The sequence below is a fragment of the Plantactinospora sp. KLBMP9567 genome (assembly GCF_033446045.1).
GTDB lineage: Bacteria > Actinomycetota > Actinomycetes > Mycobacteriales > Micromonosporaceae > Plantactinospora.
Genome location: NZ_JAWQRR010000060.1, coordinates 57,672 through 101,689, shown reverse-complemented (window position 1 = coordinate 101,689; position 44,018 = coordinate 57,672). Strand labels below are relative to the sequence as shown.

Genomic DNA, 44,018 nt, shown 5'->3' with positions numbered 1-44,018 from the left:
CCCGTCCCGTCCGCCCGTGCCCGTGCCCTGGTGCGGGGGGCGTACGACACCCACGTGCACATCGCACCCGACGTGATGGAGCGGCGCATCGACGACCTCGACCTGGCCGGCCGGTTCGCCGAGGTCGGACTCGCCGGCTTCGTCCTCAAGTCCCACTACGTGCCGACCGCCGAACGCGCGGCCGTGGTACGCAAGGCGATACCAGGAGTGGACGTCCTCGGCGCACTCACCCTGAACGGCACGATCGGCGGGATGAACCCGGCCGCCGTCGAGATCGCCGGCCGGCAGGGCGCCCGAATCATCTGGATGCCCACCGTCGACTCCGGCAACCAACGCCGCAGCACCGCCACCGACCTACCCGGCGCCAAACCGGCAATGTGGGGAGCACTCCAGGCCGACCTGCACGCCCAGGGCATCGTCCCCGACATCGTCGAGGTACTCGACCCGCACGGACACGTACTCGAACGAGTCCGCCAGGTACTCCGGGTCATCGCCCGACACGACCTCGTCCTCGCCACCGGACACCTCAACGGCCCGGAAATCCTCGCCGTGGTCCACGCCGCCAGGCAGGAAGGGGTACGCCGGATCGTCGTCACCCACCCCGAGTTCACCTCACAACGCCTCTCCGCCGACCAGCAACGCGAACTCGCCGAAGCCGGCGCCCTGCTCGAACGCTGCTACACCACCGCGTACACCGGAAAGGTCTCCTGGGACAACCTGTTCGACAACATCCGAACCGTCGGCATCGCACACTCGATACTCTCCAGCGACCTCGGACAACCATTCAACCCACCGGTCGAGGACGGCCTCGCACTCTTCGCCGACCGCCTACTCGAAGCCGGCTTCACCGAGCAGGACATCCAGACGATGGCGGTGGAGAACTCCCGCCGGCTGGCGGTAACCGACGCGGACCGGGTGCCGGCATGACCCCCGGCGCCGGTCGGGCCGCCGCACCCGCAGGGCCGGTGCCGGTACTCAGCCGGCGGTCGCGACCTCGACCACCGGTTCGTGGCGGACCGGGAAGTCGACCGAGCTGGCGATGAAGCAGAGCTTGTGCGCCTGCTCGTGCAGCTCGGTCGCCCGCTCCACCATCTCCGGCGCGGCCACGGTCACCCGGGGCCGGAGTACGACCTCGGTGAACGCGCCGCCGCCGTCCCCGCTCTCGACCATCGTGCCGACCGCCTCGTCGACGTACCCGACGACCACCACCCGGCCCCGGGCGCAGAGGCTGAGGTACGAGAGCATGTGGCACTGGGCCAGCGCGGCGACCAGCAACTGTTCCGGATTCCACCGGGCCGGGTCGCCCCGGAACGTCGGGTCGGCGGACCCGAGCAGCGGTGCCGGCCCGTCGGCGGTGACCCGGTGGTCCCGGCCGTAGTCGCGGTAGTTGACCGTGCCGGCCTCACCGGCTCCGGTCCAGGTGACGGTCAACTGGTAGTCGTGGCTCCTCGGCACCGGTCTCCTCCTCGGCTCGCTGCCGCGAGTATCGACCAGACGAGTGTGGTCTGTTACCACCCCACCAGGCGTAGTAACGGACCACACAGTCGGACCCGGGGTATTGACCTCAAGTGCGGCTGAGGTCGCAGCCTTGACGGTGCCGGGGGCGCGGGTACGCGTCCCGGTGGCGTCGACGCTGGAGGTGGTCGGGATGCGCGCGATCGAGGTGCCCCGGTTCGGTGGACCCGAGGTGCTGGTGCCGGTCGAGGTGCCCGAGCCGGTCCCGGGAGCCGGCGAGGTCGTGGTCGAGGTCGCCGCCGCCGACACGCTGTGGGTGGAGACGATGGTGCGGAGCGGCCGGGGCGGTGCCGTCTTTCCGGTGCGCCCGCCGTACCGGCCCGGAGTCGGTGTCGCCGGCACCGTCACGGCGGTCGGTCGGGGGGTCGGCACGCACTGGCTCGGCCGGCGGGTGGTCACCCGTACCGGCCCGGCCGGCGGATACGTCGAACGCGCCCTCGTCCCGGTCACCGGCCTGGCGGTCGTACCCGACGAGGTCGACCTGCGGGACGCCGCCGCCGTGCTGCACGACGGGGTCACCGCCCTGGCGCTGGCCGACATCGTCAAGCTCGCCCGGGCCGAACGGGTACTGGTGACCGCCGCCGGTGGCGGGCTCGGCGCGATCCTGGTCCAACTCGCGCACGCGGCCGGCGCGACGGTGGTCGCCGCCGCCCGGGGCACCGCCAAGCTCGACCGGGTCCGCGAACTCGGCGCCGAGGTACCGGTCGACTACTCGGCGCCGGACTGGACCGACCGGGTACGGAAGGCGACCGGCGGGCTCGACGTGCTCCTCGACGGCGCCGGCGGCGACTACGGACGAGCCGCGTTCGAGCTGGTCGAGCGCGGTGGCCGGTATTCGGCACACGGCACCCCGGCCGGCACGTTCGGCACCGTGGATGCGGCGGTGGCCCGGGCCCGGGGCGTCGCCGTGACCGGCATCGAGGCCGTGCAGCTCGGCCCGGACCAGTTCCACGCGTACCTGGAACAGGCGCTGGCCGAGGTGGCGGCGGACCGGATCAGGCCGCTGATCGGTCAGACGTTCCCGCTGGAGCGGGCCGCCGACGCGCACGCCGCGATCGAGCACCGTACCGCGATCGGCAAGACCCTGCTGCTGGTCTGACCCCCGCCGTCTGCGGTCTACCTCGACCCGCCGACGGCGTGGCTCGTCGGCGGCGTCGACCCGGTGCCGTTCCTAGAAGTCGTCCGGGGTGCGGATCCGGTCCCGGATCCAGACCCCGGCCTCCTTCAGCCGGGCGGTGCCGCCGAACGCGCCGGCCGCGCAGGTGCCGGTGGTGAAGACCGCACCGGAGCGGAAGTCGTCGGAGAAGTTCCAGTTAACCCAACTGATCTTCCGACTGGCGAAGAGGTCCAGGTAGCGCTGGGCCATCGTGAAGTCGTTCGGGCCGTCCCCGGAGTAGTCCTGGGTGCCGAACTCGGTGACGAAGAGCGGCAGCAGGTCCGCCGCCCGGGTCACCGTGTCGAGGTAGTAGTCGTCGTGCGAGGCGGCGTAGAAGTGGAAGACGTACATCACGTTGCCGGCGCTCACCGGGTTGGCGGCGATCACGTCCGCGCCGCCACCCTCGCCGGAGGCGCCCAGGGACGACCAGTCGGGGGTGCCGACCAGCACCACCGCGTCGGCGTCCCGGGTACGGATCACCGGGATGATCTGGTCGGCGTAGCTCTTGATGGCGCTCCAGGCCACCCCGTTCGGCTCGTTCGCGATCTCGTAGATCACGTTGTTCTTCGCCCGGTGCCGGTCGGCGATCTCCGCGAAGAAGGTACCCGCCCGCTCCAGGTTGTGGTTGGGGTCGCCGGGGGTGAGCATGTGCCAGTCCACGATGGCGTACATGCCCCGGGCGGTGGCCAGCTCGATGTAGTCGTGCACCAGGTCGGTGAAGCGACGCGGGTCGGTCTCGTAGCCGCCCTCCTGGATGTACATCGAGATCCGCAGTACGTCGGCCTGCCACTCCCTGGCGAGCACGTCCAGCGAGGCCGGGGTGGCGCAGTTGGCGTACCACTGGAGACCGTGCGTGCTCATCCCGCGCAACTGGATCGCCTTGCCGGCGGCGTTGCAGAGCTGCCGGCCACAGACCCGGAGCTGCCCGTTCGCCGCCACCGGGGTGCGCCCGCCCGGCGGGACCGTCGGCGGGACCCCGGTCGGGCTCACCGTCGGGGTCGGGCTGGGCCCGGTGCCGCCGCCGCAGGGCTGGCCGTTGAGCCGGCAGCCGTTCGGGGCGCCTGTACCGCTTCCGATGAAGCCGAAGGTGACCGAGGCACCGGGGGCGATCCGGCCGTTCCAGGAGAGGTTGCCGAAGGTGTGCCGCTGGCCGCTGCTGACCAGCGTCGCGTTCCAGTGGGAGCCGACGGTCGTCCCGGCCGGAAGGTCGAACTCCACCCGCCACGAGGTGATCTCGGTGCTGCCGCCGTTGGTGATGGTGTAGCGGCCCTCCCAGCCCGATCCCCACTCGGAGACCTTGGCGAACGAGGCGGTCGGCGTCGAGGCCGCCTGGGCGACCACCGCCACCGGCGCCGCCGCGACCGCCGCGACGAGCCCGACCAACAGCAGCAACCTGCGGGTACGCCTCACGATTCCTCCGGACGCTCGACGGGAGGGGCTCTACCGGCACGCGGCAAGCCATCCATTGTTGTCGAACTATAAAGACAACTAAATGAGCTCGCAACACCAGCGTCACGCGGCTCGGTGCCGCACCGTCACCTCCGCAACGGCGGGTACGGCGGACCGCTGTGGCCGCCCCGGCCACCAGAATCTGCCGGAGTAGTTCACGCTCCTGCGTCCACCGTTGCGCCAGCGCCGCACCGCAGCCCGGCGCCGAAGACCCGGGGCGGTGCGCCCCAGGCCGGCATCGTCGGTGCGATGATGGCGCGATGTCCGCTCGGACCAACTCCTCGGCGCAGCCATTCGCACACCTGCAAGCACAGAACGCAGCGCTCTACCGCGCCGTCCTGGCGACGTTCGTCCGGGCGAAGCAACGCTTCACGGTGCACCTGCGGCCGGAGGACGTACTCGCGGAGCTCGGCACCGGCGCCGCGGCCGAGGCGGTCACCGCCGCCCTGACCCAGCTCGCGGAGTGGGGCAACCTGCGGGCCGACCCCGACACCGGGCGGGTCACCACCGTCGAGGACTTCCACCGGGCCCGCTACCTCTACCAGCTCAGCCCGCATGGTCACGCCGCCGAACAGGCGATCGCCGTCTACGAGGAGGCGGTGGCCCGGCGCGGCGCGTTGCAGTCGGTCGCGCTGTCGGACATCGCGGCCCAGTTGCGCGCGCTGCTGGTCATCGCCACCGAGGCGAGCGCGACCGGGGCGGGGCCGGGCGATCCGCCGGACCCGGCGAAGACGCACCTGCTGCTGATGAGTCTGGTCGACCGGTTCACCGGGCTGGCCGACAACGCGCAGGCGTTCATGGCGTCGCTGCGCCGTACCGTCGACTTCGCCGACGCGGAGGTCGACGTCTTCCTGGCGTACAAGGAGCAGCTGATCTCGTACCTCGAACGGTTCATCGCGGACCTGGCCAACCGAGGCGCCGAGATCGCCGCACTGGCCGGACAGATCGAGGAGGCGGGGGTGCTCCCGCTGCTGGAGGTGGCGGCACGGCGCGAGGCGACCGATGCCGCACCGGTCGACGACGCCGACGAGCAGGCGCGGCAGGCCGCCGCGCGGGAGGCGCTGGCGGCCTGGCAGCAGCGCTGGCAGGGGCTGCGCGACTGGTTCGTCAGTGCCGACGGCGGCCGGCAGTCGCAGGCCAGGCTGCTGCGATCGGCGGCGATCGGTGCGATCCGCCAGCTACTCGGCACGGTGACGGCGATCAACGAGCGGCGGGCCGGCCGGTCCGACCGCTCGGCCGACTTCCGGACGCTGGCGCTCTGGTTCGCCCAGGCCCCCGACGACGAGTCCGCGCACCGGCTCTGGCACACCGCCTTCGGCCTCTCCCCCGCACGCCACCTCAGCACCACCCCGGAGAGCCTGGCCCGGGACGACGGGGAGCCGGTGCCCGCCGCCACACCCTGGGCACAGGCACCGCGACTGGAAATCAGCCCCCGGCTGCGCCGGACCGGGTCGTACGAGCGGCGGGGCTCCCCCAACCGGATCATCGACCGCTCCGAACAGCGCAGACACCTGGCCGAGCGGATGGAACGCGAGGCTACGGAGGTGGCCCGGGCCCGGGCCGCGCTCGCCACCGGCGGCCCGACCACGCTGGCGCGACTCGGCGAGTTGGACAGCGCCGAGTTCCGGCTCTTCCTGCAACTGCTCGGCGACGCGCTCGCCGCCCGGCGACCGGACGCCGACGAGGTGGTCACGACCACGTCCGACGGTACGCTGCTGGTCCGGCTCGCCCGGATCACGCACGCTCCGCCGGTACGCATCGTCACCCGGGACGGCGTGCTCACCGGCCCCGACCACATGATCGAGATCACCGATCTCGCTCCGACCGCCGCGCTGACCGCCCGATGAGCAGGACCCGGCTCTCCGTCGCCGACGAGCCTGCGGCGCGGCTGCGGCAGGCGGCACGGATTCTGCTCGCCCGTCCTCTGCTGGTCGCCGGTCTCGCCGACGACGAGGAGTTCCGGCTGGTCCGGGCGTACGCGACGGAGCTGCGGGAGTGGTTCGAACGGGAGACCGGCTGGCGGCTCGTCGCCGACGCGCAGACGATCCGGCTGATGAAGCTCACCGCCGACCCGTACGACGAGACCCATCCCGCGCGCGATCCGCGCGCGAAGACCCCGTTCTCCCGGCAACGGTACGTGCTGACCTGCCTGGCCCTGGCCGTGCTGGAACGTGCCGACGGCCAGGTGACGCTGGGCCGGCTGGCCGAGGAGATCGTGCTGGCCGCTGCCGAGCCGGCGCTCGCCGGCACCGGCTTCACGTTCACGCTCCAGCGGCGGGAGCGCCGCGCCGACATGGTGGCGGTGGTCCGGCTGCTGCTGCGCTGGGGCGTGCTGCGCCGGGTGGCCGGTGACGAGGAAGCCTATCTGGGCGGCAGCGGGGACGTCCTCTACGACGTGGACCGCCGGGTCATCTCCGGGCTGCTCGCCGCCACCTGCGGCCCGTCGATGATCTCCGAGTCGACCCCGGCCGGGCGGCTGGACGCGCTGACCCAGGATGTCGTACTCGACCTCGACGACGCGCGGAACCGGGCGCTGCGCCACCGGCTGACCCGGCTGCTGCTGGAACAGCCGGTGATCTACTACGACGAACTCTCCGATCCCGAGCGGGCGTACCTGACCGGTCAGCGGTTCGCACTGGTCAACCGGATCACCCAGTTGACCGGACTGGTCGCCGAGGTGCGGGCCGAGGGGATCGCGCTGGTGGACCCGGCCGACGAACTCACCGACGTCCGGATGCCCGCAGAGGGCATGCAGAGCCACCTGACCCTGCTGCTCGCCGAGCGGATCGCCACGGCCGACCGGGGCGTACGGGTCAGCGAACTACACCGGCACACCCGGAAACTGGCCCAGGAGCACAGGTCGTACTGGCGCAAGCACGCGACCGATCCGGGCGCCGAGATCGACCTGGTGGCGACCGCGCTGGAGGCGCTGCGCGCCCTCAAACTGATCACCGTCGAGCCGACCGACGACCCGCTCGTGCTCGCCCGTCCGGCGATCGCCCGGTACGCCCTGGCCGAGCCGACCATCCGCGAACGGAAGGAACCCGTGCTGTGACGCCGCCCCCACCCCAGGCGCTGCCCTCGCCGGAGGGGCTGCCCTCGCCGGAGCGGGTGCGGTGGCAGCCGCTGCGTGCCGGGCTGGTGGACATCTTCTACTACGACCAGGAGGAGTTCCACTTCCACGGCGGCAGCCTGCTGCTGCGCGGCAACAACGGCACCGGCAAGTCCAAGGTGCTGGCCCTGACCCTGCCCTTCCTGCTCGACGGTGACCTCGCACCGTACCGGGTGGAGCCGGACGGTGACCCGAACAAGCGGATGGAATGGAACCTGCTGCTCGGCGGCCGGCACCCGCACCCCGAACGGCTCGGCTACACCTGGCTGGAGTTCGGCCGCCGGGACGCCGACGGCCGGACGCACTTCCTGACGATCGGTGCCGGGCTGAAGGCCGTTTCCGGCCGCGGTATCGCCCGGCACTGGTTCTTCGTCACCAGCCAACGGGTCGGCGGGGACCTCCAGTTGCTCTCCCCGACCGGCACGGCACCGGCCCGGGAGCGGCTCCGCGACGCGCTCGGCGGTGCCGGCACGGTCTACGACCGCGCCGTCGACTACCGGCGGGCCGTCGACGAGGCACTGTTCGGCCTCGGCAACCGGTACGAGGCACTGATCTCGCTGCTCATCAAGCTGCGTCAGCCACAGCTGTCGAAGCGGCCGGACGAGAAGACTCTCTCCCGGGCGCTCAGCGACGCCCTGCCACCGCTCGACGAGAACCTGATCGCGCAGGTCGCCGAGGCGTTCCGCAGCCTCGACGACGAGCGGGAGACGCTGCGGGAACTCGCGGAGACCAAGCGTGCCGCCGACGACTTCCTGGCCCGCTACCGGCGGTACGCACAGGTGGCGACCAAGCGCAAGGCCGGTGTCCTGCGCCAGCGGCACAGCCGTTACGAGCAGCTCGGCCGCGACCTTGCCGAGGCGCAGCGGGCGTACACGGAGGCGGACGAACGGGTCAGGCAGGCACAGGCCCGGCTCGGCGAACTGGACTACGAGCAGCAGGGGTTGACGGCGCGGCGGCAGGCACTCGCGGAGAGCCCGGAGGCGCGGACAGCGGAGCACCTGCACCGGCTGCGGGACATCGCCGAACAGCGGGCCCTGTTCGCCCGCCGCCAGCAGGAACGCCTGCAGGACATCGAGGCGGACGTCGCGCGCAACCGCCGGAGCCTGGACGAGGCCGCCGGCGAGCTGCGACACGCGGAGAAGGCCGAGACGGACGCCCGGGAGGTGGTGGCACACAGCGCCGAGCGGGCGATGATCGCCGACCGGCACCGGGATCGGGTCGTCGCCGCGCTCGCGACCGACCCGACGGGCGCCCCGACCAGCGAGCAGACCGGCGAGCCGACCAGCGCACAGGCTGGCGGGCCGACCGGCGCACAGGCTGGCGGGCCGACCGGCGCACAGGCTGGCGGGCCGGCCAGAGCGGGCCACGCCGGGAGTGGAGGGGTGGCCACGGCGACCCGCGCCGCCACGGAGCTGGTCGAGGCGTGGACCAGCGCACTGCGTACCCTCGAACGGCTGCGTGAGACGGCCGGTGCCGCCCAGGGCCGGGCGGACCGGGCGCGCGGAGACCTGGACCGGCTCGACGGTGAGCTGGCCGCCGCCGACCTGCGGGTCGCCGATGCGGAGACGGCCGCGACCCAGCAGGCCGACCTGCTGGTACGACTGGTCCGGGAGCACCTCGCCAATCTGGTCGAACTGCCCGTGACCGACCCCGACGCCGTACTCGCCCGGCTGGAGCAGTGGGTCTCCGGGCTGGCCGGCGACAACCCGGCGGCCCGGGAGATCACCCGCGCCGCCACCTCGGCCACCGAGGCGATCGCCCGGCAGGACGCCGCGCTGGAGGCCGAGCAGCGCCGCGCCCGCGCCCGGCTGGACGAGATCGACGCCGAGTTGCGACGGCTCGCCGACGGCGTACACCAGCCGCCGCCGGCACCGCACACCCGGGTTCCGGAGGTCCGCGCGGACCGGCCTGGCGCACCGCTGTGGCGGGTGGTGGACTTCGCGGAAAGCGTGCCGGACGCCGACCGGGCCGGCATCGAAGCCGCCCTGGAGGCCGCCGGTGTACTCGACGCCTGGCTCGACCCGGACGGCTCGCTGCGCGACCCGGTCTCCGGCGACACGGTGCTGCGCCCGGCCGGCCCGGTCTCCGGCGAGACGGAGCTACGCCCGGCCGGCCCGGTGCCGGCGAACCTCGACGGTCTGCTCCGGCCGGCCATCGACGCCGCCGATCCCGCCGCCGCCACGCTCACCGACCGGCTGGTGGCCGACGTACTGGCCGCGATCGGCTACGGCGCCGGATCGACGGCGGTGACCTGGGTCGACGCGGACGGCCGGTACGGCACCGGGATCGTCGCCGGGCGGTGGACGAAACCGGCGGCCGAACACATCGGCGACGGGGCCCGGGCGGCAGCCCGGCGGGCCCGCGTCGCCACGCTGCGGCACGAGGCTGACGAACTGTCGGCGCTCGTCGACGACCTCGCCGGTCAGCGCGCCGCGCTCGACGAGCGGCGCCGAGGGGTTACCGAGGAGGCCGAGGGGCTTCCGTCCGACCAACCGGTGCACGAGGCGCACACCCTGGTCCGGACCGCCTACGACCACCGCCGGGAAACACTCGCCCGGCGGGACGAGGCGCGGACGGAGCTGGAAACCGCCGCCGGGACAGCCGCCGCCGCGCTCACCGCGGCGACCGAATTCGCCGCCGACGTCGGTCTGCCGTACGCCGCCGAGGAGCTTGCCGCGGTACGCGACGGGTTGCAGGCGTACCAGGTGGCGCTCGCCGCGTGGTGGCCGGCGGTGACCGGCGCGGAGGCGGCGGCGCGGAGGCACGGCGCGGCGCGGCGGGCGTACCAGGAGCGGCTGGTCCGGCTCGAACCGGCCGCCGAGGAGGCCGCCTCGGCCCAGGAGCAGGCCACGACCGCCCGGATCGAGTTCGACACGCTCGACGCGACGGCGGGCGCCTCCGTCGCCGAACTGCAGCGGCAGATCAGCGAGGTGACCGGGGCGCTGGCCGGCTGCGAGGAGGCCCGGCGGCACATCCGCGAGCAGGAGGGGGCGGCCCGCGACGCCCGCGGTGTCGCCAGCGGCCGGCGGGACGGGCTCGAACGGGAACTCGACGAGGTCAGCCGCAGCCGGGACGAGGCCGTCGAGGCGCTGCGCGCCTTCGCCGGCACCGGCCTGATCGGCCTGGTCTGCCCCGACCTGGAGCTGCCCGATCCGGGACAGCCCTGGGCGGCCACCCCGGCGGTGGCGCTGGCCCGTGGCGTGGACCGGCTGCTCGCCGAGGTCGACACCGAGCATGCCCGGTGGGAACGCCTGCAACAGCAGGTCAGCGTCGACGTCAAACTGCTCGCCGACAACCTCTCCCGGCACGGGCACCAGGTGCTGCCCGCGGTACGGGAGGAGACGATGATCGTGGAGGTCGTGTTCCAGGGGCATCCGCGTACCGTCGCCGACCTGGCCACGGCACTCGTCGGCGAGATCGAGGAACGGCAGCGGGTGCTCTCGGCACACGAACGGGAGGTGCTGGAAACCCACCTGGTCAACGAGGTCGCCGGGGCGTTGCAGGAACTCATCTCCGGCGCCGAGCGGCAGGTGGAGAGCATGAACGGCGAGCTGGACTCGCGTCCCACCTCCACCGGGATGCGGCTGCGGCTGCTCTGGCGGCCGACCAGGGACGCGCCCGCCGGCCTGGCCGAGCTGCGCGCCCGGCAACTGCGGCAGAGTACCGACGTGTGGAACGAGGAGGATCGGCGTAGCGTCGGCACGTTCCTGCAACAGCAGATCGACCGGGAACGCCTGCGCGACGAGGCGGCCACCTGGACCGAACAGCTCACCCGGGCCCTGGACTACCGCGCCTGGCACGAGTTCGCGGTGCAGCGCCGCCAGGACGGGCAGTGGCGTCCGGCGACCGGCCCGGCCTCCGGCGGCGAACGGGTGCTCGCCGCCAGCATCCCGCTCTTCGCGGCCGCCTCGTCGTACTACGGCTCCGCCGGCAACCCGTACGCCCCGAGGCTGATCGCGCTCGACGAGGCGTTCGCCGGGGTCGACGACGACTCCCGGGCCAAGTGCCTCGGCCTGCTCGCCACCTTCGACCTGGACGTGGTGATGACCAGCGAGCGCGAGTGGGGCTGCTACCCGCAGGTTCCCGGGCTCGGCATCGCCCAGTTGGCCCGGCACGAGGGCATCGACGCCGTACTGGTCACGCCGTGGCGGTGGGACGGCCGCGAGCGGCACCGGCTGCCCCGTACCGTGGCGCAGCCGCCCCGGCAGCGCGATCCCGAGTCCGGCGCCCCGCCGACCTCCGCCGGCCCGGACGGCGGGGCGAACGGACTCTGGGAGGCCGGGTGACGGACCCGGATCGGTTGCGCCGCCAGCTTGGCGGGGCGGAGACGGCCCGGCTCGTGCAGCGGCTACGCCGCCGGCTGGCGCACGGCCGGGCGCTCACCGGGGTCCTGTCACTCGACCAGCCGACCGAGGAGGAGCGACGGGCGGTGGAGCGGCTGTTGGGGCGGCGCCCCGGGCGTGGCGGCTCGCTCACGGTCAACCTCGACGAACTCGACCGGGTCGTCCGACGCAGCGGGATGCACAGCGAGGGCCTGGCCGCCGCGGTCGAGTTGCTCGGTGGTGCGGTCACCGTACTCGCGGACGCCCGAGCCGCCGAGGCCGCCGCCTGGCACACCGCACTCGCCCCGCTGGAGGCGCTGTGCGGGCGCCGGGCGGAGCTGGCCGACTGGTACGCCGAGGCGGGCACACTCCCGCTGCTCCGCCGGCTCGGCCGGACCCCTGAAGCGGCGGCCCGGCTCGTCGCCGAGCTGGTCGCCGTGCTGGCGGAGCTGCCTGCCGGCGGCGTACCGCTGGCCCGGCTCGCGGTGCACGCCACCGGTGACGCGCACGCGCTCGACCCCGACCGTGCACTGTCGACACTCGCGCTCTCCGCCGTGCGGGCCGCCTGGTGGCACGCCGGGTCACCGCCCGCCTCTGCGGCCGAGCGGCGGCGCGCGCTGTGGGACGCGGCCGGGGTACTCGTCGACGAGTTGTCCTCGACGGTGCTCGCGCTCAACCTGCCCGCCGAGCCCGGCAGCCGGTTGCACGCCCTCACCTCGTCCGCCGCCGAGCTCGGCGAACCGGTCGTGCTCACCCTGCGGCAGATCGCCCGCGAGCGGTCTGATTTCCGCCGGGCCACCATCCACCTCTGCGAGAACCCGACGGTTCTCGCCGCCGCGGCGGACCGGCTCGGCTCGGCCTGCCCGCCGCTGGTCTGCGTCAACGGACAGCCGACGACGGCGGCGCTGCGCCTGCTCTCCGCGCTGGTGGCCAGCGGCTGTCAGCTGGGCTATCACGGCGACTTCGACTGGGGCGGGGTACGGATCGCCAACCTGCTCGCGGCCCGGGTGCCGTGGCGGCCGTGGCGGTACGACATGGTGGCGTACCTGGGCGCGGTCAAGGCCGGCGTGCCGGGGTCGCTGCGCGGAACACCGACCGAGGCGACCTGGGATCCCGGGCTGGCCGACACGATGCGGCAGCACGGGGTACGGGTCGAGGAGGAACTGGTCCTCGACGAGTTGCTGCTCGACCTGTCGGCAGGTCGCTGATCCGGCCAGGATCGCATCTGCTTCCTTGCCGTGTCGATCGAGTCCTCGAGCGGTGCCAGCGCGCCCCACGGCGCCCGACCCCGTTGCGCTGGCGAGGCCGGTCCCGATGAACTTCCGAAGGCCCGCCGCGGATGCGCGGCGGGCCGTTGCGCACTTGGCGGTCGGGTCAGGCTCCCGCCCGAATCGCCTGCAGAGTCGGAAGCGCCTGCTGAGCGGCCCAGCGGCTGGTGTTTCGAGTGGCGTCCATGTTGACCTGAGCACGGTCGAGCGGTGGCCCCTGCAACCTGCCGCGGTAGTACAGCTCAAAGTCCCACGCCCGGTCCCCGTTGTACGCCACACAGGTGTGTTGTATCTCGAGGGTGACCAAACGCCCCATGGAGTCGTACTCCCGGATCGTCTGGTCACTGCAGGTCGGCGCCAGTTTCGTGACGACCGACTGGTAGCCGCTGATCAGGCCATCGAGCAGGGCGGTGGTGGATAGGCCGTACTTGGCGAAGGCGACCATGGCGATCGCGTAGATGACCCCCATGAGCTTGCCGATGGTGTCAGCCGCAGGGAGGCTCTGCACGGCGTTGAAGTACGACTTGGACAGCGTCGCGCAGTCGACGGCGCCGTTGACGAACGGGCCGAGCAGGCTTCCCGGCATGCTGTCGATCTGAGCGATCTTGGTGACCGCCGCCTCGGTGCAAGCCTGGACATCGGCGGCGGCGATCGTGTCGATGTGGTTGAGGATGTCCTGCTTGGCGTTCTCGACGGCGGCGATGATCTCTCGCTTGGCCCGTTCGAGATCGCCGCCGCCCCCACTACCGAGGCTCTGGATCACCGACACGGCGACGGCGGCCCAGCTGGCCCAGGACGCCTGGACTGGCCGTGCGGTGCCGCTGACGGTGAGCACCACGGCGGCGGTGGTGGCGACGACGCCGTTGATGAATTTACGTCTCATGTACGCACTTTCCTCTCGGATGGGCATCTCGGTGTTACGGAAGTGGGACGCCATTGCGCAGCAACACGTCCAGGGCCTGCTGCGCGAGCACTCTGGCGGTGTCGGCCATCAGGAAGTCCTGAACGACGGTCTCCCTGATCTGTCCTGAAATCGGCGGACCGTCGTCGATGGAGTACGTGTTGGTGCCCGCCCAGTACACGGCGCGCACGCTCCGTCCGTCGTACGAGCAGCCGTACGAGATCATCCCGGCGTTGGGGACGCCGCCGTAGCTGCAGTCCGGGGTCATCTCCCGGATGAGGTATTCCAGCCCTTGCCGGAAGTAGGGCCGTTGGGCCTGCGCGAGGTTCGTACCCTCGTCGGCGTCGACCATGAGGTAAGCGGCGTTGAGCTCCGTGAACAACACGATCATCGCCTTGCCCACGTCGTTGAGCGCGGCGTCCGAATCCCTGACCGTGGCCAGGTGCGCCTTCGCCGAGTACGCCGCGTCGTGCATGCTGTTGATCGCTGGGCCGGCCAGCCACGGCACCCGCAGCAGCTCGGCCTTTGTCAGGGCCGCCTCGGCCTTGGCCCGCAGCTCGTTGGTGGTCTCGCTGTCGAGCCGCGCGAGCACGTCGGTCTTCGCCCCGTTGACAGCGCCGATGACCTGTTGGATCAACTCGTTGATCTCGGCCGGGGTGTACCTGCCGTCACTGCCCTTCTCGTAGGCGCTGATGAGGATGTCGACGAACACCCAGTAGCTGCCGTTGCTGTCACTGGCCTTCGCCGGTGTCGGGGTCGCCGACAGGGTCACGGCCAGAGCCAGCGCGACGGCGGCGATGCCGCGCAGCAGCAGTCTCGCCGCCCGCACTCTGATTCTTCGCATCGTTGCCTCCTCCTACCGCGCCGCACGCAGCGTCGGGAGGGCCCGAAGCGCCGTCGCGGAGCTGGTGTCGTCCATGCAAGCAACGGCGCGGCAGCGGGCGGGTGGCCGTGACCTTCCCGTTACCACCGTTGCCCAATCACGCAACCGGTCCGCTTGCCCGCTGCGAAGCGGGCCCTGGACGCCCCATTCCAGGAGCGGTCCAGGACCGGCCACCTCGGTCTCGAAAGCCTCCTAGACGCAGGTGCCGCAGAAGTGGTCCGTCAGCGGCTCGCTGACCTGGCCCTGCGTCGTGTCGATGACAGCCGGCGGGGGCGGCGGGACGAACGGCCTGCCGGTGGCCTCCACGCTCATCGTGCCGCTGGCGCCGGCTGTGGCCGATGGCGCGGCGAGCGCCACGGCCGCCACGGCTGCCACGGCCGCCCCGATCAGACGCATCCACAATGAACCTTTCTTACCCTTCCCGTGCGGTCCGGCGGACCACAAGGTCGGACGCGTCGCGTAGGCGCCGCGCGGCTCAGGTGGAAAAAGGTTCAATGGTCGGTTCATCAGACCCCCTCCATCGCCGCGGGCCCGGTGCCCGGCGGCTCGATCAGGCTCAGCGCGCCGACGGCGAGCCCGAGCTGGAAGCGGTTTTCGACGCCCAGCAGGTCCATCAGGGCGCGGAGCGTGTTTGACACCGTCCGCCGGCTGATCCGCATCGCCCGCGCGGCGCTCGCGTCGGTGTGCCCCTGCGCGAGCAGCCTCAGCAGGTCCCGTTCCCGTTCGCTGAGCGTTATCCGTGCCATGCAGCGCTCCTGCCGGGCCGCGGCCGTCTCCCACTGCCGCTGAAAGAGCGCGACCAGCGCGGCGACGACCGCGTCCTGGGTGATCTCCAGGTAGCCGTGGTCAAGGTCTTCCGGGCTGACCGGAAGGAGCGCCGTGTGGCGGTCCATGACGATCAGCTTCACCGGCGTCTCGGTCGCCTGCCGGTACTCCGGCCGCAGGTCGTCCTCCTGCCGGCCGTGCGCGACCAGCGGGTCCTCCGCGTCCGCAGGCAATGCGCCCAGCACGCGCATGCGTACCCCACGAGTGAGCAGCGTGCGATCCATCGGCACCGCCGAGCGGGCGGACTCGGCCTCGTACGAGCGCTCCGGCTGCATCGCCAGGTGCTCGTGCCGTACGGCCCCGACGAGCTCGGCGAGCCGTGCCCGGGTCAGCTCCCGGCTCGGCAGGTGCCGCATGCCGTCGTCGAGCGGCACCGTACCGGGCAGCACCTCGTGCAGCGACATGGACCGGCGGGCGGCCCGGGCGCTGGCGTGCCGCCGCTCGCGTAGCGCCGGCACCACGCTGCTGGGCTCCATCGGCGTCCACTGGAGTGCCCGGCGACCGTTGCCCGGCCGGTGGTCGACCGCACCCGCCGAGAGCAGCTCGTCGAGGCCGCGGGCGACCCGGTGCCGGGACATGCCGAGGCCGCGCTCGAGCTGCCCGGCCGTCTGCGAGCCGAACATCAGCATGCAGCGGAAGATGAGATCCGCGTCCGGGGACAGGCCCCAGACCGACAACGAAGGCGCCTGGGGACCGAGCACGACGCGGTCAGTCCGACGCGTCTGCCCGGGTCTCGACCTCGTTGCGCCGCCATGACCAGCCACTGCGTGATCGCGCATCCCGCGTCTCCTGCCCGTGTGACCGCGCCTGACCCCGCCCCTCCGGCCAGGCGCCTGCGTCAGGATCGCGTCTCCCCGAGGACGCGGGTATCCGGGAAACTACGGAATCTGCCGAGCCCCGCCTATCCTTGGCCCAGCAGCGAGTCTGGGGAGGCGCCGTGGCCGCGGATGCGCCGCTCGTCGGCCGTGACGCCCAGCTTGCGGCGCTGGACGGGGCCGTGGCGACCGTGGCCGGCGGCGGGTTCGCGGTGGTCAAGCTGTGTGGTGAGCCGGGCATCGGCAAGACCCGCATGCTGCGTGCGCTGGAGCAGCGGGCGGCAGCGGCCGGCCTGCTGGTCTGCACGGGCCAGGCCACCGAGTTCGAGCAGGATGTGCCCTTCGCGACGTACGCGGAGGCGCTCCAGCCACTCCTGTCCGGGCGGGGCGCCGGCGAGGAAGGCGACGCCGTGTCGCGTGCGGTCAACGGCCACGGGCCCGCCGGCGCGGCCTCGTCGGTAGACCGGGCGCGCATCTATTCAGGGGTACGACGGCTGCTCGACGATGCCCGCCCGCCCGGCGTCGCGTTGCTCCTCGACGACCTGCACTGGGCCGACTCCCCGTCGCTGGAGCTGACCGAGTACCTGATCCGCAAACCACCGCGGCGGCCGGCGCTGGTGGCGGTCGCCTTCCGCACCGAGCAGCCACCGTCCGGCGTGGTCGACGCGATCGCGCACATCGGTCCGGCCGCTACCCAGATCAGCCTGCCGCACCTCGGGCCGGCCGACGTCGACGCACTCCTGCCGGAGGTGCCGCGCCGCCGCAGAGCACTGATCGTGCGTGCCAGCGGCGGCAATCCGCTCTACGTCCAGGCCCTTTCCCGGCTCCGCGACGACACCCTCGCCGCGCTCGTGGACGACCACGACCTCGACGCCTCGGAGAGCCACATCCTCACCGGGCTCGTCACCGACATCGCCGATCTCGACGAACGGCTACGGCGCGTCGCGTACGCGGCGGCGGTCGCCGGTGCCCACGCGCCGATCGACCTCGTCGCGCACGTCGCCGAACTGCCGACCAGGGCGGTCATCGCCGGCGCCGACCAGCTGCACCGGCGCGGGCTGATCGACGTCGACTGCGGCCAGCTGCGGTTCCGCCATCCGCTGATCCGCGCTGCCGCTCACGAGCTGGCCGGCCCGGCGTGGCGGGTCGCCGCTCACGCCCGCGCGGCGGCACACCTACGCGCGCACCGCGGATCGCTTCAGGTGGTGGCGCACCACATCGCGCGCTCGGCCCAGCCCGGTGACGAAGCCGCCGCCGAGGTGCTGATCGAGGCGGGGCTGGCCTTCACGTACAGCGCGCCCGCTCAGGCCGCCCGCTGGCTCGGTATGGCGCTGCGCCTGCTGCCGGATCCCGACCGCCTCGGTGACCGGCGGCAGACGGTGTTGTTGCAGTACGCCCGCGCACTGGGTCTCGGCGGCGATCTGGAAGGCAGCCGGGAGGTACTGCGCGAGCTGGCGCACGCCGGCGAGCCCGTGCGCACCGAGGCGGCGGCCTTCCGCGCGGTCGTCGCCCGCCTGCGTGGCGACATAGACGAGGCGGCGGCGCTGCTCACTGCGGAGCTGGACGGCGAGCGGCTGCCCGTGACGGCCGGGGGGGAAGCTGCACGTGGAACTCGCCGCGATCGGGGCGCTCCGCGAAGACGGTGCGGCGACGCTGCGCCACGCGGAGCGGGCACTCGCCCTGTTCGGCGACGACCGGCCGGCGCTCGCCGCCGCAGCCCGGGCGCTGCGAGCCTTCGGCTGCCTCCAGGAGGGCGACGTCGCCGGCGCTCGACGCCACGCCGCCGTAGCGGCCAAGCTGGCGGACGCGGCGACCAGCCCGACGCTGCGCCCGCACGTCGAGCTGTTCGGCCCGCTGGCGTGGGTCCACATGCAACTGGGCGACGTCGACGCGGCCGCCCGGGAGCTCGACCGGGCGGCGGAGGTCGTGGAGAGCACTAGCGACAGCAGTGCGCTGCCGTACCTGCTGGTCGTGCGGGCCGCGTTGCAGACCCGGCTCGGGCACCTGGAGCCGGCCATCCAACTGACCGAGGAGGCCGCGGCCGCGGCCGGCCGGATCGGCAGCGTCGAGATGCGGGCCATGGCGGAGGCGGTGTCGCTGCGCCCGCTGCTGTGGACCGCCGGACCGTCCGCCACCATCGCCGCCGCCGACCGCCTTGCCGCGACCGGCCGGCCACGTTCTCGGATGTGGTGGCGCGTCGCGCAGGTAAGCCTCGCCATCGCACACCTGGCCGCCGGTAAGACCGGACCGTGCCTGGAAATCGTCTCCGGCCCGGCGGAGTCGTGGCCGACCGGGCCGCCGACCGCCGTGCCGCGCGACGCCTTGCGCGCCATCGCGCTGGCCCGGTTGGGCGACATCGGCGGCGCTGGACGGTTTGCCAGCCGGGCGGCATCGCTGGCCGACGCCGCAGGACTCGCCTACGAGATCGGCTGGGCGACCTGTGCTCGCGCGTACGTGGCCGCCCAGGCCCGCCGCTTCGACGTGGCGGCCATGCTGGCCGACCAGGCCGCCGACCGGCTCGCCACCGCCGAGGCGCCCATCGAGGCGGCACTCTCGCGGCACCTGGCCGGCATCGCGCACACCCGCGACGGCCAGCCCGGACGGGCCCGGGACGCCCTGCGGCGCGCGCGGGACGGCTACCAGGCGTACGGCGCGACCTGGCTCCTCTCCGTGCTCGACCGGCATCAGGCCGAAGCCCCGCCCCGCGTGGCGCTCTCCGCACGCGAGCGCGAAGTAGCCGAACTGGTACGCGCCGGGCTGAGCAATCAGGAGATCGCGTCCCGCCTCTTCCTCAGCCGCCGCACGGTCGAGTCGCACCTGTCGCGCGTCTTCGCCAAGCTGGGCGTACACTCGCGGACTGCCATGGCCGGCCGGATCGCCGCCGAGTTCGAAGCCGAACCGCACTGAGGCGCCGCCCCGGTTCCGGCATCGTCAACGACTACGCCCGAATTCGGGAACATGTGTCCTGATGAGCAGCCTTCCACGCCGCCGCTGTCACTCGATAGAGCACGCAGTCCCGGCCGCTGCCGTCCAAGCGACGACCGTCGGGGACCGCACCGATCTTTTCGACAGCACGCCGAGAGCGGGCGTTCTCCGAAGCGACCAAAAAGATCACCGAGCCGACCCGGCGAAACGCGTGGCACAGCATAAGCTGTTTTATTTCGCCGTTGACGGCTCCGCCCCAGTATTTCCGGGCGAGGAACGTCCACCCGATCTCGATCTCGCTGGCCTCGGGGTCGTACCCGTGGAACCGGGACGTGCCCATGATTGCGCCGTCGGACGGGTTCTCGGCGATTAGCGCGCCGCCGGAACCGAGCGCGTCGTCGAAGAAGCGCCGGAACGCCCGCCGGGTGTGACGCTGCCGGTCCGGGTGCTGCGTCCAGATGAGCGGATCGGAAGCCACCAGTTGCAGACCGGAAAGGTCGTCGGCGGTGAGCGGCCGGAGGCGGACGAGGTTTCCGGTGAGTACGGGCTGTCGGTCAAAGGACACGACCGCCAGGCTACGGGTCGGCGGAGCGCGACGGGGATCGCTGTTGTGCGCCAGTTCGGGATCGTGGAATTTGAGGAACCAGGTCCGGTCTTGGGCGCCATCTCATGGGCGTACAAGGGCAGGCGGTACACGATGTGCCGCTTCCCGGCTGACATCGAAAAGAACATCAAGCCGCTCAACAGGAGCGACAACTGGCCGCCCTGCTCGCCCGGAGCACGGACATCGCCTTGATTGCCGGAGCCGTCGCCGCCTCCCACCTGGTCTCGTGATGGCTGTATCCGGTAGCTGGAGCGTGCGGCGAGGCACCTTCATGAAGATGTCGCATCTCTGACACCCGCCGTGGCTGGTCGAAGGATCAACAGTCCATGTCGGGCAGCGGTACGTTGCCGCAGTGACCCGACCCTTCGACCTTTGGGGCCAGCGCGGCTGGTGCGGACAGGACGTGGTTGGCGAGTCCAACTACACGAAGCAGATCCGGGCCATATTCGGCCGGAGCTTCGACCCGAACGGCAGCGAGATCATCGCGCTGGCGCATCTGATCCCGGAGCCGACGAACCGCTACGACCGGAATGCCGTGAAGGTGCTCTGCTCCGGCCGCCACGTCGGTTACCTGCCCCGCGAGCAGGCCGCACAGTACGCACCAGTTCTGACCGCACTTCTCAACCAGGGCTGGACGCCCCAGGTCCGGGCACGCGTATGGGGGCGGGACCGCGAGGACTGGGAGACTGGACGGGTCGCCTTCGTAGGTTCGGTCACGCTCGATCTCGCAGAGCCGCACATGATCGTGCCGACGAACATGCCGCCGCCGCAGCTGCACACCGTGCTCCCGATCGGACGTTCCGTCCAGGTGTCCGGCGAGGAGAAGCACATGGTCCACCTCTCGGGGCTGGTCGCTCCGCAGGGCGAGTCCTGGGTGTACGTCACGCTGCACGAAGTCGAGATCCAGCGGGCTCGGTCCGGCCGCACCCTCGTGGAGGTACGGATTAACGGCGTAGCCGCCGGCACCTTGAGCCCGGCCACCTCCACTGAGACGTTGCCGGTCATCATCCACCTCCAGGGCATGGGGCTGACGACCGGCGCCCGAGCCATCCTGAAGGGGAATCGCGTCAAGGCGGATCTGGTCGTACATATGTCGAAGGCAAGCGAGTTGTCGGACGCCTGGCTCGATGCACCCCCGACCGCCGAGGGCGTCAACCCGGCGCAACGCGCCGATGCCTCGCCAGTACAAACGGTGGCCACAACTCCGCGTTGGCGTTTCGTCGTACCACCGAGTTGGCCGCCACCGCCGGCCGGCTGGGTGCCCCCGCAGGGCTGGCGGCCGGACCCGTCGTGGCGACCGGCGCCCACCGGCTGGCAGTTCTGGGTTCAGGAGTAGCTCGCCGCGTCACTCCACGTGTGGGTCGGAGTCCTTGACGAAGACACCCCTGCCCGGCGCCCCGACCATCACCCCACGATCCCGCAGCAGGGCAACCGCTCGGGCTGCCGTCGAGAACGACACCGAAGTACAGGTCGGCAAGCTGCGTATACGGCGATAGCTTGGCGCCCGGCTCGTACTCGCCGGCTCTGATCCGAGCGGTTATATCTGCGGCGATGTCGGCGTGCAGGCCACCGGGCAGTGACCCGAACCTCTCCCAGTGGTCCGGGCCACCTCGGCACACCAACAACACACCCACACACCCCATGGAAGGAGACCGGCGTGACGGTGCCGGAAGCGGCGACAACGGACGACGCGGACGACGAGACACCAGCGGAGACACCGGAGACGGCGAGCGTGGCGTACGCGGCAAAGGAGGTCGCGGACGACCTGCGGAAGGTTTACCTGGCGGTCGTCGCGGCGTCCGCGCTACTCGTCCTGATCAGCCACGGTTCGAGGCATCCGGCGCTACGCCGGGCCCGCCGCTGCGGCAAGGACGCGATCGAACTGGCTGTCCACGCCGAGGAGTTGATCGGTGAGGGCGTCGGCGAGCTAGGTACCCAGCTCGGCGAACTCAACGTGACCAGCATCGGCCGAGTGGCCGGCGCACTCGACCTGTCGCGTACCCAGTTCGCCGAGGCCGCCGAGCGGGTCGCCGGGTTCCCGGAGCGGCTGCGCGACGCCGACCAGCGGTTCCGCGACGCCGACGACCCCGAACTCCGACCGCGACACCGTGATCGGTCACTGGTCACATGCCTCCGATCAGCTCGCCCTGCTGGCAGAGAGCCTGACCGGTGCGGTCTCCGCGCTGACCTCGTACACCGATCGGCTGACCGGCGCGACCAGCTAGAGCCTCTTCCGGCCGCCTGCCTCCCGGGCGGCCGGAAGAGGAAAAGGGCCCGGGGCGGGTGCCGGGCTCCGGCCGCCGACCATCCGGAAGGTCGACGGCCGACCCCGCCCGGGTCTGCGCGCTCACCCACCCCCTCGAAGGACCGCCATGAAACCCCTCCCCCACCCCGGCTCCGCCCGACGGCGCGCGGTAAACCGCCGCCGAGACCTCAACCCGGGCCAGGACTTTCGGCACCCGCTGGCGCGACCTCGATTCCGTCCAGGTGTACGCCTACCTGCGCCGACTCGCCGCCGAGATCGCCCGGCTCCGCCGGGCCGAGCCAGCCGCCCGGACCGAGGCGGACCGCCTCCGCACCGAACTGCACCGATGGCAGGCCCGACACGCCCGCTGCCGGTTCGTCGACCCGCACCGCCACACCCTCTCCGGTACGCCCAACCGAGGCCACTGGTAGTGCAACCGACACGATCCCAAAGCAGGATGATTCGGGGCGCCTGAGGGTCGTGGCATGCGTCGGCGTACTACTGGAGACTCATCGTCCTCCCGGTGACCGGGCGTCACTCCGAAACCGCCATTCGATCGTGTATCGGTCCTGAAGCAAGACGCGATCGGTCTGCCACGAGAAGACGGACCGTCCGTCAACCAGCTCTTCCTGGATCGGCGTCTGCAAGATGTCGTCGTTCCAGAGTGAGCTGCGTGTACCCCACGCGGTCGGGCGAAGGTCCGCCGGAAAATCGATCCCAACGGTCAGGCGAAGGGTGGGCCTGCGAATAGCGCGTTGGAACCATCGACCCCACTTGTCGTCGCCGACGGTCCACCCGTACGTGAGGACGGTCCGTTGCCCCGGATATAACGGAAAGTGTCCCTGTTCGTTCTCAAAGAGCAACCATACTTCTTTGAGCGCGTCCCTGTCAGTGAAAGCCGCCCAGCGCATGGGCTCGCCGCCGCACGATGCGACAAGTTCTAATTCATCCCAAGTTAGCGGGTGATCGCGGTGGTATCGATTCGAGAACTCGGCGTTCTTGGGGTGTCTATCAACTCGTATTTCTATCGGGAATCGAGTAACCGGCTCGTCTGTTCCGTTGTAGAGCAGTCGGCGAATCGCACATCGATAAAGGCCGCTGTCGAATGAGAGGCGCGCGTCTTCGTGCTCGACGATCAAGTCATGCTCGTCCCCGGTGGCGACGGCCGGCCCCATGAGTGGCTCGTCGATGGACTTGAGACTGCTGATTGTCACCTCGCCCACGGGTAAGCCACCTGCCGCATGCCACAGTTCCTGGAACCGCCTGGCCTCCGTGTCGGCGATTGGCCGATCAACTGACCACGCTGCCAGCACTCGCACCAGGCTCTCCAACTTGCTCCAGCGGGGTAGCACCTCGCCCTGAAGGATCTTGCTGATGGTCTCATGGCTGACTGCGTCCGGCAGATCGTCCCGATCGCGGATCTCGTTACTGATCTTCTTAAGGCCAGGATAGCCTGCTCGACGGTACAGATGATGTAGATCCACAACCAACGCGCGATGCGGGCCGTCCGGAAGATCTGCATCAGATGGCAACGGAAGTGGCATGACCGACCTCCCTCCAAGATCCAGTCAACCTAAGGAGACAGCATCCACCAAGTTCACCATGCGAGGTCAAACAAGGTCAATGTCAGCCAATAACGGTCAACCATTGGAGCTCATTTTCGTTGACGTGGGAGACTTAAACCCACGAGCATTTGTACCCATCAAGGATGGTGTAATGGTGAACCATAGGAACCGTAAACACGCGAGATCACGCCAAATTGACTGGCTGGCGCTCGCAGCGCTTCTTTCGGCGCTGGCCTCCCTGGTCACAGCCGTCCAAGGCTTCTAGCCCATAGTCGGCGGTCGTCGAGATACGAATGATCTGGACGACCGCCGGTTGCCCGTGGAAGTTGTTCGCGGTTCCGATGCCGGCATGCGGGTCGCTCGCAACGCTTCGAGGCGCCCGGTCACGCAACCGTCTGTAGGTCGTTGCCACTTCAGTGGATACGCGATAGGATCAGGGCTCTGTCGTTCCCGAGGGGAAGGCAACACTGTGCCTTCAGGTCGCGCCGCCGAAGAACGCTCTCCGGCCATACTTGCGATCGGGATGGTGTCCATTGACCACTATGTCCGTGTCACATCCCTACCTCGGACCGATGAGAAGGTAAACGGCGTTCGGATCGGCTGGTTTGTTGGCGGCATGGCAGCAAACTTCGCTGTGGCCGCACGCCAATTCTGCCCCCGGTCGCAGCTGATCAGCACTTTCGGCGACGACCCGGAGTCGACCGCTGCTCACAGCGATTTGCAGACGCGCGGCATCGATACCTCAGGGTGCATTAAGGTGCCGGACGCCAACAGCTTGTCGTCACTTACCCTCATCGACGGAAATGCCGATAGAGTCATGGCGATCCTTGATTCCAACCTACCTTTGCCGGATGCCGAGTTTTGTACTTCCGAGGTCGCATCTTCAGCGTGGGATATTGTTTACGCAGTGGCACTCGACGCCGAATGGTGTCGGGTCATAGGAAGCACAGCACAAAAGACTGGGGCAATGGTTGCCTTTGACCTGGAGCCGTTCTTCATCGCGGCAACGTGGGGGACGTCAGATTTTGCGGCGATGATGGAAAGTGCCCACCTCGTCTTCCTTAAGATGGAATCAGCGCGGTTGGCCGGCTTTGCAGAGGCAGCGCATGCAGCCAAGGCTCTGCAAGAAATGGGTCCGCAGGTGGTGATCGTGACCGACGGCCCCGGAAGCATTTATTGTCTAGCCGAGGAAACGCGCTTCTCGGTGACGCCACCAAAGGTTCATGTGGTTGATCCCACCGGGGCCGGAGATGCCTTCGCCGGCGCCTTCTGCGGCCTGTACGCGCAACGTCGACCGGTGGCTGAGTGCTTGGTGAAGGCCACGGCCATAGGCGGCCTCGCCGTATCCGAACTTGGTTGCCAGACGTACGCTCCGGTACGTTCCGACCTGTTCGACAGCATCTGCCAGAAAGTGCAGGTAGCGCGCCTCCCTTGATCCGTCCCTGTCCTCAACCGCCGTTGTCGGGTTCTCCTCGCCGTTATCCGTGGCATCCAGCCGAACGAAGACCAGCCCCGGCTCATCCGGCTGAGCATCGATGTCGACCGTACCGGCTACGGTGGCGTGCATGGGTGGAGAGGGCATGCTCGCCGTGCCGGATGCGCGGGGCCCTGGTCCGGGACCCCGGGCCCGGCTACGACGGCAGCCTGCGGGCCCAGGAGGTCAACCGGCACGGCAAGCTCGCCGACCGCGTCGTACGGTTCCTCAAACGGCGCAGCGCGGCCGTGTCGGCCGACGTCGTCAGCCGGCACCGCGTCGAGGAGGAACTCGAGCCCCGTCTCGACCTGTGGGCCCGGGAACGCATCGTGCCAGCCCGCCGGCTGGCGTACGACAAGCCACGCACAGCGACGACGTTGCCGGCTTGCTGCACCGCCCGGAGGAGGCGCGCTGGCGGCAAACAACCCTGCCCCACCCCGCTGCAGGACGTCGAGCCCGGCATCCAAGTCCAGCTACATGTCAGCACAGTGTCGACCTCCAGCGCCAGAGTCTCCGGCTCGGCCAGGCACCGCCATGCCGGTGCCCGTAGGACCGGCACCGGAGACGGCACGACATCAAGGCGGGCCAGGAGCAGGCAGCATCCGGCCGTCGCTGTCCCCATTGGCTCGTCTACCAGCACGGCGTGGCTGCGTTAGAACCGCCGGCGAAGTGGCTTCTCGCCAACACCGCCCACTCATTCCTCGACACCATCCGTTGCGGCTCGGGGTCGCGCAGTGAGCGACTTCGTTCGATAGGGTCAGGCATGCCGTCTGACGAAGCGGGCTCCTTCGCCGAACGGGTCGAGACGATGCGCCGCATCGAGCACGGCGAGCAGCGGTACGCCGACGGAAGCCCCGCGCTCCAGGCCACCGCGTACTATCTCGACCACCTGCTCGCCGACGCGGTCGCCCGGGCCCGGGCCGCCAGCAACCTGCCCCGGCGCAAGGTCGACGTGCTGATCAGCCTCTGCGGCTTCGCGGCCACCCCGACGGTGCTCACCTACGAGTTGCTCCGCCCGAGCCGGCTCGTCGTGATCACCTCCCGGGACGCACCGGACAGTGTGGACCTGATCGGCCAGCGGCTGGTCGGCCCGGACAAGCTGCGGCACCAGGACTTCCGGCACGTGCCGGTGGACGCCAGCGACCCGCTGGACATGTACCAGCAGATCGCCCGGGAGCTGGCCGGACGGGACGGGCGGCACGCGGTCATCGACATCACCGGTGGTCGGAAGGTGATGAGTGCCGCCGCCGCGCTGGCCGCCTGGCAGCTCAACCTCGGGCTGACGTACGTCGAGAACCAGTTCGACCCGGTGACCCGGCAGCTCCGGCACGGCGAGGTCCGGCTCATCTCGCTGGAGAATCCGACCACGCTCTTCGGCGAGCAGGAACTCGCCCGGGCCCTGGAGATGTTCCGGTCCGGCGCGTTCGAGGCCGCCCGCCGCCGCTACGACGAGATCGCCGAACGGATCGCGGTGCCCGGCCGGGCCCGGCTGATGCGTGCCCTCGCCGAGCTCTACCGGACCTGGTGCGACCTGGACCTGGCCGCGCTGCCGGCGGCGGTCGCCGGAGTGGAGCAGAGCCTGCGGCAGGGCCGCCGGGACCTCCGGCCGGACACCTCGGCGACGATCGACCGGCAGCTCTGTTTCGCCCGCCGGTTGGCAGCCGGCGACGCCACCGCCTTCGTGGTCTGCTTCTACGTGCTCGGGCTGCACTACCAGCAGCTCGGCCGGCATGACTTCGCGGCGCTGCTGTTCTACCGGACCGTCGAGGCCTGCCTCACCACCCGGCTGCGGCACCGCTACCCGGGATTCGACCCGGACGACTGCGACTGGTCGCGCCTCGGTGACCCCGCCGCCGTCCGGGCCGGATTCGCCGGGGTGTCCCGCTCACTCACCCCGCCCGCCTCCGCCGGACTGCCCAACAAGCTGACCCTGTTCGCCGCCGCCATCCTGCTCGCCTCGCTCGACGACGAGCTGGCCCGGCGTACCGGGCTGGTCGATCCGGGGCGGCTGCGTGAGCTGCGCGACCGGACCTGGGCCCGGAACAAGTCGGTGCTGGCGCACGGCACCGAGCCGATCGCCGCCGAGCACACCGAGTCGCTCCGGGCGGAGGCGTCCGGGCTGCTCACCGCGTACTGGGCGCTGCACGGGGACGGGGACGACGTCGACGAGCTCTGCGTCGAACTCCGCTTCCTCCGCGACGACCGGTGACGGTGGGCGGGATGGCGCGGCTACGTGTCCCGGGGTCGTGGGCCGACGAGTACTGCCGGGCGACCGAACCCGAGCTGTTCGCGCCGAGCGCGGCGGAACGGACCGACGTGTGCCTGTCGTACCCGGAACGGGCCGGTTGGCTGACGGACCACGACCTCGAAGAGATCCGGGCGGACCTCGCCGGAGGTCTGCTGGTCGAGGAGCGGACCGGCAGGGACGGTCGGTACTACCGGCTCGCCGGTACCCGGTTCGAGGTCTTCGTCAAGCCGCGCAACGCCAAGGACAGCGGGGTGCCGCAGGCGCACGTCACGTCGGTGAAGCCGGCCCGCGGACTCGGCCGCACCGAGACGGTCCGGCCCCGACAGGTCCGGCTGGTGCCGCTGCGTGCCGAGGAGTACTGCTACCTCCCGGAGCTGCTGGAGACGTTCGCCGAGGGGCTGCGGATCGTCCAACGGCGACGGTCGCTGCGCGACTCGGCCGGCCGCGAGCTTCACCGGAGCGCCTCGGCACCCCGGCCACGCGGCGACCTGCACGCCCGGGTCCGCCGCCGCTACCAGCCGCTGCTGGCGATGCTGGAGCTGCTGGAGCAGCGCAGCACCCACGAGGGCACGGTGCACGGCAGTGGGATCGTGGTCGGCGAGGGGTGGTCGGCCGAGCAGCCGGTGCTCTGGCTCCGGCTCGACCAGCCGGCCGCCTTCGCCGAGGGACGTACGGTGACGGTGCGCGCCCAGGAGACGACGGCGGAGCTGCGACTCCTCTCGGTGGAGCTGGACGGCGACGCCCCGGCGGACCTGTCGCACGAGCAGGAGGCGGCGCCGGTGCTCGCCCTGGCCACACCCCGTACGCCGATCGCGCCGCAGACCCCGGTACGGCTGGAGCAGCAGGGCCGGTTCGCGCTCGGCAGGCACAGCGCCGCACTGGGCCGGTTCCTCGACGAGCAGGTCGAGGGCGACTGGGAACACCTGGCGCTGCTGCTCTCCGCCCCTGGGCGGCTGCCGGTGGTGGAGTCGCCGCCCCTGCCGGCGTACTTCGACGACCGGCTCAACCCGGAGCAGCGGGCCGCGGTGAGCGGCGCCGTCCGTACCCCGCACGCCTACCACGTGCAGGGGCCGCCCGGCACCGGCAAGACCACGGTGATCACCGAGGTGGTGCGCCAGCTCGTCGCCCGGGGCGAGCGGGTGCTGCTGCTCGCCCCGATGCACGTCGCCGTCGACGAGGTGCTGCGGCGGCTCGCCGACCAGCCGGGAATCCTGGCGCTGCGGATCTCCTGGGACGAGTCCCGGGTCGCCGGGGAACTCCGCCGGTACCTGCCGAAGGAGGTCAGCCGGACGTACCTGCGACAGGCCCGCCGGCCGGCGACCTCGCAGGCCCGGCGCTGGCAGGCCGAGGCCGACAAGCTGCGGCAACAGCGCGACGCGGTGCAGGCGTTCCTCACCGCCGACGCCCGGCGGCGGGTGACCGCCGAGAAACTACGGTCGGCGGAGCGGAAGCGCGGCGCCTGGCGGGAGCGGCTGGCGGCTGACCTGGCCGGCAGCCGGGCCGGCGAGGTCGAGGCGGCCGGGGCGCTGGACCGGCTGGCGGCGGCGCTGCCTCCGGTGATCGCCCGGACCGAGGCGCTGCGCGCGCAGCTCGCGGCGGTGCCGCTGAGCCGGCGGTTCTGGTCCCGGGTCCGGGTCTTCTTCGAGTCTCCGGACGACGTGGCCCGGCTGGGCGAGGCCTACCGGGCGAGCGAGGCGGAACGCCGCCGGCTCGACCACGAGCGGCGCTCCTGGACCGGACGCCGGGAGGCGGCCCGGACCCGGATCGCCACCCTGGAGGCGGAGCGGATCACCGGGGAGCGGAAACGCGGCGCGGAGGTGGACCGCAGGCAGGCCGAGACCGCGGCGGCACACGCCGACACCGAGCGCGCCGGAGACCGGGTACGCACGCTGACCGACCAGGATCCCGTCGGCCGGCCCGAGCCGGAGGTACGGGGCTGGCGGGACCGGTTCGACGCCGAGCTGACCCGGCGTGAGCGGCGGATCCATCTGGAGCGGCGCTGGTTCGAGCTCTCCGGGCTGGCCGGCGGCTCCCCCGAGGCACTGGCCGACCAGGTCGACGCCGACCTGCGCCGGTCGGCGAACCTGATCTGCTGCACGACCACCGGGGTGAGCCGGGACCTCGGCGACGCCGACTTCGACACGCTGATCGTCGACGAGGCGAGCCGGGTGGTGGACAGCGAGTTCCTGATCGGGGCGGTCCGGGCCCGCCGCTGGGTACTGGTCGGCGACGAGCACCAGCTTCCGCCGTACGTGGAGCCGACCGACGAGCACCACCTGCACGCGCTCGCCGCCCTGCACATGGTCGACCGGGGTGCCGCCGTCGATCTGCCTGCGGCGGTCGGCCACCTGGCCGCGATCTGGACCGAGGACGAGGAACTGCACCAGTTCCGCACCGACACCGTGCTGGCGACCGCGGAGCGGCTGCGGGAGTCGGGACGTTGGCGGAAGCTGTACCGGCGCAGTTTCGAGGCCGCGTGGCGCCGGCTGGGCCAGGACGGTGCGGACGCCGAACGTACCCTGCTCCGGGCGATGCGCGACCACCTGGTGCGCAGCCTCTTCGAAGTCTCCGTCGCCGGTGTGCCGCCGGCACTGCGGCAGCGGCTCCGGGTACAGCGCCGGATGATCGAACCGATCGCCTCGCTGGTCTCCGCTCCGGTGTACGGGGGCGACTACCTGACACCTGACCTGCCGGACGTGACACCGCTGCGGTACGGCGGCACCAACACCCCGGTGGTGCTGGTGGACACCTCGGTCTACGGCGACCGGGCGAAGGAGCGCACCGTCGGCAGTGGTTTTGTCAACGAACTCGAGGCGGACCTGGTCGTCCTGATGTGCCGCTCCTGGGAGGCCCGGCTGCGGCGGTCGGGCGGCGAACGGGTGACGGTCAGCCTGTTGACGTTCTACCGACGGCAGGCCGCCGAACTCAGGGGTCGGCTCGGCGCTCCGGCGTTCGACGACTTCCGGGCCCTCGACTTCCAGGTGGTCGACGCGATCGACAAGATCCAGGGTCAGGAGAGCGATCTCGTCTTCCTGTCGTTCTGCCGGGCGTTCGTCGGCCGGGGCACCCCGTCGGCCCGGTACGGCCGCTGGTTGCAGGACATCCGCCGGCTCAACGTCGCCTGCACCCGGGCCCGCCGGGGACTGGTGCTGGTCGGGCACGCCCCGACGCTGCGCAAGCTGAACGGCGTACCGGAGGCGGAGGAGTTCTATCGCAACCTCTTCGAGCTGCTCGACAAGCGGTCCGACATGGAGATCGCGAAGGGCGTCGGGTGACGTCGGTGGGTGGCGCGTGATCGAGTTCGTTCCGGCCGATCCGCCGGCCGATCCGGCGCCCGGCACCGTCGCCGTACTGCCCGAGGTGCTGGTGCCGATCCGCTGGTGGCGCGGGGTGCCGTTCGAGCGCGCCACACCGGTGCAGATGACCCCGCTGGAGCGGTTCGTGCTGGAGTTGGCGATGACCACCGGCCGGGCCGATCCGGACGAGTTCTTCGAGATCACCAACCTGCCCGGGGCGACACTGCTGCCGGTGGCGGCACGTCGGCTGGTCGCCGCCGGAGCACTGGCCCGGGACGGCGACGGGTACCGACCGCTGTCGCCCGACGCCGAGCGGGCCGCCCGGACCCGGACGGTCTACCGGACGCGACAGGTCAGCCTCGACGTCGTACTGCTGCCGCGCACCGACGACCTGCTCGCGCTCGATCCGCGCTCCTCCGGGCTGCGCGAGGTCGACCGGCTCCGCCCCCGGTCGGCCGGGAACGCCCCGGTGCCGCCCCGGCTGGCCGGCAGCACGCTCGCCGACGAACTGCGCGCCAGGCTGGCCGCCGGCACGGTCGCCGGGGTGGACGAGGAGACCACCGACGTGTCCGAGTCCGCCACCGGGTCGCCGGTGGTCAGCGGTACCGGCTGGTGCCCGGTGTACCGGTGCCGGGGCGAGCTGCGGGTGGACGGCGACCGCTACCGGCCGGTCCTCACCCTGCCCGGAGACGGCAAGCGCGACCCGGTGAGCCTCGAGTTGCCCGGTGCCACCCGGCTCGCCGAGTACTGGCTCGGGCTGATCGACGCGCTCTACGACCCGGCCGTCCGGGCCCGGGCCTGGGACGCGCTGCTCGGTGGGACGCAGCGGATGGCGCCGCGCACGGAACGGACCGGCCCGGTCCGCTGGCGCTGCTGGATCTCCGGGGCCCTCGCCCGGCGCCTCGCCGACCGGGGCCGGAACCTCGCGCTGCCGCTCGGGTTGGCCGCCCGGGGCGAGGACGCCGTGGTCGAGGTGGCGATCGACCTGGTCGGCGCCGACCGGACCGCCGAGACGCTGATCGAGGTGGATCGGCGGATCACCGCCGCCGCCGAGCCGGGCGCCGACACCACCGCGCTGCCCAGCAGCCCCGAGCTGCGCGACCGCGCCTGGCGGTTGGGATTCCCCGGCCTGGTGTACGCGCTGCGCGAGGCGGAGGACTTCCGTTATGCCTGACCCCGGTACGCACCCCTCCGGCATGCCGGACACCGCCACGCCGGGCGGCGCCACGCGGGGCGGCGCCACGGCCGACACCACCACGGCCGACGGCGCCACGGCCGACACCACCACGGCCGACACCACCACGGCCGACGGCGCCACGGCCGACGGTGATGTCCCGCCGGAGGAGCTGGATCTGGGCGCGCTCACCGCACCGGAGGGATACTTCCTGCTCCGGGACGCGTCCGGGCAGCCGTTCCTGGACGCGCCCGACCCCGACCAGGAGTACCGGCACCGGTTCACCTACCGGGGTTCCGTCACGTCCATCCGCCGGGCCGCGATCGAGCTGATCCAGGGGGCCCGGCACAAGATATTCCTGGCCAGTTTCCGGATCGGCGACCGGGAACTGCTGGACGCGCTCTTCGCCGCCGTGGACCGGCTGCACGGCGGGGTGTACGTGGTCACCTCCTGGACCGAGCAGTCCCTGAAGCGCGACCTGTCCAGTCTGGAGGACGTCGACGAGGTCGACGTACAGGCCCAGAAGAAGCGGTTCGACGAGCTGACCCGGCGAGGGATCGCACTGCGTGGGCACGAGGGCTGCCACGCCAAGTTCCTGGTCGTCGACGACCGCGTGGCGCTGGTCTCCAGCGCCAACCTGGAGACCAGCGCCCTGGTGGACACCGAGCGGAAGCGGGCGACCGGGGAGAACGGGGTGCTGGTCGGCGACCCGGCCGAGGTCGACCGGCTGGCCCGGTTCTTCACCCGGCTCTGGTTCGCCGGGTGCACCTGGGCGGCGCTGCCCGGTGCCGAGTACGCGCTGCACCGGCGTACCCCGGTGCCGAGTCCGGTCACCGTGCCACCGCCGGCCGGCGGGCCGGGCGTGATCTGGACGTACGACGGCGAGGACGGTGACGGGCCGCACCGGGAGCGGGGCATCCTCGCTGCCCTGCACGACGTGATCGGTCGGGCCCGGCGGGAACTGCTGCTCGCCACCTTCAGCCTGGTCGGCATCCGGGACCGCCCCGAGCTGCTGCTCGATCCGCTGCGCCGGGCGATGGCCGCGCACGACCTCGACGTACGGCTGCTGGTCCGGGCCCGCAACAACGTACCGGAGCACCGGGCCGACACGGCGGCACTGGCCGAGCTGGGCGTGACGATCCACGGCGACTCGGACACCCACGCCAAGGGTGTGATCGCCGACGGCCGGTACGGGGCGCTCTTCTCGGCGAACTTCGACGCCGTACACGGGATGTTCTCCGGTGTCGAGGTCGGCACCCGGCTCGACGGCCGGCCCGCGCTGGCCGAGGCCCGGCGATACTTCCGGCACGCCATGGAGCACGCCGACCTGGCCTTCGTGCCGGCGCCGACGCAGCGCGAACTCGACCGGGCGCTCGGCGCCCGGTGGCGGCGCCGCTGGCCGCACGGCGAACGGCTCACGGTGTCGGCGGCGGACGCCGACTGGCGTCGGCTGGTCGACGCGGCGGCCACCGGTCCGGTGCTCTGGGAGGAGGACAGGGAGCTCCGGCTGTACGTCGGGGACGTCGTCGCCACCCTCCGGCCCGCCCGATCGGCGCGGTTCCAGCTCACCCTGGCGGAGAGCCGACCCGACGCCGCCACCCGGATGCGGGACTGGTACGCCGAACGCCCCGGCACCGCTCGACCGAAGCGGGGCTGCTGCCCGGCTCTGCTGACCCGACTCAGCTGATCCCGCTCCGGTCGGCGTACCGTGTGCGTACGGTCCGATCGCCCGCTCCGCGTCAGTGGTCCGGGGCCGTCTCGGTGGTCGGGCGCGCCGGTCCGCCACGCAGGGTGTACGCGAGCAGACCGCTCACCGCCAGGACGGTGGCGCAGACGGTCGCGGCGGTGCTGCCGGCCGGTTGCACCAGCCAGCCGGCGATCTGCATGTTCAGTTTCGGGCTGGGTCCCATGAACGGCAGGACCGTGACGAGGGTCCAGGTCAGCGGGGCGATCCAGGAGCGGGCGGCGCCGAGCAGCGCAGCGCCGAGTGCGGTGAGCCCGAGCATGCCCGCGGTGTCGCGCAGCACGACGGCGAGTGGCTCGAAGCGAGCGTCGCTGCTGGTGGTGGTGGCGAGCAGCAACGCGATGATCGCGGTGGCGGTGACCACCAGGTGACCGGCACGGCGTACCGGCCAGTTGACCGACGCGGTGCGGTCGAGGGCGTCGTCGGCGCCGGTGAGGGTGTGCGCGAACGCGACCGCCGCGAGCATCACGGTGAGGCTCAGCAGCCGTGGGCTGATCGTCGGCGTCTCGCCGAAGACCAGCCACAGGGCCCAGGTCGCCGCGACCACCGCCGCGGCGGTGGCCAGCGCGAGCGGGACCCGGCGGGAGCGCAGGTACAACCCGAGCCACCTCACAGGGTGTCCCTGGGCAGGATCGGCAGCAGGGCGTCGCTCCGGCACTCCAGCACGGCCGCCCGGGCTGCCGCCATCCGGCGTCGCTGCTCGTCCTGCGGCAGGCCGACCAGCGCCTGGTACGCCCGCTCCACCCGGCTTCGCTCCTCGGATGCCCACCAGTCCTCCGGGGCCGGTGGTTGACCGGTCAGCCAGGCGGCGGCCACGGCGCGCGCCAGGTACGCCTCGATGCTATCGCCCGACCCGTCGGCGCAGTCCTGCTGCCAGGCGGCCTTGAGCAGGGACGGCAGGAGCGGCTCGAACGAGACGTCGGCCCGACCGGTATGCCCGATCGGCGGCCCGCGGAAGACGAGCGTGTCGGCCCCGGGTCGGGGCGGGGCCGGGACCGGCCGCGCGGGGAGGGTGGCCTGTTGGCTCTCCACCGCGCGGACGGGAGCGTCGGGCAGCTTCGCCGCCATCATGGCCAGGGCCTGCCGGGCCGGGCGGACCACGTCGGGCAGCAGACCGGCGTGTACCCGGATCACGCAGACCTGCGGACCGTCGTTGTCGCAGACCAGCTCGACGGCGCCCGGGTCGACGGCCGCCGCCGCGTCGTAGCCCCCGGTGGGCATCAGCGGTACGGCCACTGCGGCGCCGACCACCGCCGGGAGCACGGCCAGCGCGACCGACCGACGGCCGACCGCGCCGAACAGCAGGAGCCCGGTGGCCGCGAGGGCCGCCAGCCACAATGCCTGAGTGAGGTTGACCCGCGCCACGATCGTCTGGAAGTCCTGCAGCTCCCCCAGGTAGACCGGCGTGAGCAGCAGCGCCGCCGGCTCGACCTTGGCAGGATCGCCCGCGAAGGCAGCGGCACTCAGCCAGTCCGGGAGCAACCCCGCCACGGCGACCCCGGCCACGGCGAGGGCGGGTGGGGTGACCAGCCGGGGCACCGCCCGACCAACGGCCATGCCCAGCCAGCCCGCGGCGATCACCGACAGTGCGCCGACCGCGCTGACCGCGATCGCGGTGACCGGGAAGTATCCCGCCGTCGGGATCACCCACGCGGCGGCGACGAGGAACGTCAGGGCGTACCCGGCCACCAGCGTGACCGCGAGCGCGGCGGCGGTCGGCAGGACCCGCTGCCACCGCGGCCTGGCGGTGCTGCCGAACAACTCGTCGACCCGGCTGCGCGCGTCGCGGCGACCCAGCCACGCTCCACCGGCGAGCGCCAGCGGCCACGACAGCATCAGCATCATCCGGACGGCCACCGCGAGCTGCATCCACCGGCCCGCGAAGCCCTGCGGGAACGACAGCAGCGCCGCGGTGCTGACCACCAGCGACAACAGGGCGGCGCCCACGGCCGCCGAGCGGCGCAGTTCGATGCCGAGGATGCGGCCCATCACGCCGACACCTGCGCACGGTGCGCGCGCAGCAGGGCGGAGTAGCCCCGCTCGGCGGCGCTGTCACCCGCGTCGCCGGCGCCGCCCTCCTGCGCCAACTGCGTCGCGGTGCCCTGCCACACCAACCGGCCCTCGTTGACCAGCACCACGTCGGTGCAGGCCGCCGCGACGTCCTCGACCAGGTGGGTGGAGACCAGGACGCAGCCGTCCACGCCGATCTCGCGCAGCAGCTCGCGGAAGTCGAGGCGCTGCTCCGGGTCCAGGCCGACGGTCGGCTCGTCGAGGAGCAGCACCTGCGGGTCGTTGACGATCGCCTGGGCGATGCCGGCCCGGCGCAACATGCCGCCGGAGAGCGTCTTCATCCGGGAGTCGGCCCGCTCCGCCAGCCCCACCCGTTCGACGGCCCGCTGCACGGCACCGGGAATCGTCGCCTTCGGCATCTCCTTGAGCCAGGCCATGTACTCGACGAACTCCCGGACGGTGAATCGCGGGTAGAAGCCGAAGTGCTGCGGCAGGTAACCCAGGACCCGCCGGACCCGACGCAGGTCCGCACGACCGGTGACGTCGTCACCCAGCAGGCTCAGCCGCCCGCCGGCCGGCGCCGCGACCGTCGCCAGGGCCCGCATCAGGGTGGTCTTGCCGGCGCCGTTGGGGCCGAGCAGCCCGTGCACGCCGGTGCCCAGCGCCAGGTCGAGCCCGTTCACCGCCAGGTGCCGTCCGGCCCGGACCAGCAGCTTCTCGGCGTGCACCGCCCACGCGTAGGTGGTCGGTGTTATCTCCGCCGCGCTGACCGCGCGCATCATGATCTCTCCATTCGTCGTTCACCCGTCAGATGAATTGACATTTCTCTATGTGTCGCGGTCGTGCGCTGCCCAGGCCGTACGGGAAACGGACGGACCGCCGGGTTTCGGGGCGCCGGGTCAGCTGCGATTCACGCCGAGCCGGCGGTAGTCGGCGGCCCGGACGAGCACCACGGCCAGCAGCGCCACGGTGGCGGCCGCCCAGCCGGGCCAGCTACCGCCCTCCAGCACCACCGGTAGCCGGTGGACGGAGAGGCTCGGCACCACCACCGTCGCGGCCCAGGTGCCGGCCAGTGCGAGTGCCGCCCGGTCCACCCCGATCAACCCGCCCAGCGCCAGACTTCCGGCGATGAAGGCCAGACATGGCAGCAACCACAGGGCCGGCGCGTGCCCCGTGCACCAGCCCGCCACCGCCAGGACCGGTACGACCGCCGCGAGCAACGCCAACGTGCGGCGTAGTAGCAGCCACAACCCGGTACGGGGCACCGTGGCCATCAGCTCCCAGGCGGGATCGGTACGCCGGCTCCACACGGCGGCCACCGGCAGCAGCGGCGCCACCGGCGCGATCAGCAGCACCAGCGAGGGCAGGTTGTCGAAGGTCTGCTCGAAGACGACCGCGGCGAGCATCAGCCCGACCGCCATGGCCAGCCAGGGCAGGACCCGTACGGCGACGCCGGTGCGCGGCAGCCACCTCCGACGCGCCGGTGCCGGGCCGGCGGCGATACCGGCGGCGATACCGGCGGCCACCCGGTCCAGCAGGTCCCGGGTGCCCGGGTCGGCGGCGGTCGCCAGCAGCGCCCGGCAGCCGGGGCAGGACTCCAGGTGCGCCTCGACGGCCCAGACGGTCACGTCGTCGACGCCCACGGCCCCGGCGGCGTACCGGGAGATCAGGGCGGGCGTGGGATGAGTGGTCATGACAGCGCCTCCCGCAACGCGATCCGGGCCCGCCGCGCGCGGGTCTTCACGGTCCCTTCCGGCACTCCGAGCAGCAGCGAGGTCTCCCGGGCGGTCAGCCCGTCGAGGACCATCGCGTGCAGCACCTGGCGCAGCTCCGGCGGCAACGCCAGCAGGGCCTGCTCCAGATCGCCGTCGATGCCGCCGGCCAGCGCCTCCTCCTCGGCCGCCGGCGCCACGGTCTCGAAGGTCCGTACCGCCGGGACGCGCTCCCGGCGGGCCCGGTGCCGGAACGCGTCGATCAGCCGGTGGGCGGCGATCGTCCAGAGCCAGCCCACGGCGCTGCCACCGGGCGAGGCGTGCGCCTGGCTGCTGGCCGAGCGCCACACTGCCAGGTAGGTCTCCTGGAGCACCTCGGCCACCACGTCGTCGTCGGCGCAGCGCCGGCGTAGCCGTACGGTCAACCAGGGCGCGGTACGCCGGTACAGCTCGTCGAAGGCACGCCGGTCGCCCCGCGCGACGCGGCGCAGCAGCTCACCTTCGTCGAGCCCGTCCAAGCTCCCTCTCACATCAGGCAAGACGACGGGCACCCCTGCCACAGTTCCCACATGCCTGTGTCCTGGGTCACATCAGGTCAACCGGGCGATCGGCCTCGGCCAATGACCAGCAGCAGACGGAGGAGGTAACACGGAACAAGACTGTGCCGCGATCTCTCAGCCGGTGCCCAGCGGTGCCCGGGCGAGGCGACGGGTGACCACGCCCAGCAGATTCGCAGTGTAGAAGTAGCCGAGCTGCCGCGAGTCGGCGCCCGCCGGGTTGTCACCGAGCGCCACCATCCGGTCCGCGGGTACGGTCTGTTCCGGCACCGACGCCAACGCCGGCACCTCGTGCCGGGGCACCGGGTCTCCCGGGGCCGCCCGCAACCGTTTGATCACCCACAGCGGGTAGTCGGGCGGCAGCGGATCAACCGGTCGGCCGGCGGCGACCACCACCACCTGCCCGGGACGGATGGCGGTGATCGGTGCCCGGCGGACCAGGACTCGGTCACCGTGCTGGAACGTCGGCAGCATGCTGGACCCCCGCACCGTCACCACCACCAGGCGACGGCGGGCCCACCACCCCGCCACGGCCAGGGCGGCGGTCAGCACGCCGCCCACGGCGCTCACCACCGTCACGACGGTCACGGCACCACGTCCATCGGCCGTCCGGGCTCGGACGCGTCGTCCTCACCGGTGTATCCGGCCGCCTGCAACCGGAACAGGGTCGCGTACGTGCCCTCCGCCGCCAGCAGCTCCGGGTGGCTGCCCTGCTCCGTCACCACCCCGGCGTCGAGTACGACGATCGAATCGGCGTCTCGCACCGCGCCCAGGCGGTGCGAGATGAGGACACTGGTCCGGCCCGCCCGGTGCCGGCGCAGGCCGGCGTGCACCTCGTACTCCGCCGCGGCGTCGAGCCCGGCGCTCGGCTCGTCCAGGATCATCAGGTCACGCGCGTCCCGGACGAAGGCCCGGGCCAGCGCCAGGCGCTGCCACTGCCCGCCGGAGAGCACCACTCCGGTGCGGGGATCACTGCGGTCGGTCTCGCTCAGGAACAGCCGCGACAGCAGCGTGTCGTACCCGTAGGGCAGGGCGACGAGGTCGGCGTGGACGCCGGCGCGGCGGGCGGCGAGCTGGATCCGGTCCGGGTCACCGATCCGTCCGACGTCACCGATCCCGATGTTCTCGCCCGCTGACATGTCGTACTCCACGAAATCCTGGAACACGGCGGTGATCCGTTCCCGGAGCTGTCGGGGATCCAGCTCACGCAGGTCCACACCGTCCCACAGCACCGCACCCCGGGTCGGGTCGTAGAACCGGCTGAGCAGCTTGACCAGGGTGCTCTTGCCGGCGCCGTTCCGACCGACCAGGGCCGTCGCCGTACCCGCCGGGATCGTCAGGTTGACACCGCGCAGCACCCAGGGGTGGTCGTCGGAGTACCGGAACCACACGTCGCGCAGCTCGATGCCGTGCCGCAACGGCGGCACCGGGCGCGGCGCGGACGGCGTCGGCAGGTCCGGCTCCGCGCTGAGCATCGCCCGGTAGTGGTCGATGAACAGCAACCGCTGGTGCGCCCCGGCGAAAGCGCTGATCATGGTGCCAAGCGCGCCCTGCACTCCGGCGACGGCGAGGATGAACAGCGAGACGTCGCCGACCGACAGCGCCCGGGCGTGGGCGGAGCGGACGGCCCAGACCAGGCCGCCGCCGGCCACCACGGCGGCGAGCAACGCGAGCCCGCCCTGGGCGAACAGCTCCCGCCGGTCGGTCGCGCGCCGGGCCTGGTCCGCGGTACGGCGTTCGGCCATCATCCGGGCCCGCAGGAAGGCCCCTGCGCCGAAGAGACGGACCTCCTTCGCCGCCGCCACGCTGGTGAGCAGGTTGTTGTAGAACAATTCCCTGCGCTCGGCCGGCGTGATGTCAAACGTCATCCCCGCCCGCCGCCTGGAGAGGGCCAGTTCGGCGAGGAGCGTGGGCCCTGCGGCGACGACCACGACCAACGCCATCACCGGACTCAGCAGCAGCAACGAACCCAGGAAACCGGCCAGCACCAGCAGACCGCGGGCGGCGGCGAGCGCGGCCTCGACGATCTCGGCGGGCGAGCGGACCGAGTCCCCGGCGAGCCGGAGCCGGTCCAGGAAGTACGGATCCTCGAACCGCCCGAGCCCGACGAACCGGTCGACGGCGGCGTGCAGGCGTTCCACCCCCAGCCGGCTCGCCGCGCGGCCCACCTCGGCCCGCAGGAACTGCTCGAGCTGCGGAAGTACCGCCACCAGGACGCCGGTGAGCGCCAGCGCGGCACCGAGGAGGACCAGTTCGGAGACCAGGGCGCCGCTACCGACCCCATCCAGGACGGCCCGGGTGAGCCAGGCGGCCAGGACCGGGGCGACGCCACCGACGACGGCGGCCACCCCCAGCATCAGCACGCCGCCACGGGCGGCGCCCCAGGCGAGTCCGGTCGCCGTCGCGGCCGCGGCGAGCAGCGGGCGCCGGGCCGACCCGGCGTTGGCGTCGTGCTGGTCCCCACCCGACGGCATCAGGCGTGCGCCGGGACCGGAAGCTCGTCGAGCCGATGCCCGCTGGCGGTAACCCGCCCCTGCCCGTCGAGCAGATAGACGGCGGGGAGCGCCCCGACCCCGAGGGCGGCGATCAGTCCCGGCGTACCGGGCGTCTGCCGCACCACGCGGGCGACCGGCGACAACATCGCGACGTACGGCTCGGCAGCCGCCTGGTCACTCTCCACCACCGCCAGCACACCGCCCCGGCCCCGGGACGCCGTCGCCGCCCGCTCGATGAACCCGGGCAGCAGCATCTCGCACGCGTCGCAGCCGGGGCTGAAGAAGCCGACGAGCGTCTCGTCGGCGAGGGTGTCCCGCGAAACCGGTTGACCGTCGGTTGTGGTCGCGCTGAAGTCGGCCACGGTCGCGCCGATCGGCAGGACCCTCGCGTCGTCGCGGGGTGACTGCCGGGACAGCAGTTCGGAGTGTTCCCGCAGCCGTCGCACCACGCCGAGGGTCAGCAGGAGGTTAACCAGAGTGAGCAGTCCGAGGAGAACGGTCGCGGTGACCAGCACGGACATCCGGGGATCCCTTCGTCACGGTCACGCTCCGGGCCGGCACCGGCCTGGGCGCGAAGAGGTCTACGATGTCGTCGAGGGTGAACGTGAGCAGGGCGAGTACGGTGGCGGCACCGACGGCGAGCGCGACGGCCTCCGGCCGGGCGCCGGTGATCAGGTCCTGGCCGGACGCCGGGCCGGCCGCGACGGCCCCGACGAGAGCGACGGCGGCGAGGGCGGCAGCCCTCGCCGCGTGCCGACGGCGCAGGGGCGTGTCGGAGCTGCCGAAGCAGCGGCATGGGGCACGGACCCCCCGCCGCAGCGCCCCCAGGATCCCGGCGCAGAACGCGGCGAGCAGGACCGCGGCCAGCGCCAGCCCGGCGACGGGCAACACAGGTAACAGCACCGCTACCACCAGTTCGGCGCCGAGGACCAGCGCCGCGATCGGACCGGCGGGCAGCCAGCCGACGGGCGCCAGCCGGCCGGTGGCGGCGACGAAGGCGTCGTACGCGGACCGACCGCGTAGCTTGCTGAACGCCGAGACCGTGAACACGGCGGCCAGCGTGACCAGACAACTCATCGCGACGTAGCGCACCTGCATGCCCTTCTCGTCGGATCCGATGGCATCGACCGGGCGGGGCGGACGGGCCGGCGAGTCCCGGTCATCCGCCCCGACGTCAGCGGTCCGGTCAGCAGGTCCCGCAGCCGGCGCAGCGCCACGGCTCGCAGACGCCTTGGACACAGTCGCGCACGCAGCGCTTCGAGTAGGTGCTGCTGCAGTACATGCACGTCGTCTGCTGCGCGGCGGATGCGCTCATCCTCGGCACCATCAGGGACAGGACCTTGTCAGCGAGTCGTCCTATGCTCATCGGCTCTCCTCCATCGAAGAGTGGGGGATCGGATGGCGACGCCACGCCGAGGCACGCCGTCCACCCGGGACAGTGTCGGACCGGACGCCACGGGCTCTGGACCGTCCGACGAGACAGCACGCTACGGCGGTTGGATCATCGTCACAAGCAATGAATTCGCAGGTCAGCGGCGGTTTCTACGCTGGGTCTACGGAATCTCTACGGTCGATTTCCCGGCCGCTTCGGCAACCGCACCCGCCACCGACTCCGCCTCGGCGTGGTTACCCAACCGCCGCAGCAGGCGAACCGCATGGTCGCGTGCGTCGCGGGCCCGCGCCGGGTCGCCGGCGACCGCCAGGGCCTGGGCGAGCGTGGCGAGCACCCTCGCCTCGGCGTACCGGTGCTCGGCCCGGCGATAGAGCTCGGCGGCCTCGGAGAGCCGGGCAACCGCCCGGTCGGGGTCGAGAGCGGAGAGGTCCAGCCGGCCGAGGGCGTGCAGCGCGAGCGCCTGCCCGAACAGCGAGTGGCCGGCCCGGCTCAGCGCCAGGCCATGGTCGAGGGTGGACCGAGCCGCCGGATGCCCCTGGTCCGCGTAGAGTCCCCCGAGATGACCGTAAAGAAAGGCGAGCTGAAGGCGATCGGCGGTGCGTTCCGCGATCGCGATCGCCTCGGTGAGAGCCGCCTCGGCCGGTCCCGCCTCGTGCCGGTCCCGGTGGATGGCTCCGATCAGGCCGAGCACCACGCTCCGGTCCCGCGGGCTGTGCAGCTCGGCGGCGAGGGCCTGGGCGATCCGGGCGTCGCTCAGCGCCTCGCCGAGCCGGCCCTGCTGCCGGCGCAGAATGCTGAGCTGCTGCCAGACGTGCAGCATACCCAGGCGGTACCCGGCCTGGCGGGCAAGGCGGTAGCCGGTCGCCAGGCAGCGCAGCGCGGCCTGCTGGTCGCCCCGGGTCCGGTGCACGGTCGCGCACAGGTACCACGCGTCCGCCTCACCGTGCCGGTTGCCGAGCCGGCGGAACAACTCCCGTGCCGCCGTCGCGTGGCCGAGCTTGACCTCCACGTCCGACCCGGGCTTCGAGCTGAACAGGTCGGCCAGGTTGCGGCGCAGGACGGCCGTTCCGAGTTCGTCGCCGGTGGCCTGACAAGCCGCCAGCGCCGTCTCGTGCGTACGCTGCCCGTCGTCGTACAGGTTGCGCAGCTCGTAATAGTTGTGCGCGGCGGCAGCGAGGCGCCAGGCCGTGCCGGCCCGCCCGGTTGCGGCAGCCTGGAGCACCGTCGCCAGCAGCGCTGGCTGTTCCGCCTCGAACCAGCCGAACGGATCGCGCTCGGCGGCCCGCAGGACCGGCTCCGGCACCGGCCAGGTGGGCGCCGGTGCTTCGACAGCGGCGAGGGTCCGGGCCGGCGCGTGACGATCCGCGTGCCGGGCCAGGGTGAGCCAGCCGGCCAGTACCCGGTCCACCGCCGTCGCGCGCTCCGCCGCCGGCTCCTGTTCCGCGCGCTCCCAGGCGAAGAGCCGGACCAGGGAATGGAACCGGTACCGGAGCTGCCCGCACCGGTCCACCCCGGCGTCATCGAGCAGACGCCGGGCCACCAGCGCGCGCAGGGCGGCCTCGGCCGCCGCCGGTGGCAGGTCCGCGGCCGCCGCAGCCACCCACGCCGGTACGTCGGGCGCGTCGAACAGCGCCAGCCGGCGCAGGACCCGGTGCTCGGGATCGGCCATCGCGCGCAGCCCGGAGCCGATGCTGGCCCGGACATCGAGGTCGCCGACCCGGAGTTCGTCCAGGCGACGCCGCTCGTCGGTCAGCTGCTCGACGAACCAGCACAGCGGGGTGTGCGGGCTCGCCGCGACGCGCGCGGCCAGTATTCGGACCGCCAGCGGCAGGTGACCGCAGAGGCCGGTCAGGTCCGTGGCCGCGGTCAGCTCGGCCCGGAACCGCTGCGCGCCGAGGCTCCGTTCGAGCAGGGCGAGCGCGGACTCGACCGGGAAGACGTCGAGGTTGAGCAGGTGCGCCCCGGCCAGCGCGGAGAGCCGGGACCGGCTGGTCACCAGGACCGCGCAGCCGGAGCCGCCAGGCAGCAGCGGCCGTACCTGTCGCTCGTCGGCGGCGTTCTCGAGGATGACCAGCAGCCGCCGGTCGGCGAGGTGGCTGCGGAATATCGCGACGCGCTCGTCGGTGTCCTCCGGAACCGACATTCCGGGTACGCCGAGCCCGCGCAGGAAGGTGCCGAGCACATCGGCGGGACGGGCCGGCTCGCTGTCGCCGCGCAGGTCGGCGTAGAGCTGGCCGTCGGGGTACGCCGGGCGTAGCCGGTGTGCCAGGTGCACCGCGAGCGTGCTCTTGCCGACACCCGCCCGGCCACAGATCGCCACCACCCGTAAC

At 72.1% G+C, this 44,018-nt stretch carries 35 protein-coding genes and 1 pseudogene (1 of these 36 only partly in view); 15 read left to right on the top strand and 21 right to left on the bottom strand.

Features of this window, described 5'->3' with window-relative positions:
- Nucleotides 1-927: DUF6282 family protein (locus R6Y94_RS41920; RefSeq protein WP_318402654.1), on the top strand; the 927-nt coding region annotated here is incomplete at its 5' end.
- Nucleotides 928-975: 48 nt separating this feature from the next.
- On the opposite strand, the gene R6Y94_RS41915 is transcribed toward R6Y94_RS41920, so the two are convergent.
- Nucleotides 976-1,455 carry an OsmC family protein gene (locus R6Y94_RS41915; RefSeq protein ID WP_318402652.1) on the bottom strand — a complete coding sequence of 160 codons (480 nt, stop codon included), beginning with the start codon at nucleotides 1,453-1,455 and terminating at the stop codon, nucleotides 976-978.
- A 139-nt stretch (nucleotides 1,456-1,594) separates the two neighbouring features.
- Between R6Y94_RS41915 and R6Y94_RS41910 the strand changes: the two genes are divergently transcribed.
- Complete coding sequence (locus R6Y94_RS41910) at nucleotides 1,595-2,614, top strand: zinc-binding dehydrogenase (RefSeq protein WP_318402661.1); 1,020 nt, start codon at nucleotides 1,595-1,597, stop codon at nucleotides 2,612-2,614.
- A gap of 72 nt (nucleotides 2,615-2,686) precedes the next feature.
- Here R6Y94_RS41910 and R6Y94_RS41905 read toward each other — a convergent pair whose 3' ends face one another.
- Nucleotides 2,687-4,081: a cellulase family glycosylhydrolase gene (locus R6Y94_RS41905; RefSeq protein WP_318402651.1), complete on the bottom strand. Its 1,395-nt coding sequence runs from the start codon at nucleotides 4,079-4,081 to the stop codon at nucleotides 2,687-2,689.
- A gap of 299 nt (nucleotides 4,082-4,380) precedes the next feature.
- Between R6Y94_RS41905 and R6Y94_RS41900 the strand changes: the two genes are divergently transcribed.
- Genes R6Y94_RS41900 through R6Y94_RS41885 form a run of 4 tightly spaced genes read left to right on the top strand, consistent with a single transcriptional unit; the run spans nucleotide 4,381 to nucleotide 12,762 of the window.
- Nucleotides 4,381-5,967, top strand: a complete 1,587-nt coding sequence (locus R6Y94_RS41900; RefSeq protein ID WP_318402649.1) for a TIGR02677 family protein — start codon at nucleotides 4,381-4,383, stop codon at nucleotides 5,965-5,967.
- On the top strand, nucleotides 5,964-7,175 hold the full coding sequence (locus R6Y94_RS41895; protein ID WP_318402647.1) for a TIGR02678 family protein: 1,212 nt from the start codon (nucleotides 5,964-5,966) through the stop codon (nucleotides 7,173-7,175). Before R6Y94_RS41900 ends, R6Y94_RS41895 begins: the two co-directional genes overlap by 4 nt.
- Nucleotides 7,172-11,518 carry a TIGR02680 family protein gene (locus tag R6Y94_RS41890; RefSeq protein WP_318402645.1) on the top strand — a complete coding sequence of 1,449 codons (4,347 nt, stop codon included), beginning with the start codon at nucleotides 7,172-7,174 and terminating at the stop codon, nucleotides 11,516-11,518. Before R6Y94_RS41895 ends, R6Y94_RS41890 begins: the two co-directional genes overlap by 4 nt.
- Nucleotides 11,515-12,762, top strand: a complete 1,248-nt coding sequence (locus tag R6Y94_RS41885; RefSeq protein WP_318402644.1) for a TIGR02679 family protein — start codon at nucleotides 11,515-11,517, stop codon at nucleotides 12,760-12,762. Before R6Y94_RS41890 ends, R6Y94_RS41885 begins: the two co-directional genes overlap by 4 nt.
- 166 nt (nucleotides 12,763-12,928) lie before the next feature.
- Here R6Y94_RS41885 and R6Y94_RS41880 read toward each other — a convergent pair whose 3' ends face one another.
- The 4 genes from R6Y94_RS41880 to R6Y94_RS41865 all read right to left on the bottom strand — a co-directional run bounded on the left by R6Y94_RS41880 (nucleotide 12,929) and on the right by R6Y94_RS41865 (nucleotide 16,060).
- Nucleotides 12,929-13,705, bottom strand: a complete 777-nt coding sequence (locus tag R6Y94_RS41880) for a hypothetical protein (RefSeq protein WP_318402642.1) — start codon at nucleotides 13,703-13,705, stop codon at nucleotides 12,929-12,931.
- Nucleotides 13,706-13,739: 34 nt separating this feature from the next.
- The gene (locus R6Y94_RS41875; RefSeq protein WP_318402640.1) at nucleotides 13,740-14,567 is read right to left on the bottom strand and encodes a hypothetical protein; all 828 of its coding nucleotides are present in this window, start codon (nucleotides 14,565-14,567) and stop codon (nucleotides 13,740-13,742) included.
- Nucleotides 14,568-14,798: 231 nt separating this feature from the next.
- Nucleotides 14,799-15,002 carry a hypothetical protein gene (locus R6Y94_RS41870; protein ID WP_318402638.1) on the bottom strand — a complete coding sequence of 68 codons (204 nt, stop codon included), beginning with the start codon at nucleotides 15,000-15,002 and terminating at the stop codon, nucleotides 14,799-14,801.
- A 110-nt stretch (nucleotides 15,003-15,112) separates the two neighbouring features.
- Entirely contained in the window at nucleotides 15,113-16,060 is a 948-nt protein-coding gene (locus R6Y94_RS41865; RefSeq protein WP_318402637.1) for a helix-turn-helix transcriptional regulator, read from the bottom strand.
- 308 nt (nucleotides 16,061-16,368) lie between these two features.
- Between R6Y94_RS41865 and R6Y94_RS41860 the strand changes: the two genes are divergently transcribed.
- Both R6Y94_RS41860 and R6Y94_RS41855 read left to right on the top strand, forming a co-directional pair.
- On the top strand, nucleotides 16,369-18,186 hold the full coding sequence (locus tag R6Y94_RS41860) for an ATP-binding protein (RefSeq protein ID WP_318402635.1): 1,818 nt from the start codon (nucleotides 16,369-16,371) through the stop codon (nucleotides 18,184-18,186).
- A complete protein-coding gene (locus tag R6Y94_RS41855) occupies nucleotides 18,116-19,153 on the top strand; it encodes a helix-turn-helix transcriptional regulator (RefSeq protein WP_318402634.1) in 1,038 nt (345 codons plus the stop codon). The genes R6Y94_RS41860 and R6Y94_RS41855 overlap by 71 nt, the downstream gene beginning before the upstream one ends.
- Nucleotides 19,154-19,184: 31 nt before the next feature.
- On the opposite strand, the gene R6Y94_RS41850 is transcribed toward R6Y94_RS41855, so the two are convergent.
- Nucleotides 19,185-19,736, bottom strand: coding sequence for a GNAT family N-acetyltransferase (locus tag R6Y94_RS41850; RefSeq protein ID WP_318402632.1), 552 nt, complete (start codon nucleotides 19,734-19,736; stop codon nucleotides 19,185-19,187).
- Between the two features lie 391 nt (nucleotides 19,737-20,127).
- On the opposite strand from R6Y94_RS41850, the gene R6Y94_RS41845 reads away from it, so the two are divergent.
- Nucleotides 20,128-21,111: an HIRAN domain-containing protein gene (locus tag R6Y94_RS41845; protein ID WP_318402630.1), complete on the top strand. Its 984-nt coding sequence runs from the start codon at nucleotides 20,128-20,130 to the stop codon at nucleotides 21,109-21,111.
- A 9-nt stretch (nucleotides 21,112-21,120) separates the two neighbouring features.
- Here R6Y94_RS41845 and R6Y94_RS41840 read toward each other — a convergent pair.
- Nucleotides 21,121-21,352: pseudogene (locus tag R6Y94_RS41840) on the bottom strand (winged helix-turn-helix domain-containing protein).
- A gap of 350 nt (nucleotides 21,353-21,702) precedes the next feature.
- The gene (locus tag R6Y94_RS41835) at nucleotides 21,703-21,882 is read right to left on the bottom strand and encodes a hypothetical protein (RefSeq protein ID WP_318402628.1); all 180 of its coding nucleotides are present in this window, start codon (nucleotides 21,880-21,882) and stop codon (nucleotides 21,703-21,705) included.
- A gap of 380 nt (nucleotides 21,883-22,262) precedes the next feature.
- Here R6Y94_RS41835 and R6Y94_RS41830 point away from each other — a divergent pair, with 380 nt between their 5' ends.
- The gene (locus tag R6Y94_RS41830; RefSeq protein WP_318402627.1) at nucleotides 22,263-22,451 is read left to right on the top strand and encodes a hypothetical protein; all 189 of its coding nucleotides are present in this window, start codon (nucleotides 22,263-22,265) and stop codon (nucleotides 22,449-22,451) included.
- Between the two features lie 78 nt (nucleotides 22,452-22,529).
- Here R6Y94_RS41830 and R6Y94_RS41825 read toward each other — a convergent pair whose 3' ends face one another.
- Nucleotides 22,530-23,564 (bottom strand): hypothetical protein, encoded by a 1,035-nt coding sequence (locus R6Y94_RS41825; protein WP_318402625.1) that lies wholly within the window; start codon nucleotides 23,562-23,564, stop codon nucleotides 22,530-22,532.
- A gap of 370 nt (nucleotides 23,565-23,934) precedes the next feature.
- Here R6Y94_RS41825 and R6Y94_RS41820 point away from each other — a divergent pair, with 370 nt between their 5' ends.
- The 5 genes from R6Y94_RS41820 to R6Y94_RS41800 all read left to right on the top strand — a co-directional run bounded on the left by R6Y94_RS41820 (nucleotide 23,935) and on the right by R6Y94_RS41800 (nucleotide 33,464).
- On the top strand, nucleotides 23,935-25,020 hold the full coding sequence (locus tag R6Y94_RS41820; RefSeq protein ID WP_318402623.1) for a carbohydrate kinase family protein: 1,086 nt from the start codon (nucleotides 23,935-23,937) through the stop codon (nucleotides 25,018-25,020).
- Nucleotides 25,021-25,822: 802 nt separating this feature from the next.
- On the top strand, nucleotides 25,823-27,268 hold the full coding sequence (locus tag R6Y94_RS41815) for a hypothetical protein (protein WP_318402621.1): 1,446 nt from the start codon (nucleotides 25,823-25,825) through the stop codon (nucleotides 27,266-27,268).
- 11 nt (nucleotides 27,269-27,279) lie between these two features.
- Nucleotides 27,280-30,582: an AAA domain-containing protein gene (locus tag R6Y94_RS41810; RefSeq protein WP_318402620.1), complete on the top strand. Its 3,303-nt coding sequence runs from the start codon at nucleotides 27,280-27,282 to the stop codon at nucleotides 30,580-30,582.
- A gap of 16 nt (nucleotides 30,583-30,598) precedes the next feature.
- Nucleotides 30,599-31,777 (top strand): hypothetical protein, encoded by a 1,179-nt coding sequence (locus tag R6Y94_RS41805; RefSeq protein ID WP_318402618.1) that lies wholly within the window; start codon nucleotides 30,599-30,601, stop codon nucleotides 31,775-31,777.
- Nucleotides 31,770-33,464 carry a phospholipase D-like domain-containing protein gene (locus R6Y94_RS41800; protein WP_318402616.1) on the top strand — a complete coding sequence of 565 codons (1,695 nt, stop codon included), beginning with the start codon at nucleotides 31,770-31,772 and terminating at the stop codon, nucleotides 33,462-33,464. Before R6Y94_RS41805 ends, R6Y94_RS41800 begins: the two co-directional genes overlap by 8 nt.
- Nucleotides 33,465-33,516: 52 nt before the next feature.
- On the opposite strand, the gene R6Y94_RS41795 is transcribed toward R6Y94_RS41800, so the two are convergent.
- The 11 genes from R6Y94_RS41795 to R6Y94_RS41745 form a co-directional block, all read right to left on the bottom strand.
- Nucleotides 33,517-34,119: a hypothetical protein gene (locus R6Y94_RS41795; RefSeq protein ID WP_318402615.1), complete on the bottom strand. Its 603-nt coding sequence runs from the start codon at nucleotides 34,117-34,119 to the stop codon at nucleotides 33,517-33,519.
- Between the two features lie 11 nt (nucleotides 34,120-34,130).
- Nucleotides 34,131-35,513: a hypothetical protein gene (locus R6Y94_RS41790; RefSeq protein WP_318402613.1), complete on the bottom strand. Its 1,383-nt coding sequence runs from the start codon at nucleotides 35,511-35,513 to the stop codon at nucleotides 34,131-34,133.
- Complete coding sequence (locus R6Y94_RS41785) at nucleotides 35,510-36,313, bottom strand: ABC transporter ATP-binding protein (protein ID WP_318402612.1); 804 nt, start codon at nucleotides 36,311-36,313, stop codon at nucleotides 35,510-35,512. Before R6Y94_RS41785 ends, R6Y94_RS41790 begins: the two co-directional genes overlap by 4 nt.
- 117 nt (nucleotides 36,314-36,430) lie before the next feature.
- Nucleotides 36,431-37,225 (bottom strand): zf-HC2 domain-containing protein, encoded by a 795-nt coding sequence (locus R6Y94_RS41780; RefSeq protein WP_318402610.1) that lies wholly within the window; start codon nucleotides 37,223-37,225, stop codon nucleotides 36,431-36,433.
- On the bottom strand, nucleotides 37,222-37,773 hold the full coding sequence (locus R6Y94_RS41775; protein ID WP_318402609.1) for an RNA polymerase sigma factor: 552 nt from the start codon (nucleotides 37,771-37,773) through the stop codon (nucleotides 37,222-37,224). Before R6Y94_RS41775 ends, R6Y94_RS41780 begins: the two co-directional genes overlap by 4 nt.
- Before the next feature lie 144 nt (nucleotides 37,774-37,917).
- Complete coding sequence (locus R6Y94_RS41770; RefSeq protein ID WP_318402608.1) at nucleotides 37,918-38,388, bottom strand: S26 family signal peptidase; 471 nt, start codon at nucleotides 38,386-38,388, stop codon at nucleotides 37,918-37,920.
- Nucleotides 38,385-40,274, bottom strand: a complete 1,890-nt coding sequence (locus tag R6Y94_RS41765; RefSeq protein ID WP_318402606.1) for an ABC transporter ATP-binding protein — start codon at nucleotides 40,272-40,274, stop codon at nucleotides 38,385-38,387. Before R6Y94_RS41765 ends, R6Y94_RS41770 begins: the two co-directional genes overlap by 4 nt.
- Complete coding sequence (locus R6Y94_RS41760; protein ID WP_318402605.1) at nucleotides 40,274-40,816, bottom strand: hypothetical protein; 543 nt, start codon at nucleotides 40,814-40,816, stop codon at nucleotides 40,274-40,276. Before R6Y94_RS41760 ends, R6Y94_RS41765 begins: the two co-directional genes overlap by 1 nt.
- The gene (locus R6Y94_RS41755; protein WP_318402603.1) at nucleotides 40,764-41,393 is read right to left on the bottom strand and encodes a MauE/DoxX family redox-associated membrane protein; all 630 of its coding nucleotides are present in this window, start codon (nucleotides 41,391-41,393) and stop codon (nucleotides 40,764-40,766) included. Before R6Y94_RS41755 ends, R6Y94_RS41760 begins: the two co-directional genes overlap by 53 nt.
- Before the next feature lie 88 nt (nucleotides 41,394-41,481).
- Nucleotides 41,482-41,661, bottom strand: a complete 180-nt coding sequence (locus tag R6Y94_RS41750) for a hypothetical protein (RefSeq protein WP_318402602.1) — start codon at nucleotides 41,659-41,661, stop codon at nucleotides 41,482-41,484.
- A 187-nt stretch (nucleotides 41,662-41,848) separates the two neighbouring features.
- Nucleotides 41,849-44,018, bottom strand: partial view of an AfsR/SARP family transcriptional regulator gene (locus R6Y94_RS41745; protein ID WP_318402600.1) — the 3' portion only. It continues 1,007 nt past the right edge of the window; 2,170 of the gene's 3,177 nt are visible here — the last part of the coding sequence; the start codon falls outside the window, past its right edge; it ends in the stop codon at nucleotides 41,849-41,851.

What these genes read in the sequence shown, in the direction of transcription:
- R6Y94_RS41900 (WP_318402649.1), top strand. Translation starts at nt 4,381, where the DNA reads ATGTCCGCTCGGACCAACTCCTCGGCGCAGCCATTCGCACACCTGCAA.
- R6Y94_RS41895 (WP_318402647.1), top strand. Translation starts at nt 5,964, where the DNA reads ATGAGCAGGACCCGGCTCTCCGTCGCCGACGAGCCTGCGGCGCGGCTG.
- R6Y94_RS41880 (WP_318402642.1), bottom strand. Translation starts at nt 13,705, where the DNA reads ATGAGACGTAAATTCATCAACGGCGTCGTCGCCACCACCGCCGCCGTG.
- R6Y94_RS41875 (WP_318402640.1), bottom strand. Translation starts at nt 14,567, where the DNA reads ATGCGAAGAATCAGAGTGCGGGCGGCGAGACTGCTGCTGCGCGGCATC.
- R6Y94_RS41870 (WP_318402638.1), bottom strand. Translation starts at nt 15,002, where the DNA reads ATGCGTCTGATCGGGGCGGCCGTGGCAGCCGTGGCGGCCGTGGCGCTC.
- R6Y94_RS41865 (WP_318402637.1), bottom strand. Translation starts at nt 16,060, where the DNA reads ATGCTGATGTTCGGCTCGCAGACGGCCGGGCAGCTCGAGCGCGGCCTC.
- R6Y94_RS41855 (WP_318402634.1), top strand. Translation starts at nt 18,116, where the DNA reads ATGCAACTGGGCGACGTCGACGCGGCCGCCCGGGAGCTCGACCGGGCG.
- R6Y94_RS41825 (WP_318402625.1), bottom strand. Translation starts at nt 23,564, where the DNA reads ATGCCACTTCCGTTGCCATCTGATGCAGATCTTCCGGACGGCCCGCAT.
- R6Y94_RS41820 (WP_318402623.1), top strand. Translation starts at nt 23,935, where the DNA reads ATGCGGGTCGCTCGCAACGCTTCGAGGCGCCCGGTCACGCAACCGTCT.
- R6Y94_RS41815 (WP_318402621.1), top strand. Translation starts at nt 25,823, where the DNA reads ATGCCGTCTGACGAAGCGGGCTCCTTCGCCGAACGGGTCGAGACGATG.
- R6Y94_RS41810 (WP_318402620.1), top strand. Translation starts at nt 27,280, where the DNA reads ATGGCGCGGCTACGTGTCCCGGGGTCGTGGGCCGACGAGTACTGCCGG.
- R6Y94_RS41800 (WP_318402616.1), top strand. Translation starts at nt 31,770, where the DNA reads ATGCCTGACCCCGGTACGCACCCCTCCGGCATGCCGGACACCGCCACG.
- R6Y94_RS41785 (WP_318402612.1), bottom strand. Translation starts at nt 36,313, where the DNA reads ATGATGCGCGCGGTCAGCGCGGCGGAGATAACACCGACCACCTACGCG.
- R6Y94_RS41780 (WP_318402610.1), bottom strand. Translation starts at nt 37,225, where the DNA reads ATGACCACTCATCCCACGCCCGCCCTGATCTCCCGGTACGCCGCCGGG.
- R6Y94_RS41765 (WP_318402606.1), bottom strand. Translation starts at nt 40,274, where the DNA reads ATGCCGTCGGGTGGGGACCAGCACGACGCCAACGCCGGGTCGGCCCGG.
- R6Y94_RS41760 (WP_318402605.1), bottom strand. Translation starts at nt 40,816, where the DNA reads ATGTCCGTGCTGGTCACCGCGACCGTTCTCCTCGGACTGCTCACTCTG.
- R6Y94_RS41755 (WP_318402603.1), bottom strand. Translation starts at nt 41,393, where the DNA reads ATGCAGGTGCGCTACGTCGCGATGAGTTGTCTGGTCACGCTGGCCGCC.
- R6Y94_RS41750 (WP_318402602.1), bottom strand. Translation starts at nt 41,661, where the DNA reads ATGAGCATAGGACGACTCGCTGACAAGGTCCTGTCCCTGATGGTGCCG.